General features: G+C 65.9%; 58 protein-coding genes (2 of these 58 only partly in view). 17 read left to right on the top strand and 41 right to left on the bottom strand.

What is annotated here, in order from left to right; translation table 11 throughout:
• The 22 genes from AC13EK_RS20175 to AC13EK_RS20070 form a co-directional block, all read right to left on the bottom strand.
• On the bottom strand, positions 1-1,150 hold the 5' portion of the coding sequence (locus AC13EK_RS20175; RefSeq protein ID WP_069337599.1) for a deoxyguanosinetriphosphate triphosphohydrolase. Its footprint begins 2 nt before the window's first position; only the first 1,150 of its 1,152 coding nucleotides appear in the window; its start codon is at positions 1,148-1,150; only part of the stop codon is in view: it crosses the left edge, with 1 base visible at position 1.
• Between the two features lie 9 nt (positions 1,151-1,159).
• Positions 1,160-3,145, bottom strand: a complete 1,986-nt coding sequence (locus tag AC13EK_RS20170) for a tetratricopeptide repeat protein (RefSeq protein ID WP_483022369.1) — start codon at positions 3,143-3,145, stop codon at positions 1,160-1,162.
• 127 nt (positions 3,146-3,272) lie between these two features.
• On the bottom strand, positions 3,273-4,730 hold the full coding sequence (gene ftsZ / locus AC13EK_RS20165; protein WP_069336252.1) for a cell division protein FtsZ: 1,458 nt from the start codon (positions 4,728-4,730) through the stop codon (positions 3,273-3,275).
• Between the two features lie 108 nt (positions 4,731-4,838).
• On the bottom strand, positions 4,839-6,122 hold the full coding sequence (gene ftsA, locus AC13EK_RS20160; RefSeq protein WP_004207952.1) for a cell division protein FtsA: 1,284 nt from the start codon (positions 6,120-6,122) through the stop codon (positions 4,839-4,841).
• Positions 6,123-6,125: 3 nt separating this feature from the next.
• Positions 6,126-7,088, bottom strand: coding sequence for a cell division protein FtsQ/DivIB (locus AC13EK_RS20155; RefSeq protein ID WP_004207953.1), 963 nt, complete (start codon positions 7,086-7,088; stop codon positions 6,126-6,128).
• Positions 7,081-8,037 (bottom strand): D-alanine--D-alanine ligase, encoded by a 957-nt coding sequence (locus AC13EK_RS20150; protein ID WP_069336253.1) that lies wholly within the window; start codon positions 8,035-8,037, stop codon positions 7,081-7,083. The genes AC13EK_RS20155 and AC13EK_RS20150 overlap by 8 nt, the downstream gene beginning before the upstream one ends.
• A 121-nt stretch (positions 8,038-8,158) precedes the next feature.
• Complete coding sequence (gene murB / locus AC13EK_RS20145; RefSeq protein ID WP_170828651.1) at positions 8,159-9,085, bottom strand: UDP-N-acetylmuramate dehydrogenase; 927 nt, start codon at positions 9,083-9,085, stop codon at positions 8,159-8,161.
• Positions 9,086-9,090: 5 nt separating this feature from the next.
• On the bottom strand, positions 9,091-9,288 hold the full coding sequence (locus tag AC13EK_RS20140) for a hypothetical protein (protein WP_004207957.1): 198 nt from the start codon (positions 9,286-9,288) through the stop codon (positions 9,091-9,093).
• Positions 9,288-10,715: a UDP-N-acetylmuramate--L-alanine ligase gene (gene murC, locus AC13EK_RS20135; protein ID WP_069336255.1), complete on the bottom strand. Its 1,428-nt coding sequence runs from the start codon at positions 10,713-10,715 to the stop codon at positions 9,288-9,290. The genes AC13EK_RS20140 and murC overlap by 1 nt, the downstream gene beginning before the upstream one ends.
• Positions 10,712-11,878 carry an undecaprenyldiphospho-muramoylpentapeptide beta-N-acetylglucosaminyltransferase gene (gene murG / locus AC13EK_RS20130; protein WP_004207959.1) on the bottom strand — a complete coding sequence of 389 codons (1,167 nt, stop codon included), beginning with the start codon at positions 11,876-11,878 and terminating at the stop codon, positions 10,712-10,714. The genes murC and murG overlap by 4 nt, the downstream gene beginning before the upstream one ends.
• Positions 11,875-13,077, bottom strand: a complete 1,203-nt coding sequence (locus AC13EK_RS20125) for an FtsW/RodA/SpoVE family cell cycle protein (protein ID WP_010336276.1) — start codon at positions 13,075-13,077, stop codon at positions 11,875-11,877. Before AC13EK_RS20125 ends, murG begins: the two co-directional genes overlap by 4 nt.
• Before the next feature lie 62 nt (positions 13,078-13,139).
• Positions 13,140-14,453 carry a UDP-N-acetylmuramoyl-L-alanine--D-glutamate ligase gene (murD, locus tag AC13EK_RS20120; protein ID WP_069336256.1) on the bottom strand — a complete coding sequence of 438 codons (1,314 nt, stop codon included), beginning with the start codon at positions 14,451-14,453 and terminating at the stop codon, positions 13,140-13,142.
• 4 nt (positions 14,454-14,457) lie between these two features.
• Positions 14,458-15,531 (bottom strand): phospho-N-acetylmuramoyl-pentapeptide-transferase, encoded by a 1,074-nt coding sequence (gene mraY, locus AC13EK_RS20115; RefSeq protein WP_069336257.1) that lies wholly within the window; start codon positions 15,529-15,531, stop codon positions 14,458-14,460.
• The gene (locus tag AC13EK_RS20110) at positions 15,531-16,922 is read right to left on the bottom strand and encodes a UDP-N-acetylmuramoyl-tripeptide--D-alanyl-D-alanine ligase (RefSeq protein WP_483022368.1); all 1,392 of its coding nucleotides are present in this window, start codon (positions 16,920-16,922) and stop codon (positions 15,531-15,533) included. The genes mraY and AC13EK_RS20110 overlap by 1 nt, the downstream gene beginning before the upstream one ends.
• Entirely contained in the window at positions 16,919-18,361 is a 1,443-nt protein-coding gene (locus AC13EK_RS20105; RefSeq protein WP_069336259.1) for a UDP-N-acetylmuramoyl-L-alanyl-D-glutamate--2,6-diaminopimelate ligase, read from the bottom strand. The genes AC13EK_RS20110 and AC13EK_RS20105 overlap by 4 nt, the downstream gene beginning before the upstream one ends.
• A complete protein-coding gene (locus AC13EK_RS20100) occupies positions 18,361-20,064 on the bottom strand; it encodes a peptidoglycan D,D-transpeptidase FtsI family protein (protein ID WP_004207965.1) in 1,704 nt (567 codons plus the stop codon). Before AC13EK_RS20100 ends, AC13EK_RS20105 begins: the two co-directional genes overlap by 1 nt.
• Positions 20,064-20,717 (bottom strand): hypothetical protein, encoded by a 654-nt coding sequence (locus tag AC13EK_RS20095; protein WP_004207966.1) that lies wholly within the window; start codon positions 20,715-20,717, stop codon positions 20,064-20,066. The genes AC13EK_RS20100 and AC13EK_RS20095 overlap by 1 nt, the downstream gene beginning before the upstream one ends.
• A complete protein-coding gene (rsmH, locus tag AC13EK_RS20090) occupies positions 20,714-21,661 on the bottom strand; it encodes a 16S rRNA (cytosine(1402)-N(4))-methyltransferase RsmH (RefSeq protein ID WP_069336260.1) in 948 nt (315 codons plus the stop codon). Before rsmH ends, AC13EK_RS20095 begins: the two co-directional genes overlap by 4 nt.
• Positions 21,658-22,155: a division/cell wall cluster transcriptional repressor MraZ gene (locus tag AC13EK_RS20085; protein WP_069336261.1), complete on the bottom strand. Its 498-nt coding sequence runs from the start codon at positions 22,153-22,155 to the stop codon at positions 21,658-21,660. The genes rsmH and AC13EK_RS20085 overlap by 4 nt, the downstream gene beginning before the upstream one ends.
• A 183-nt stretch (positions 22,156-22,338) precedes the next feature.
• Positions 22,339-23,565, bottom strand: a complete 1,227-nt coding sequence (locus AC13EK_RS20080; protein ID WP_069336262.1) for a Gldg family protein — start codon at positions 23,563-23,565, stop codon at positions 22,339-22,341.
• A 6-nt stretch (positions 23,566-23,571) separates the two neighbouring features.
• Positions 23,572-23,889 (bottom strand): hypothetical protein, encoded by a 318-nt coding sequence (locus AC13EK_RS20075; RefSeq protein ID WP_004207970.1) that lies wholly within the window; start codon positions 23,887-23,889, stop codon positions 23,572-23,574.
• Between the two features lie 42 nt (positions 23,890-23,931).
• Positions 23,932-24,924: a cysteine synthase A gene (locus AC13EK_RS20070; protein WP_069336263.1), complete on the bottom strand. Its 993-nt coding sequence runs from the start codon at positions 24,922-24,924 to the stop codon at positions 23,932-23,934.
• Between the two features lie 198 nt (positions 24,925-25,122).
• Between AC13EK_RS20070 and AC13EK_RS20065 the strand changes: the two genes are divergently transcribed.
• A complete protein-coding gene (locus AC13EK_RS20065; protein WP_069336265.1) occupies positions 25,123-26,100 on the top strand; it encodes a cell wall hydrolase in 978 nt (325 codons plus the stop codon).
• Between the two features lie 372 nt (positions 26,101-26,472).
• Positions 26,473-26,601: an entericidin A/B family lipoprotein gene (locus AC13EK_RS20060; protein WP_004207973.1), complete on the top strand. Its 129-nt coding sequence runs from the start codon at positions 26,473-26,475 to the stop codon at positions 26,599-26,601.
• A gap of 35 nt (positions 26,602-26,636) precedes the next feature.
• Here the strand turns inward: AC13EK_RS20060 and tatC are convergent, their stop codons facing one another.
• The 9 genes from tatC to AC13EK_RS20015 all read right to left on the bottom strand — a co-directional run bounded on the left by tatC (position 26,637) and on the right by AC13EK_RS20015 (position 33,844).
• Positions 26,637-27,428, bottom strand: a complete 792-nt coding sequence (tatC, locus tag AC13EK_RS20055) for a twin-arginine translocase subunit TatC (RefSeq protein WP_037510477.1) — start codon at positions 27,426-27,428, stop codon at positions 26,637-26,639.
• Positions 27,425-27,889, bottom strand: coding sequence for a twin-arginine translocase TatA/TatE family subunit (locus AC13EK_RS20050; RefSeq protein WP_069336264.1), 465 nt, complete (start codon positions 27,887-27,889; stop codon positions 27,425-27,427). Before AC13EK_RS20050 ends, tatC begins: the two co-directional genes overlap by 4 nt.
• Positions 27,890-27,915: 26 nt before the next feature.
• Positions 27,916-28,155: a twin-arginine translocase TatA/TatE family subunit gene (locus AC13EK_RS20045; RefSeq protein WP_004207976.1), complete on the bottom strand. Its 240-nt coding sequence runs from the start codon at positions 28,153-28,155 to the stop codon at positions 27,916-27,918.
• 28 nt (positions 28,156-28,183) lie between these two features.
• Complete coding sequence (scpB, locus tag AC13EK_RS20040; protein ID WP_010336265.1) at positions 28,184-28,765, bottom strand: SMC-Scp complex subunit ScpB; 582 nt, start codon at positions 28,763-28,765, stop codon at positions 28,184-28,186.
• Between the two features lie 8 nt (positions 28,766-28,773).
• On the bottom strand, positions 28,774-29,556 hold the full coding sequence (locus tag AC13EK_RS20035; protein WP_004207978.1) for a segregation and condensation protein A: 783 nt from the start codon (positions 29,554-29,556) through the stop codon (positions 28,774-28,776).
• 17 nt (positions 29,557-29,573) lie between these two features.
• Positions 29,574-30,584, bottom strand: coding sequence for a beta-N-acetylhexosaminidase (nagZ, locus tag AC13EK_RS20030; protein WP_069336266.1), 1,011 nt, complete (start codon positions 30,582-30,584; stop codon positions 29,574-29,576).
• Positions 30,585-30,639: 55 nt separating this feature from the next.
• The gene (locus tag AC13EK_RS20025; RefSeq protein WP_004207980.1) at positions 30,640-31,359 is read right to left on the bottom strand and encodes an SPOR domain-containing protein; all 720 of its coding nucleotides are present in this window, start codon (positions 31,357-31,359) and stop codon (positions 30,640-30,642) included.
• 19 nt (positions 31,360-31,378) lie between these two features.
• On the bottom strand, positions 31,379-33,106 hold the full coding sequence (gene argS / locus AC13EK_RS20020; RefSeq protein WP_069336284.1) for an arginine--tRNA ligase: 1,728 nt from the start codon (positions 33,104-33,106) through the stop codon (positions 31,379-31,381).
• 129 nt (positions 33,107-33,235) lie between these two features.
• Entirely contained in the window at positions 33,236-33,844 is a 609-nt protein-coding gene (locus AC13EK_RS20015) for a hypothetical protein (RefSeq protein ID WP_069336267.1), read from the bottom strand.
• A 167-nt stretch (positions 33,845-34,011) separates the two neighbouring features.
• Between AC13EK_RS20015 and ispH the strand changes: the two genes are divergently transcribed.
• From ispH to rnhA, 3 genes are read left to right on the top strand one after another with little or no spacing between them, the layout of a single operon-like run.
• Positions 34,012-34,971: a 4-hydroxy-3-methylbut-2-enyl diphosphate reductase gene (gene ispH, locus AC13EK_RS20010; protein WP_069336268.1), complete on the top strand. Its 960-nt coding sequence runs from the start codon at positions 34,012-34,014 to the stop codon at positions 34,969-34,971.
• A gap of 5 nt (positions 34,972-34,976) precedes the next feature.
• On the top strand, positions 34,977-35,954 hold the full coding sequence (gene thrB / locus AC13EK_RS20005) for a homoserine kinase (RefSeq protein ID WP_069336269.1): 978 nt from the start codon (positions 34,977-34,979) through the stop codon (positions 35,952-35,954).
• A complete protein-coding gene (gene rnhA / locus AC13EK_RS20000) occupies positions 35,951-36,397 on the top strand; it encodes a ribonuclease HI (protein WP_004207986.1) in 447 nt (148 codons plus the stop codon). Before thrB ends, rnhA begins: the two co-directional genes overlap by 4 nt.
• Before the next feature lie 38 nt (positions 36,398-36,435).
• Here rnhA and AC13EK_RS19995 read toward each other — a convergent pair whose 3' ends face one another.
• From AC13EK_RS19995 to AC13EK_RS19985, 3 genes are read right to left on the bottom strand one after another with little or no spacing between them, the layout of a single operon-like run.
• Entirely contained in the window at positions 36,436-36,612 is a 177-nt protein-coding gene (locus AC13EK_RS19995; RefSeq protein ID WP_004207987.1) for a YegP family protein, read from the bottom strand.
• A gap of 21 nt (positions 36,613-36,633) precedes the next feature.
• Complete coding sequence (locus tag AC13EK_RS19990; protein WP_069336270.1) at positions 36,634-37,737, bottom strand: NAD(P)/FAD-dependent oxidoreductase; 1,104 nt, start codon at positions 37,735-37,737, stop codon at positions 36,634-36,636.
• The gene (locus AC13EK_RS19985) at positions 37,734-38,687 is read right to left on the bottom strand and encodes an alpha/beta hydrolase (RefSeq protein ID WP_069336271.1); all 954 of its coding nucleotides are present in this window, start codon (positions 38,685-38,687) and stop codon (positions 37,734-37,736) included. Before AC13EK_RS19985 ends, AC13EK_RS19990 begins: the two co-directional genes overlap by 4 nt.
• Before the next feature lie 49 nt (positions 38,688-38,736).
• Here AC13EK_RS19985 and AC13EK_RS19980 point away from each other — a divergent pair, with 49 nt between their 5' ends.
• The 8 genes from AC13EK_RS19980 to AC13EK_RS19945 all read left to right on the top strand — a co-directional run bounded on the left by AC13EK_RS19980 (position 38,737) and on the right by AC13EK_RS19945 (position 46,402).
• Complete coding sequence (locus AC13EK_RS19980; protein ID WP_010336255.1) at positions 38,737-39,210, top strand: A24 family peptidase; 474 nt, start codon at positions 38,737-38,739, stop codon at positions 39,208-39,210.
• 51 nt (positions 39,211-39,261) lie between these two features.
• On the top strand, positions 39,262-40,278 hold the full coding sequence (gene cpaB / locus AC13EK_RS19975; protein WP_069336272.1) for a Flp pilus assembly protein CpaB: 1,017 nt from the start codon (positions 39,262-39,264) through the stop codon (positions 40,276-40,278).
• A 1-nt stretch (position 40,279) separates the two neighbouring features.
• The gene (locus AC13EK_RS19970; RefSeq protein WP_069336273.1) at positions 40,280-41,803 is read left to right on the top strand and encodes a type II and III secretion system protein family protein; all 1,524 of its coding nucleotides are present in this window, start codon (positions 40,280-40,282) and stop codon (positions 41,801-41,803) included.
• A 16-nt stretch (positions 41,804-41,819) separates the two neighbouring features.
• A complete protein-coding gene (locus AC13EK_RS19965; protein WP_069336274.1) occupies positions 41,820-42,473 on the top strand; it encodes a CpaD family pilus assembly protein in 654 nt (217 codons plus the stop codon).
• Between the two features lies 1 nt (position 42,474).
• The gene (locus tag AC13EK_RS19960) at positions 42,475-43,770 is read left to right on the top strand and encodes a P-loop NTPase (protein ID WP_037517245.1); all 1,296 of its coding nucleotides are present in this window, start codon (positions 42,475-42,477) and stop codon (positions 43,768-43,770) included.
• A gap of 62 nt (positions 43,771-43,832) precedes the next feature.
• The gene (locus AC13EK_RS19955; RefSeq protein WP_037517247.1) at positions 43,833-44,831 is read left to right on the top strand and encodes a type II secretion system F family protein; all 999 of its coding nucleotides are present in this window, start codon (positions 43,833-43,835) and stop codon (positions 44,829-44,831) included.
• An 18-nt stretch (positions 44,832-44,849) separates the two neighbouring features.
• Positions 44,850-45,839 (top strand): type II secretion system F family protein, encoded by a 990-nt coding sequence (locus AC13EK_RS19950; RefSeq protein WP_004207996.1) that lies wholly within the window; start codon positions 44,850-44,852, stop codon positions 45,837-45,839.
• Positions 45,840-45,973: 134 nt separating this feature from the next.
• Entirely contained in the window at positions 45,974-46,402 is a 429-nt protein-coding gene (locus tag AC13EK_RS19945; protein WP_037510295.1) for a DUF2147 domain-containing protein, read from the top strand.
• Between the two features lie 68 nt (positions 46,403-46,470).
• Here the strand turns inward: AC13EK_RS19945 and AC13EK_RS19940 are convergent, their stop codons facing one another.
• Positions 46,471-46,809, bottom strand: a complete 339-nt coding sequence (locus AC13EK_RS19940; RefSeq protein WP_004207998.1) for an ArsR/SmtB family transcription factor — start codon at positions 46,807-46,809, stop codon at positions 46,471-46,473.
• A 288-nt stretch (positions 46,810-47,097) separates the two neighbouring features.
• Here AC13EK_RS19940 and AC13EK_RS19935 point away from each other — a divergent pair, with 288 nt between their 5' ends.
• Complete coding sequence (locus AC13EK_RS19935) at positions 47,098-48,231, top strand: site-specific DNA-methyltransferase (RefSeq protein ID WP_010336249.1); 1,134 nt, start codon at positions 47,098-47,100, stop codon at positions 48,229-48,231.
• Positions 48,232-48,311: 80 nt separating this feature from the next.
• The gene (gene folP / locus AC13EK_RS19930) at positions 48,312-49,436 is read left to right on the top strand and encodes a dihydropteroate synthase (protein WP_069336275.1); all 1,125 of its coding nucleotides are present in this window, start codon (positions 48,312-48,314) and stop codon (positions 49,434-49,436) included.
• A gap of 25 nt (positions 49,437-49,461) precedes the next feature.
• Here the strand turns inward: folP and AC13EK_RS19925 are convergent, their stop codons facing one another.
• The 6 genes from AC13EK_RS19925 to AC13EK_RS19900 form a co-directional block, all read right to left on the bottom strand.
• Positions 49,462-50,154: an aspartate/glutamate racemase family protein gene (locus AC13EK_RS19925; protein ID WP_069336276.1), complete on the bottom strand. Its 693-nt coding sequence runs from the start codon at positions 50,152-50,154 to the stop codon at positions 49,462-49,464.
• 155 nt (positions 50,155-50,309) lie between these two features.
• On the bottom strand, positions 50,310-51,731 hold the full coding sequence (locus tag AC13EK_RS19920) for an NAD(P)(+) transhydrogenase (Re/Si-specific) subunit beta (RefSeq protein WP_037517256.1): 1,422 nt from the start codon (positions 51,729-51,731) through the stop codon (positions 50,310-50,312).
• A complete protein-coding gene (locus AC13EK_RS19915) occupies positions 51,731-52,015 on the bottom strand; it encodes an NAD(P) transhydrogenase subunit alpha part 2 (RefSeq protein ID WP_004208003.1) in 285 nt (94 codons plus the stop codon). The genes AC13EK_RS19920 and AC13EK_RS19915 overlap by 1 nt, the downstream gene beginning before the upstream one ends.
• A 1-nt stretch (position 52,016) precedes the next feature.
• The gene (locus AC13EK_RS19910; RefSeq protein ID WP_234792072.1) at positions 52,017-52,328 is read right to left on the bottom strand and encodes an endonuclease domain-containing protein; all 312 of its coding nucleotides are present in this window, start codon (positions 52,326-52,328) and stop codon (positions 52,017-52,019) included.
• 183 nt (positions 52,329-52,511) lie between these two features.
• The gene (locus AC13EK_RS19905; protein ID WP_069336278.1) at positions 52,512-53,636 is read right to left on the bottom strand and encodes an NAD(P) transhydrogenase subunit alpha; all 1,125 of its coding nucleotides are present in this window, start codon (positions 53,634-53,636) and stop codon (positions 52,512-52,514) included.
• 36 nt (positions 53,637-53,672) lie between these two features.
• Positions 53,673-53,798 (bottom strand): aa3-type cytochrome c oxidase subunit IV, encoded by a 126-nt coding sequence (locus AC13EK_RS19900; protein WP_010336245.1) that lies wholly within the window; start codon positions 53,796-53,798, stop codon positions 53,673-53,675.
• Between the two features lie 154 nt (positions 53,799-53,952).
• Between AC13EK_RS19900 and AC13EK_RS19895 the strand changes: the two genes are divergently transcribed.
• Complete coding sequence (locus AC13EK_RS19895) at positions 53,953-55,389, top strand: sigma-54-dependent transcriptional regulator (RefSeq protein ID WP_069336279.1); 1,437 nt, start codon at positions 53,953-53,955, stop codon at positions 55,387-55,389.
• 94 nt (positions 55,390-55,483) lie between these two features.
• A protein-coding gene (locus AC13EK_RS19890; protein ID WP_038293072.1) for a hypothetical protein crosses the window boundary here: on the top strand, positions 55,484-55,692 show its 5' end (the start). 442 nt of this gene lie beyond the right edge of the window; 209 of the gene's 651 nt are visible here — the first part of the coding sequence; the start codon lies at positions 55,484-55,486; its stop codon lies off the right edge, out of view.

Below are 55,692 nucleotides of genomic sequence, written 5' to 3'. Positions count from 1 at the left end.
AGACCAGTGCGCCACAAATTTCGGCATGCCGCTTTTCGGCATAGCGATCGGTCATACCGGCGATGAAGTCGGCGATATGGCGGCTGCGGGTTGGTTCTTCCAGCGCGCATTCGTCGCGCCATTCGGGCGGCATCAGCGCGGGGTCGGCCAGATAGGCGCGGAACAGGTCGATCACGATCACCCGTGCCCGGTCGGCGGCGGCGAGCTGGTCGGGATGATGATAGAGGGTCGCATACATGAAGCGCTTCAGCTCGCGTTCCTGCGCGGCCAGTTCGGGCGAGAAAGCGACCAGCGTGCGGCCCAGCGCGCGGACATCGGCAACCGTTTCCACCCCGGCGGCCGCGATATTGGCGCGGGTGGTGGTGAGCAGGTCATTGGCCATCACGCCAATCTGTTCGCGTACCAGTTCGCGCAGCAGCCGATCCTGCGGCACGTCGGGATAGCGGGCCGTCACCCGATCCCAGCAATGGCGCACCAGCGGCACCGTCAAAAGCTGTTCCAGGCTCAGCAGCCCGGCGCGCAGGCCATCGTCAATGTCGTGATTGTCATAGGCGATATCGTCCGACAGCGCCGCCAGCTGCGCCTCCAGCGAGGCATGGCTGGCAAGGTCGAGCGGGAACAGCGCGTCCAGTTCGCGCATCGCCCAGCCGGGCTTGGTCACCGGCCCATTATGCTTGGCCAGCCCCTCCAGCATTTCCCAGCTGAGGTTGAGCCCACGAAAGCGCGGATAAGGGGAATCCAGCAGCATCAACGTGCGCAGCGTATGCGCATTATGATCGAAGCCGCCATGATCCTCCAGCGCCGCTTCCAGCGCATCCTCGCCGGCATGGCCGAAGGGCGGATGGCCGATATCATGGGCCAGGCACAGCGCCTCGGTCAGATCCTCGTTGAGGGCGAGCGTGCGGGCGATGGCGCGGCCGATCTGCGCCACCTCCAGACTGTGGGTCATGCGCACGCGATAATGATCGCCGTCGGGCGACACGAACACCTGCGTCTTGTGCCGCAGTCGGCGGAAGGAGATCGAATGGATGATGCGGTCGCGGTCGCGCTGAAACATATCGCGCGGGCCGCGCATCTCGCCGCCCGGTTCGGCATGGAGCCGTCCCCGGCTCTGGTCGGGCTGAGAGGCGTAGGATGCGAGCATCGTCATGCGAACCCCTTATTTGCTGCCCAGCTTTTCAACCACCTCGCCCGCGTCGCTCTGCCAGGCGAAGGCATCGGCGCCGGCCTTTTTGAGGTCCGCCTCGACCGCCTTGGCGCGGGTGAAGCTGGCAAAGGGACCGATCAGCAGGCGCGAGGTCTGGCCCCAGCTGGCGCTCCAGCCATCCTGCGGCGCGACCGCGTCATACTTGCCCTGCAAGCGCTTGAAGGTGAAGGCCAGCGCGCTCTTCTGCCCGGTGCCGATCTGCACCCAGTTGCGTGCGGGATTGGCGGCCAGCCGCTTCTTTTCCTCCGCTTCCTTCTTCGCCTTGGCATCTGCTTCCGCCTTGGCCTTGGCGGCGGCCGCCTTCTTCGCCTTGTCGGCCTCCGCCTGGCGCGCGGCGGCGCGGCGGGCGGCCTGCAGCTTCTCGACCTCGGCCAGGTCGACCGCGACCACGTTCGAGCGGCGCTCGCTGTCGGGCACGTCGATGGCGTGAATGATGTCGGCCAGACTGCGCGTCGCCTCCGGCGCCGGCTGCGGCGCAGCGCTGTCGGCCGGCGGCGTAAATTGGGTGGCGACCGGCGCCGATGGCGTCGGCGCGGGCGGCGTGCCCTGCGGCGCGGGCGGGGTCACGCTCGACGCCTGGGCAAGCGCGCTCGAATTGAGCTGCGAGGCGGCGCTCGGCTGGCCGGTGGTCGGCGCCGGTGCGGTCGAGCGCGGCGCGCCGCCGTCCAGCGCGTCGAGACCCGGCGCGGGCGGCCCCTGCACATCGGCCGATGCGCTGCGGACCGGGGCGGGCGACGGCGCCGGGGTTGGGGTCGGCGTCTGGGTGGTCGCCTGACCGGGCGCCGGCTGCACCATCTCCGAACGGGCGCTCTGGCTCGGCGTCGGCTGAACGACCGGCTGGCGTCCGCGCGTGTCGGCGGGCAGCGGCTGGACCGTTGCGGGCGCGGGCGTTGGCGTGGGGGCAGCAGGCTGCGTGGCTTGTGCGGCCATCGGCGTCCGGCTCTGGGTCGGCGCGGGCTGGCTGGCGGCGGGCTGGCTGGCAGTAGGCTGGCGGGCGCGGGACTGGCTAGAGGGGGGCGTGCCGAGCGGCGCGCGGGCCAGCGACGTGCCGCGCTGCCGGCCACTGCCGTTGCGGGTCGTTCGGCGATCCCCCTGGGCCGGCGCGGTCGACGCGACGGCGGCGGGTGCGGCTTCGCGCGACGCCAGTTGGACGCCCGGCGCCGGCGGGGTCGGCACGATCGGCGTGATGCTGGTCGCGACCACCTGCGGGAAATGGCCGAAATGGACCGCAGCCGCCTTCTGCGCCGCCGTCAGATAGGGCATTTTCTGCATATAGGGGGTGATGGCGCTCGCCAGCTGGGCGGGCATGGTCTGGTCGACCACCTTCTTGGCCTCGGCCTGACGGTTGTTCATCGCCAGGATGAAGGCATTATAGCGCCAGGCCGCCCGGTCGCTCTTGTAGAGCAGCGGCTGCAACACCTTGTCGGCGGCATCCACCTGCCCCGAAATCCCGAGCGAGGCGGCGTAGCGGCGCACCAGTTCGGCATCGTCCGGGCTGCGTTGCAGGGCGGCATGATAATCGCGCTGCGCCCCGGCCTGGTCGCCGGTCATGTCGCGCGCAAGGCCACGGTCGCCCTGGATGGTCACTTCGGGATAGCCGGCACGGGTCGCCTGGTCGAACAGGCGCAGCGCTTCGGCCGGGTTCTGCATCTTCAGCATGACCCGGCCCAGGCCCGCCTTGGTGCGTCCATTATTGGGCTGGATCGCGTCGGCGCGGGCAAAGAAACCGGCGGCCGCGCGGGCGTCGTCCAGCTCCAGCGCGGCTTCCCCTGCCCCCACCAACGCGCTGAAATCACGCGGATTTGTGGCCAGCTTCGCCAGATTATTGTTGAGGTCCGCGGCGCCCGAGGGCCGGACCAGATCGGCCTGGTCGGTTTGCGCCTGCGCAGCCGTGGCAAGAAGCAGGCTGCCGAGAATCCATAGATGAGATCGTGTCACATGGCTGCCTTAGCGGATCGCGGAAGCAATGGGAAATGACCTGCACAAAAAAGCGCGCCGGGTCGCCCGAAGCGACCGACGGCGCGCCTTTGGCAGGCCGGTGCGGGCCTGTGCCCGCACGCTGGCCTTACTGGTTGTTCTGGCGGTTGAGGAAGCGCGGGATATCCAGGCCCTGCGTGCCTTCTTCGGCGCCCGGTGCCTTTTCGCTGCCACGGGTAAGGCCGGCCATACGCTCGAACAGCGTGCCACCGGTCGCGACGCGCGGCGCCGGCTGGGCGGGCTTGGGCGCAGCTTCCGGTGCGGCCGCTTCGGCGCCGAGCAGCAGTTCATCCTGCGAGGGATCCTCGTCGGAGAAGACGGCGGCGGGACGCGCAGGCGCGAAGGCCGGCGGCGCCTTTTCGGCGGCAGGCGCGGCGATCGGCGCGGGCGCCGGGGCTTCGGGCACGTCCAGTTCCAGCGCTTCGGGTTCGGGCGCGGCGACCGGGGCCGGCGCAGCAGCGACCGGCGCGGCCGGGGCGGGTGCGGCCACCGGTGCCGGACGCGGTGCCTGCGGCACGGCGACGGCTGGACGGCTGGCGAAGCTGAACGGCTGGGTCAGCGGCGCGGCCTGGCTGCCGACTTCATTGTCGATGCCGGTCGCGACGACCGACACGCGGATCTTGCCGTTCAGATTGTCGTTGAAGGCGCTGCCCCAGATGATGTTCGCATCGGGATCGACCAGTTCACGGATATGGTTGGCCGCTTCGTCAACTTCCATCAGGCGCATGTCGTCGCCACCGACGATCGAGACGATCACGCCCTTGGCGCCGCGCATCGACACACCGTCGAGCAGCGGGTTGGCGATCGCCTTTTCCGCGGCCTGGAGCGCACGGCCGTCGCCTTCCGCTTCGCCGGTGCCCATCATCGCCTTGCCCATTTCGCCCATCACCGAACGGACGTCGGCAAAGTCGAGGTTGATGAGGCCCGGCATGATCATCAGGTCAGTGATCGAACGCACGCCCTGCTGCAGCACCTCGTCCGCCATCTGGAACGCTTCCTTGAAGGTCGTGTTCGGGTTGGCGATCAGGAACAGATTCTGGTTCGGGATGACGATCAGCGTGTCGACATGCTTCTGCAACTCGTCGATGCCGCTTTCCGCCGACTTCATGCGGCGATTGCCCTCGAAGGTGAAGGGCTTGGTCACGACGCCGACGGTCAGGATGCCCTTTTCACGCGCCGCCTTGGCGATGACCGGGGCCGCACCGGTGCCGGTGCCGCCGCCCATGCCGGCAGTGATGAAGCACATATGGGCGCCTTCCAGCGCCTGTTCGACGGTGATGATCGTTTCCTCGGCCGCCGCGCGACCGATTTCCGGGCGCGAACCGGCGCCCAGACCCTCGGTGATCTGCGGGCCAAGCTGGATGCGCCGTTCGGCCGGCGAGGCGTTCAGCGCCTGCGCGTCGGTGTTGGCGACGATGAAGTCCACGCCCTCGACGCTGGCCGCGATCATGTTCGCGATGGCATTACCGCCTGCACCGCCAACGCCTATCACCGCAATGCGTGGCTTCAATTCGTCCACATGCGGCGGGCTGATCTCGATGCTCATATACTTTGCTCCCTCAGCTTCCTCGTCAGGAAGTGACAACCGTCATCAATTGTTAACACCAGAAAATAGAGTATTTCACCTGCTATTTTCGTTTTCGTTCAAATTCGCTCAGTAATTCGTCCGCATCGCCCGCATCATGCGCTGCCACCATTGCGGGGCGCCCAGACGATGCACGGTTTGCGGCGCAGGCGCCATCGCCCTAAGATCAACCGGGTTTGAAGCGCCGTAAAGCGCCAATCCGGCCAAAGTGGCGAAGGCCGGGCCACTATGCGCTTCGGGCATGGCTGACAAGCCACGCGGGCGACCGACCCGCACTGCACGCCCCAATGCACCTTGCGCATAGTCGGCAATGCCCTTCATCTCCGCGCCGCCGCCGGTCAGCACGACCTGGCGCCCGGTGCTGTTGAAACCCATGCCGGCCAGCGCCGCATTCACTTCCGCCATGATCTGGTTCAGTCGTTCGCAAATGACGCCGACCAGCGCCGCGCGGGTGATCTTGCCGCCTTCCGCATTGGGGCCGGCGCTCTGCCCCGGAATGGCGACATCGCCATGGGGCGTCGCGATCTCGATCATCTCGCGGAAGTCGCGGCGGTTCTGCATCGCCGAACCATAGAAGCATTTGATCCGCTCCGCCTGGCTGCGGCGGATGCCGAAGGCCGAAGCAATATCGTCGGTGATGTCGGACGCGCCCATCGGGATCGAATGCAGCCCCACCAGCATGCCGCCGGCATAGAGCGAGACATTGGTGACCCCTGCCCCCATCTCGACCAGCGCCACGCCCAGGTCGCGTTCCTCTTCCGACAGGCAGGCGAGGCCGGTCGCGATTGGCGAAGCGACGATCGAATTGACGTTGAGATAAGCGCCACGCACGCACAGGTCGAGATTGGCGAGCGGCGCACCATCCGCCAGCACGACATGGATATCAACGCCCAGCAGATCGGCATGCATGCCCAGCGGCTTCTTCACCGGCACCTTGCCATTGATGGTGAAGCAGGTCGGCTGCGCGTGCAGGATGATGCGGCCATCGGGGTCGATGCCCTGCTGGCCAGTGGTCAGCAGATCGTCGATGTCCGGCTGCTCGACGCGATAGCCGCCCATGTCGCGCTCGACCGTGACGACGTCGCTGACCAGGCTGCCGCCCGAGAAGCTGACCCAGACATCCTCGATATTGGTGCCGGCGACACGCTCGGCCTGTTCCACCGTCTCGCGCACGGCCAGTTCGGTGCGCTCCATGTCGGCGATGAAACCGCGGCGCACGCCCCGGCTCTCGCGCTGGCCTGTGCCCAGGATCGCCAGCTCACCCGTATCGGTGCGCCCCGCGATCAGCGCGGACACCTTCCACGATCCGATATCGATCGCGGTGATGAGCTTTTCGACCTTGGGCTGTGCCATGACTTAGCCTTCCTCGCCCGCGGCAGGCGCACTTGCGGTCTTTTCCGCCTTGGCGTCCGCCGCTGCCGGCTTATCGCTGGTCTGGCCCTGCGGCAGACGCAGCACGAAACGATCGGGATCGCGCATGTCGAACTTGACGATGCCCCGGCCGAGCAACCGATTGACGCCATCCATGCGCGCGAAATTCACCAGCGCGGCCGCCGATGTCTGTTCGCCTTCAGGCAGCGACAGCGTCTCCCCAGACTGAAAGCGCAAATCCCAGCGACGGTTCCCGACCCAGGTTGCGCCAGCCAGCATCGGCTTCAAGGCAGGCGCGCTTTCCATCAGCTTGTTGAGGCCGGCGGTCTGGAGATTGGCGTTGGGGCCGACCACCAGCGGCAGGTCGGGCATCGCCCCGGCCGACACCGATTGCAGCACCACGCCCGCCACGTCGATCAGATGCAATTGCCCGTCATGCTGCCACACCGCGACCGGATCACGCTCAACGATATCGACGACCAGCGTGTCGGGCAGGCGGCGGGAAATGCGCGCATCCTTGACCCAGCCGAGCTTCAGCATTTCCTGCCGCACCTTGGGCAGGTCGAGCGAGAGCATCGAGCGATCGACCTGGCCGAGCGCGATATTATAGACCGGCATCTCGTCCATGCGCTCGACGCCGCGCACCTCGACCTTCTCCACCTCGAAACCGGCGCGCGCGGCCAGGCTTGCCGCCTGCTGGCGCGCCATGTCGGGTAGCCCCGCATAGATGGCGATGGCGATCGCTATGCCACCGAAGATCGCGAAGATGGCCCAGGTCGCCAGCTTCTGGAGCGTATCCTCGCTGATCGGCAGCAATTCGAGCAGCCGATCGAAGGAGGACTGGCGCTTGAGCTGGCGGCCACGGCCCGATCCGGCCTTGGCGCGCACCTTGCCCCGCGCCGTGCTCAGCCGCGCCGTGCCGCCGCGCCGGATCCGTGCCTCAGCCATTGCCAGCCCCCATGTTCGGCCCCCTCGTCAATGCTTCCTCGCAGATCCGCTCGACCAGCTCGGCATATTCGATGCCAAGCTTTTTCGCCTGTTCCGGCACCAGGCTCAAGGGGGTCATGCCCGGCTGGGTATTGACCTCCAGCAGGTAAAGCCCCTCGACGCCCTCGCTGTCGTCCCAGCGGAAGTCGGAGCGCGACGCGCCCTTGCAGCCAAGCAGCTGATGCGCCTGGAGCGCGATCGCCTTGCACGCCTGCGTGATCTCGTCCGGTATCTCCGCCGGGCAGACATGTTCGGTCATGCCGTCGGTATATTTGGCGTCGAAATCATAGAAGCCGCTCTTGGGGCGCAGCTCGGTAACGAGCAGCGCCTCATCGCCGAGCACGGCGGTGGTCAGTTCGCGCCCGCGAATATAGGGTTCGGCCAGAAGCTCGGGAAATTCCTGCCATGGGCCGACGCTGTCACGGGCGATGGGATTGCCATAATTGCCCTCGGCCGTGACGATCGCCACGCCGACCGAGCTGCCCTCATTGACGGGCTTGAGAACATAGGGGCGCGGCAGCGGGTCGCCGGCATACAGGCTCTCGCTCGCCACGATATGTCCGCCGGGCATGGGGATACCGTGCGGCACCAGCGCCTGCTTGGTCAGTTGCTTGTCGATCGCGATGACCGAGGTGGCAAGGCCGCTATGGGTGTAGGTGAGGCCCATCAGGTCCATCATGCCCTGCACCGTGCCATCCTCGCCCGGCACGCCATGCAGCGCGTTGAACACCACATCCGCCTTAGTCTCAGTCAGGCGCGCGGCGACGTCGCGATCCATGTCGATCCGCGTGACCCGATGCCCGCGCGATTCCAGCGCCTTGGCCACGCCCTCGCCGCTCGACAGCGACACCGGCCGCTCCGCCGACCAGCCGCCCATCAATACGGCGACATGCCAGGGACCACGGCTCATGCGTAACACTCCAGATACATCGTCATGCCAGCGAAGGCTGGCATCTCACTGCCTTTGAACGCAGCGAAGGAAGAAAAGAGGGATCCCAGCCTTCGCTGGGATGACGGATTGGGAGCACAAATCACTTCGCCAACCCCACGGCATCTCTGTTTGCGCCCTCGGCAAACATGCCGACACGCTGGATTTCCCATTCCAGCTCGACGCCGCTCTTGTCCTTGACGCGGCGGCGGACTTCCTCGCCCAGCGCTTCGATGTCGGCGCTGGTGGCGTGGCCGGTGTTGAGCAGGAAGTTGGTGTGCTTCTCGCTCACCTGCGCGCCGCCAAGCTGGAGGCCGCGACAGCCCGCTTCATCGACCAGCGCCCAGGCCTTGTGCCCGTCCGGATTCTTGAAGGTCGATCCGCCGGTCTTGCTGCGCAGCGGCTGGCTTTCCTCGCGCGCGGTGGCGATGCGGTCCATTTCCGCCTGGATCGCGGCCGGATCGCCGGGTTCGCCCCGGAAGGTCGCCGACACGACAACCGCGCCGTCGACCATGTTGGAATGACGATAGCTGTAATGGAGGTCACTCGCGAGCAAGGTCACCTGTTCGCCCGAGCGCAGCACCACCTCGCATTCCACCAATATGTCCGCGGTCTCGCGGCCATAGGCGCCGCCGTTCATCCGCACAAAGCCGCCGACCGTGCCGGGGATGGAGCGGAGAAATTCCAGACCGGCAATGCCGGCATCCCGCGCGGTCGAGGAGACGAGGATGCCCGATGCGCCGCCGCCGCAGACCAGCGTCGTGGCATCCAGCGCCTCCACCCTGGCGAAGGGCTTGCCCAGACGCACGACCACGCCCGGCACGCCGCCATCGCGAACGATCAGGTTGGAGCCGAGGCCGAGCGCCATCACCGGCATCGCCGGATCGAGCATGGCAAGGAAATCGGACAGGTCGTCGGCGTCCTTGGGCTCGAACAGCCATTGCGCCGCCCCGCCCGCCTTGAACCAGACGAGCGGTGCCAGCGACGCATCGGCCTTGAGCGCGCCGCGAACGGCCGGGAGAGTAGCCATCACCGTCAACCTCGCACGCCCCAGAGATTCATCCAGCTCTTCATCGCCTTCATGCCCGCCTCGCCGGCCTGATGCGCAGCCATGCCGGTCTGCACCTGCTTCTGCGCCGCCTCGACCATGTCGCGCGCGACCTCCACGCCCTGCATCTGCATGTCGATCATGCGCTTCTGCATTTCGAGGCCGACATTGAAGAGCTCGAACATCAGGCGGTTTCCTTGACCTTGGCGGTGACCGCAGCGGAGAGGCCCGCCGCCCATTTGGTGATGTCGCCGGCCCCCAGGCAGATGATCATGTCGTCGGCCTGGACATCGGCGGCGATGACGCGGGCAAGATCGTCCGCGTCGGCGATGGTGGCGGCGTTGCGATGGCCGCGACGCTTGAGCCCGGCGACCAGCGCTGCGCTGTCGACATCCTCGATCGGCTGCTCGCCGGCGGTATAGACCGGGGCGGCATAGACGATGTCGGCGTCGTTGAAGGCCTGCTGGAAATCATCCATCAGGTCGCGCAGGCGGGTGAAGCGATGCGGCTGGACCACGGCGATCACCCGGCCCTTGGCGCCTTCGCGGGCGGCGGCGAGCACCGCCTTGATCTCGACCGGATGGTGGCCATAATCGTCGATGACGGTGGCGACGCCTGCACCAGCAGGGATCTCGCCGACCTTGGTGAAGCGGCGCTTCACCCCGCCGAACTTGGCAAAGCCGGTCTGGATGGTCGCGTCGTCAATGCCCATCTGCAGCGCCACGCCGATCGCGGCCATGGCGTTCAGCACATTGTGGCGGCCGGGCATCGGCAGTTCGATCCCCTCGATCCGGCGGGTCGCGCCGTCACGTTCGCGGATCTGGACGTCGAAGCGATTGCCGCCGGGCACCGGCTGGACATTCTCGCCGCGAATATCGGCCTGGGCGGAGAAGCCATAGGTGACGATACGGCGGTCCTGCACGCGCGGCAGGATGGCCTGCACCTCGGGATGGTCGAGGCAGAGCATCGCCGCGCCGTAGAAGGGCACATTCTCGACAAACTCGACAAAGGCGTCCTTCACCGCGTCGAAGCTGCCATAATGGTCGAGATGTTCGGGATCGATATTGGTCACGACCGCGATCGTGCCGTCGAGGCGCAGGAAGCTGCCGTCGCTTTCGTCGGCCTCCACGACCATCCAGTCGCTGTTGCCCAGGCGCGCGTTGGAGCCATAGCTGTTGATGATGCCGCCGTTGATGACGGTCGGATCGACCCCGCCCGCATCCAGCAGCGCCGCGACCATCGAGGTGGTCGTGGTCTTGCCATGGGTGCCGGCGATGGCGACCGTGGATTTGAGGCGCATCAGTTCCGCCAGCATTTCGGCGCGGCGGATCACCGGCACGCGATTTTCCAGCGCCAGTTCGACTTCCGGATTGCCGCGCTTGATCGCGGTCGAGGTGACGACCACGGCGGCATCCCCCAGATTTTCGGCCTTGTGACCGATCATCACCTTGATGCCCTTGGCGCGCAGCCCTTCCACGACATAGCCTTCGGCGACGTCGGATCCTTGAACCTTGTAACCCAGATTATGCATGACTTCGGCGATACCGGACATGCCGATGCCGCCAATGCCGATGAAATGGATCGTGCCGATGTCGGTGCCGACACCCTTCATGCGGGAACTCCCTGGAGATTGAGCGTGGTCGGCGTGGGGCCGACGCGAAGCGGGTCATTCATGATCGGCGCGGGGCCGATGCTTTCGAGCAGGTCGGCCATGTCGCGCGCCGCATCCGGGCGGCCACAGGCGCGGGCGCGCTTGGCAGCATTTTGCAGGGCGCCGGGTTCCAGCGCCATCTTCTGCATCTGCTTGGCCAGTTCCACCGCGGTGAAGCGCGACTGGGGGATGGTGCGGGCGCCACCGGCCTCGGTCATCTCGCGCGCATTGGCGGTCTGGTGATCGTCCATGGCGCTGGGCAGCGGCACCAGAATGGCGGGGCGGCCGGCACAGGTCAGCTCGGCCAGGGTCGATGCCCCTGCCCGCGCGATCATCAGGTGCGACCAGCCCAGCTTTTCGGGCACATCGTTGAAATAGGTGGCGAGATCGGCCGGAATCTCCATCTCGGCATAGGTAGCGCGGACCCGCTCGATATCCTCGGCGCGGCACTGCTGCGTCACCTGAAGGCGGCGGCGCAGCGCGATCGGCAGCATCGACAGCCCTTCGGGCACAACGCTCGACAGGATGCTCGCGCCCTGGCTGCCGCCGATCACCAGCACGCGGAACACGCTTTCGTCGGTCAGCGCGGGAAATTCCTCGTCGCGCAGCGCCTTCACTTCCTCGCGCACGGGATTGCCAACCAGATGCACCTTGCCAGCATATTTGTCCTTGAGCCGCTCGACCACCGGATAGGCGGTGGCGATGGCATCGACCCGGCCGGCAAGCAGGCGGTTGACCCGGCCCAGCACCGCATTCTGTTCATGGATCGCGGTCGGGATGCCGTCGGCCAGCGCGCCCAGCAAAGCAGGCATGGCGGGATAACCGCCAAAGCCGACCACGGCGGTCGGCTTGAACGTGTCGTTGAGCCGCCGGGCCATCGCGCGCCCGGCCAGGATCGCCTTCAGGGCGCCAGGCCAGCTCGCCGGATTCTTGGTCATGCGGCCCGCCGGCATGACATGGACCTGTGCCTTGTCGAAGATGCCGGGGATCTTGGCGCCCCGCTCATCGGTGACGAGGGCGACATGATGGCCGCGCGCCATCAGCTCCTCGGCCACCGCATGCGCGGGAATCATATGACCACCCGTCCCGCCGGCGGCGAGGACGAAGTGACGGGAAATGCTCATCGACCACTCCATTTGACGACCGTGTGCCGACCCATGAAGGGGTTGCGCCGCGTGAATGCGAGCAGCAGGCCGACGCCGATACAAAGCGCGAGCATAGAGGAGCCACCGTAGCTGATAAAGGGCAGCGTCATGCCCTTTGACGGAAAAATCTGCGCATTGACGCCCATATTGATGATCGCCTGCAGCCCGAACTGGGTGGTGAGGCCGGCTGCGGCGAGGATGGTGAAATTATCCTCCTCGTCCAGCAGGCGCAGCAGCACGCGCACGACGATCGCCAGATAGACGCAGGCGATGGCGATGCAGGCGAGCAGGCCGAACTCCTCGCCGATCACCGAGAAGATATAGTCGGTATGGGCTTCGGGCAGGCGGAACTTGTTCTGGCCGCCGCCCGGCCCGACGCCGGTGAAGCCGCCATGGGTGATGGTGCGGAAGGCCAGGTCCGTCTGGTCCGGGCCGGTATCCATCTGGACACCGATGCCCAGGAAGTCGTTGATGCGCTGCCGGCCATTTTCATAGAACATGTAGACCGCGACCAGCCCCGCCAGCGCCAGGCCGCCCAGCATGGCGATCCAGCGCATTTCGAGGCCCGAGAGCATCAGCAGCACGCCCCAGCAGGCAAGGAAGATGACCGTCTGGCCAAAATCCGGCTGCTTCATCAGGATCGCCGCGATCAGCAGCGTCATCGCGCCCGTGAGCGGCATCACCGGCAGGCTCTGGTCCTTGGCGCGCAGCGACAGCAGCCAGGCCAGCGTCACGACATAGACGGGCTTCAGAAATTCCGAGGGCTGAAAGCGGAAGCCCGGCAGGTCAATCCAGCGCTTGGCACCGTTCACGGTGGAGCCGAGCAACGGCACGAACAGCAGCATCAGGAAAAAGAAGACGGCCAGGAAGATCGCCAGTCGCCGCGCCTGCGGCCGCGGCAGCATGGAGATGACCAGCATGATCGGCAGGCCGATGAACACCCACATCAGCTGGCGGTAGAAATAGATCAACGGATTGACCGCCACCTGCGCGGTCGAGCGGTCGATCGCGGCCACCGGCGATGCGGCGGCCACGGCGACCAGCCCGATCGCCATCAGCGCGACGATCAGCGACAGCAGCACCCGGTCGATTTCCCAGAACCAGATGGCCAGCGCGGTACGCTCGCGCGGCACGGTGCGGGTCTTGAAGCCCTTCACCAGTTCGCCCGCCCTGAACATGCCCTTACGTCCCTCGCTATCCATCCCGTTGCCCCCGATCGCCCTGCCTATTCCAGTGCGTTCTATTCCAGCGCGTTCACGGCCGCGGCAAAGGCATCGCCGCGCGCCTCGAAATCCCGGAACTGGTCGAAACTGGCGCAGGCCGGCGACAGCAGCACGACATCGCCCGGCTGGGCGATGCGCGCGGCGCGACGGACCGCGGCGCTCAGCATCTCGCTGTCATCGACCGCCATGTGTGGCCGCAACAGGTCGGCAAACATGTGGCCCGCCTCACCGATGGTGTAGGCATGGGCGATATTGCCATAATAAGGCGCGCATTCATCCAGATTGTCGGACTTGGCGACGCCGCCCAAAATCCAGTGGATGCGCGGCTTGCCATCCCTGGCCGGCCAGGCGCCCAGCGCCGGCGCGGTCGAGGCGGCATTGGTCGCCTTGCTGTCATTGACGTAGAGCACGCCATTATGCGTGCCCACCGCCTGCATCCGGTGCGGCAGGCTGGCATAGCTGGCGAGCGCGGCCATGATGGTCGCGTCGTCGATGCCCAATGCCCGGCCGACCGCGATCGCGACGGCGGCATTCTGGGCATTGTGCGGCCCCTGCAGCGACGGCCAGCCAAGCTGAGCCTCCGGATCGATATCGGCGGCCTTCACTTCGCGCAGCTGCGCCGGGGCCGATGCGGCGATGCCACGGCTCGGCTCATCCTCGGTCGCGATCACCGCGACATGGTCGGCCGATTGCATGGCGAACAACCGCGCCTTCGACGCGACATAGCCGGCAAAGCCATTATAGCGATCAAGATGGTCGGGCGTGATGTTGAGCAGCACGGCGACATCGCAGTCGAGGCTGTGGGTAAGGTCGATCTGATAGCTCGACAATTCCAGCACATAGACGCCCATGCCGTGCAGGTTCGGCTCCAGCGGCTCCTGGCCCAGGATCGGCAGGCCGATATTGCCGCCCATCCGCGCCGGGAAGCCGGCCTGCTCGATGATGTGATGGATCAGCGCGGTCGTGGTCGACTTGCCGTTGGTGCCGGTGATGCCGACGACCTTGTGCGGCGGTAGCGTCGGCCGGGCGAGGGCGAACAGTTCGATGTCGCCGATGATCGGCACACCGGCGATCTTCGCGCGCATCGCGATCGGATGCTTGTTGAGCGGCACGCCCGGCGACACAACGATGCCGTCGAAGCCGGCCAGGTCGATCTCCATCGGGTCGCCCAGCTCCGCCTTGTCGGCGACCGCCGCCCGCGCTTCCTCGCGACTGTCCCAGGCGACGACGCGCGCGCCGCTGGCGACGAGCGTCTCGACCGTGGCCAGCCCCGAACGGGCCAGCCCCAATACGGCGTAGGTCTTCCCCTTGAAGGCCTGCGAAACGATCATCCGCTTACCTCAGCTTCAGCGTGGCGAGGCCGGCGAGCGCCAGCACGAAGGAGATGATCCAGAAGCGGATCACCACGGTCGGTTCGGCCCAGCCAAGCTGTTCGAAATGATGGTGGATCGGCGCCATCTTGAACACGCGCTTGCCGGTCCGCTTGTAGAAGAAGACCTGGATGATGACCGACAGTGCCTCGACCACGAACAGGCCGCCGACGACGCCCAGAACGATTTCATGATGGGCGGTGACCGCGATCACGCCAATCGTGCCACCCAGCGCCAGACTGCCGGTATCGCCCATGAAGACCGCGGCGGGCGGCGCGTTGAACCAGAGGAAGGCCAGCCCCGCGCCGATGATCGCGCCACACAATATGGTGAGGTTGCCCGCGCCCGGCACATGCGGGATGCCCAGATAGGTGGCGAAGTCCGCGCGGCCGACCAGATAGACGATCGCCATGAACGCCATGCAGGCGATGATGACGGGCATGGTCGCAAGGCCATCGAGCCCGTCGGTCAGGTTCACCGCATTGCCGAAGGCGACGATGACGAAGGCGGCGAACAGGAAATAGAAAGGCCCAAGCTCGATCGCAGGCCCATTGTAGAAGGGCACATAGAGCGCGGTATTGCCATGCTGGTTGACGATCATCCAGGCGGCGAAACCGGCGATCAGGAACTCGAAGGCCAGGCGCATCTTGGCCGACAGCCCCTTGTGGCTGGCCTTGGTCACCTTGTCATAATCGTCGAGGAAGCCGATCGCGCCGAAACCCAGGGTCACGAACAGACAGGCCCACACATAGGTGGAGGACAAGTCCATCCACAGCAGCACCGATACGACCATGGAGGTCAGGATCATCAGGCCGCCCATGGTCGGCGTGCCGCGCTTGGCCAGATGGCTCTGCGGCCCGTCGCTGCGGATCGGCTGCCCCTTGCCCTGGCGCACGCGCAGCCAGCCGATGAACTTGGGGCCAATGACGAGGCCGATGATCAGCGCGGTCGCGATCGCTGCGCCCGCCCGGAAGGACAGGTAGCGGATGAGGTTGAAGGCCCCCACAAAATCCAGGGTCTGGGCAAGCCAGTACAGCATCAGTCTTTATCTCCGTCGCGGGCGGCATCGCCAAGGGCGGCGACCAGGCGGGACAGCCCGATGCCATTGGAGCCCTTGACCAGGATCGCGTCACCCGCACGCATTTCCTTGTTGATCAGATCGGTGGCCGACGCGGCGTCCGGCACATGGTCGAAGGCGACGAGGCCACCCAGCGCGTCGGCCAGCGGCGCCATCTCCTCGCCCACCAATATCGCATAGTCGACGCCATTCTCGCTCAACGGTTGCGAGAGTGCGGCGTGCAGTTCGGTACTGCGGCTGCCCAGTTCGCGCATGCCGCCCAGCACGGCGATGCGGCGGTCGGCCTGCTCGCGCCCCAATTGCTTGAGCGTCGCGGCCATGCTCAAGGGGTTAGCGTTATAGCTTTCGTCGATCAGCAGCGCCTCGCCACCCGCCACCGGCAGGATGCGGCGCGCGCCGCGTCCGGGCAGACCCGGCATTTCCGCCAGCGCAAGGCCCGCAGCGGCCAGATCGCCGCCCAGCGCCTCGACCGCGGCCAGCACGGCGAGCGAATTGGACACCCAATGGTCGCCCGGCGCGCCGACGGTGAAGCACAGTTCCACCCCCGGCAGCGCGGCGGTCACCAGCGTGCCGCCACCCGGCGCCGGCACGGTATCGCGCACGAAAATATCCGCCTCCGGGCTGAAGCCAAAGGTCAGGATATGATCGGCATGGCGCTCCGCCTTGCCATAGAGGGTCGCGACATGCGGGCTGTCATAGGGAATGACAGCGATGCCGCCCGGCTCCAGACCTTCGAAAATCTCGGCCTTGGCTTCGGCGATCTTTTCCTCGGTCCCGAAAAATTCGATATGGGCCGGCGCGATGGCGGTGACGATCGCCACGTTCGGGCGCACCTGCCGCGTCAGCGCAGCCAGTTCGCCGGCATGGTTCATGCCCATTTCGAACACGCCATAGGCCGCATCGCGCGGCATCCGCGCCAGGCTCAGCGGCACGCCGACATGGTTGTTATAGCTTTTGACCGACCGATGGACGCCGCCCGGACAGGCCCGTTCAAGGGCATGGAACAGCGCTTCCTTGGTGCCGGTCTTGCCGACCGAGCCGGTCACGCCGATGATCTTCGCGTTGCTGCGCTTGCGCGATGCACGGCCCAGCGCCTCCAGCGCGGCGGCACTGTCGGCCACCAGCACATGGGGATAATCGACCGGCTCGCTGACGATCGCGCCGGCCGCGCCCTGGGCAAAGGCCTTGTCGATGAATTTGTGGCCGTCGGTCGTTTCGCCCTTCATCGCGACGAACAGGTCGCCCGCGCCCACCTCGCGACTGTCGAAGGCGACGCCAGAAACGGCGAACGGCGCCGACACGGCGCCGCCCGTAGCGTCTGCGATCTCGGCCGAGGTCCAAAGATCGCTCAACCCGCGCACTCCCGTGCCACGGTGACATCGTCAAAGGGTAGCACCCGGTCGCCGATGATCTGCCCCTGCTCATGCCCCTTGCCGGCGAGCAGGACGATATCGTCGCCCCCTGCCTGACCGATGGCGGCGGCGATCGCCGCGCGGCGCCCGCCAATTTCCTCCGCCCCCGGCGCGCCCGCCATCACGGCGGCGCGGATTGCGGAGGGTTCTTCCGAACGGGGATTGTCGTCGGTCACGATGACATGATCGGCCAGATCAGCCGCGACCTTGCCCATCAGCGGGCGCTTGCCCGCATCGCGATCACCGCCCGCGCCGAACAGCGCGATCAGCTTGCCACGGGTATGGGGACGCAGTGCCTCGATCGCGGCGCGCAGGCCGTCGGGCGTATGGGCATAGTCGACATAGACGGGCGCGCCCGCCTTGCTGATGACCGCGCGTTCCAGGCGGCCGCGCACCGGCTGGACCCGGCCCAGCAATTCCAGCACCTTGGCGGTATCGCCGCCGGTCGCGATGACCAGACCGGCCGCCGTCAGCGCATTGGCCGCCTGATAGGCACCGATCAGCGGCAGATTGACCTTGTAGAGCTTGCCATCGGCTTCGATTTCCAGCGTCTGGCCCAACTGGGTCGGGGTGCGGTTGGCAAGACGCAATGCCTGCCCCTGCACCCCGACGCTCAGCACACGAAGCCCCCGCTTCGTAGCTCGCTCGATCGCCTTGTCCGACCATTCATCGTCGGCCCAGATCACGGCCGCGCCGCCATCGCCCACGACTTCGTCGAACAGGCGCATCTTGGCGTCGAAATAGCTGTCCATGTCGCCATGATAATCGAGATGATCGCGCGACAGGTTGGTGAAGGCGCCGGCCGCAACCGGCAGCCCCTCAGTGCGATACTGGTCGAGGCCATGGCTCGACGCCTCGAACGCGGCATGGGTGATACCCTCGCGCTTGAGGCCCGACATGTTGGCAAGGAAGGTGACGATGTCCGGCGTGGTGAGGCCGGTCGACACCTGATCGACCGAGGTGGTGACGCCCAGCGTCCCGATCGAGGCCGACTTGTGGCCCAGCATGCGCCACAGCTGGCGCGCCAGTTCGACCGTGCTGGTCTTGCCATTGGTGCCGGTGACGGCGACGGTCACATCCGGGAATGGCGCGAAATAGCGCGCGGCCAGTTGCGCGAACAGGCGGCGGGGATTGGCGTCGGCGATATGCACCGCGCCCTCGACCTTCGCCTCCGGCCGGGCGACGATGGCCACCGCTCCCGCCTTCACCGCATCGGCAATAAAATCCTCGCCATTGACGCGCAGGCCCTGAAAGGCACCGAAGATGGTGCCCGGCGCGACCTTGCGATTGTCGATGGCAAAACCCGTCACGGACGTGTCGAGGCCGGTGTTGCCATCGACCTCGACGCCCAGCTCCTCGATTAGCGACCCGAGGCGCATCACTCTGTCTCCTTGTCGCCGTGCAACAGCGGCATCAAATCCGAAATATCCACGTCCCGCCGCTCGTCCGGCATCACCCCAAGCATCGGCCCGGTGCGCTCCACCACCCGCTTCACCACCGGCGCCGCCGTCCATGCAGCGGTACGCAGGCCATATTGGCCCGTCGCCTCGTCCATCGTGACGAGAACCACATAGCGAGGATTGTCCATCGGGAAGGCGGAAGCGAAAGTCGTCACCAGCGAAGTCTTGTTGTAGCGCCCTTCCTGGGGCTTTTCAGCGGAACCCGTCTTGCCGCCCACCCGGAATCCCTTGGCGTCGGCGCTACGCCCTGTACCCGCCGACACGATCATCCGCAACAGCTGGCGCATGCGCGCGCTGGTCGCGGCCGAAAAGACGCGGCGCCCCTCGGGCACTTCGTCGGCCTTGAGCTTGCGGATCGTCGCCGGGCGCCAGATGCCGCCATTGACCAGCGCGGCATAGGCCGCCGCCAGATGCAGCGGCGTCACCGCGATGCCATGGCCGTAAGAGGTGGTCATGCTGGTGATCCGGCCCCAGTTGGTCGGCCACAGGCCACCGGCACGCTCATTGAACTCGATCGGCGCGCGCTGGTCGAAATCCAGGCTGCGGAACAGCTTCTGCAACGGCGCGGCGCCCATTTCGTCGGCGATCCGGGCGGTGCCGATGTTGGAGCTGTGGACCAGGATTTCCGGCACGTTGATCCAGCGGCCAAGCGAGTGGTCGTCCTTGATGCGGAAGCCGCCAACGGCCAGCGGCGCGGTCGCGTCATAGCGCTTGCTCATCGATGTCACGACGCCCGCATCCATGGCCGCCGCGATCGACAGCGGCTTGAACGCCGAACCCAGTTCGTAGCGGGCCTGCACCATATGGTTGCAGAGCGGCGATTCGGAGCAGCGCTTGCCGGCATAATTTTGCAGCTTGTTGGGATCGAACACCGGGATCGATGCCATGGCGATCACTTCGCCGGTATTGACGTCCAGGATGATGCCGCCGGCGCCCTTGGCCCGCGTCTGGACCAGCTGGGCATACAGCTCGCTTTCCAGCGCGCCCTGCACCCGGCTGTCGATCGACATGGCAAAGGGCCGGCTGCGCTGTGCCGGGTCGATCATCCGATCGTTGAATGCCGCCTCCACGCCCATGCCGCCCTTGCCCTCGGCATTGGGCGCAAAGCCGAGAATATGCGCGGCCAGCGTGCGCTGGGGATAGAGGCGCTCCTTTTCGCGCGGAAATTCGATGCCGATCTCGCCCAGCGCGTTCACCGCCGCCACTTCCTCGGGCAGCGCACGGCGGCGCAGATAGGCCCAGCCGCGCCCCCTCAGCTTCTTGGCGAACACCGCTTCGGACTCGTCCGGGAAGATTTCGTGCAGCTTGCGCGCCAGTTCGTCGGGATCGCCGATCAGCTTGGACGGGCGCACCGCGATCGAATAGGCGTCCATGGTCCGCGCCAGCGGCACGCCATTGCGGTCGACAATGTCCGCGCGCGCCGGGGTGAAGCCCGACAATCCATCGCCATTGCCGTTGCCGCTCGCGAAAATGCCGACCCAGGTCAGACGCAGGATCAGCACGGCCGTGATCATCATGAACAGGATCAACAGCAACATCAGGCGATTATGCGCGATCGCCGTCAGGTTGACCCGCTGCCGCCCGGCACGGGCGCCGCCCGGCTGGACGATGATCGTGGCCATTAGCGGCCTCCCTTTCGCTCGCGCGCCGCACGGGCGCTGAGGTCACCCATGGTGCTGTCGTCCAGCAGCTTGGCGTCCAGCATCGCCATGCGCTCGGCCCGGCGCGCGACCGGATTGGGCCGCGACACGTCGGCGTCGGCCTTGGCACGCTGTTCGGCCAGCTTCACCGGCGCGGCGGGCTTGGCCAGCTTCTCGACATTGTCGGCGGCATGCGCCTCGCGGATCACGGCGATATCGCTGCGGATCTGGCTGGCGGCGGGGCTGGCCGGCGCGGCCTGCGGCGCGGACGGCAGATCGGCCGGCGTCTCGACCATCGCCACCATCACCGGCGGTGCGACATAGTCCGGGCCATTGGGCTGGACGCCATCCAGATGCGCCAGCGCCTGTTCGCCCGCCAGATACTGGCCGGCGGTCGGCGTCGCATACATGAAGTCGTCCTGGTTCCACCGCTCCAGCTGGCGCATGCTGGCGCGCGCGCTGAACTCGGTTTCCAGATAGCGGATATCGCCGCGCGCCTGCGCGATCTGCATCCGCACCCGCATCACGTCATTGCGCTCGGTCGCGACCTTCAAGGAGACGAGATAGGCGCCGAGCGCGCCGAGCGCGACCAGCAACACCCAGATCAGGCTCTGCAATCTCTTGACCGCGATCATGGCCGGGCACTCCGATGGGCATTGGCAACAGGGGCGCCGGTCCGCACGGCGCTGCGCAGGGTGGCGGAACGGGCACGCGGATTGCGCGCCAGTTCGATTTCGCCGGGCTTGACGGCCTTGGCGGGCTTTTCGAATGCAGGCGCGACCTCGGCCTTCTTCTCGGGCAGGTGGCGCGATCCGCCCGCCTCGCTGCCGCTGCGCTTGCGCAGGAACTGCTTGACGATGCGGTCCTCCAGACTGTGGAAGGTCACGATCGCAAGGCGGCCGCCCGGCTCCAGCAGCGCTTCCGCCGCTTCGAGCGCGCGCTCCAGTTCCTCCAGTTCGCGATTCACATGGATGCGGATCGCCTGGAAGGTGCGGGTCGATGGATCCTTCTTGTCATGCGGCTTGTAGCCCAGCGCCCGGCGCACCACGGCAGCAAGCTGCCCGGTCCGCTCCAGCGGCCGCGCATCGACGATCGCACGGGCAACACGGCGCGAACGCGGCTCCTCACCATAGCGATAGATGACGTCGGCAATATCCTCTTCCGCGGCGGTGTTGAGGAAATCGGCCGCGCTCATGCCGCCCTGACTCATCGTCATGTCGAGCGGGCCGTCCGCCTGGAAGGAAAAGCCGCGTTCGGGCCGGTCGAGTTGCATCGACGACACGCCGATATCCAGCGTGATGCCCGACACGCTACCGACGCCGCGCTCGGCCAGCAGCTCCTCCATCCGCGAAAATTCGCCGGGGATCAGCGTGATACCCTTTTCATCGGCCAGCGCCTGCCCTTCCCGGATCGCATCGGGGTCGCGATCGAAGGCAAAGACCTGCGCGCCAGCTGCCGCCATGGCGCTGGAATAGCCGCCCGCGCCGAACGTGCCGTCGACATGTCGCTCGCCTGGGGTAATGGCGAGCGCATCGAGCACTTCGGTCAGGAGGACGGGGATATGCGGCGCGGCGCTCACTTGCCGCCCTCCGCTGCGCGCTGTTCCAGCCAGCGGCGCACCTTGTTGCGGATCAGCGCCGGGCGATCCGGGCTTTCGACCAGCGCCTCGGGCTTCCAGATCTGGAAATAACGGCCAACGCCATAGAAGAACACGACGTCGGTGATACCGGCCTCTTCCTTGATATCGGGGTGCAGGAAGAAGCGGCCACCCTCGTCGAAATTCACGTCCTCGATCGTGCCCAGGCGATTCTCGCGCTCCAGATCACCATTGAACGAGCGATTGGCGGCGCGCGCCTCGCGCTCCAGCTCATTCACTTCCTCGAACAGGAACAGCTTGTGGGACAGGCCGAAGCCGGTGGCGCAGCCATTGTCCATATGGACCGACAGACACAGACGGTTTTCGCCGCCGCTCGCCAGCTTCACCTGGCGGCGCATCTCCAGGGGCAGCACGAAACGGCCCTTGCCGTCCGCGACGCTGAACGCGTTGCCCGAATAGAGAATGACGTCCGACACGCTGGAAATTCGCCCCTTTTAAGCAGGGCGCAGGCTTCCCGTCGCCGGAACCGCATTTTCGAATCCCGGCGCAAGACTCTCGCAAAGCCTGACTAACCCCAATGTTGGAATATCTACCAAGCATGAGGCGGCCTGCAAAGGGAAATGTTGGGTGAAGTTGGGAAAAGCCGGTCAGAAACGGGATTAACCGTTTTTTCCTCCTTTCACCAGCTTATTTTCACTTTTTGTTCTCATGCCATTCCGCCCGGAACGACGGCGCAGCAGCATCAGACCCAGTATCGCCCAGCCTGTCCCAGCCAGAAGCGCCGATCGCAGCCCCAGCCGGACATCCGCGACATCGCGCATCCAGCGACGGCCATCCGGCATCTCCGCCCCCAGCCATTGCGCCACCAGCGCCGGCGTATCGGCGCTCCAGGCGCGCGGATCGAGCGGCCGCGCCGGATCGGCCAGCCACAGCCGGTCGTCGATCAAGTCCGCGTCACCCAGCAGCAGCACCTCCCCGCGCCCGATCCGCAGCGGCAGCGGAACAGCCACCTCCTGCCGTCCGCCCGATGACAGGGGCTGCATCCCGGCCATCGTCAAAAGCCGCCCATCGGGCAGAAAATGGCGTATTTCCCGGTCGCGTACCGCCCCGCCCCGCACACCCCAGTGCGCCAGCAAGGGGCCAAGCGTACCGACCATCGGCGCCCGGCGCCGGTCGCCCAGCGGCAGACCGGAGGGCCAGCGCAGGTGCGGATCGGTGAGCAGCAGCAACCGGCCGCCATCCCTGACCCAGCGGTCAAGCGCGACCAGCGCCTGCGGCGTCATCGGTCGGGGCTGCGCCAGCAGCAGGACGGGCGCGCCGGATGCGGCCAGTGCCCGCACATCATCGATCGGCCGCACCTCGAACCGGCTGCGCAGCAGCGTCACGATCGGCGCGTCCCGCCTTGTCCCGGCCCCACCCTCTTCCCAGAAGAGCGGCAGCGCGGTGATGACGGCGAGCACCGGACGATCAGGCTGGGAGGAAATGGGACGGGCCGGCCCGAAGCCAAGCAACAGCAGCGCCGCGGCCAATGCGACACATGCCGGCAGCCGGCGCCGCTGCCACAGCAACGCACCACCGCCGGCCGCCGCCAGCGCCAGCAGCAGCAAGCCGATCATGGCCCAGGGGTCGGGCATGCGTGCAGCAGCCAGGGCGCAGAAGAGCAGCACCATCCCGGCGCCACCCAGCCCCATCCACAGCGCATGCAGAAAGTCCCGCCGCGCCAGCCACCACCCCGTTGGCACGAGCAACAGCATCGCCGGCCAGCCCCAGCACCATGGGTCTGCCTGCCCGGTGCACCAGGCAACCGCCAAACCGGCAAGCAGCATCAGCGTCGCTGGCAGCAACAGGGTGAGCAGTCGCGAAAGAAAGCGAACGAACGACATCATCGCCCGTCAGGGCGTCTGCGGCGTGGGTTCCTGGTCCATCGGCTTGCGGATCTTGGGATCGGGCTGCAGATCGGGGACGATCGGCGCCATTTCCGGCGCGGGTTGCACGCCCAGTTCGGCGAGCGGCTCCTTGGGCGTGGTGGCGGCGACAGCGGCATTGACGTCGATCGTCGGCACGGCCGGCGGCGCGGACGCAATATCGTCCACCCGCGCCTTGTCGATGACGATGTTCGCCAGTCCGACCAGCAGGACAACGCCTGCCAGGCCGGTCAGCCCTATCTGAACGCGCTGCAACCCCTCCTGTCGGCGGGAATGATCAGCCATGAACATGCTCTATTTTATGCCGCCGCGACCCGTGTCGGCCCGTCAATTGTGCGCGAGCCAGGGGAATATCGTCAAGCCCTTCGATTCGAGCCACTGCCGGTTGTAGAGGGTCGACAGATAGCGGAAGCCGGTATCGCACAGGATTGTCACGATTTTCTTGCCCGGCCCGAGCTGTTTCGCGAGCGCAACGGCACCCGCGACATTGATGCCCGACGACAGGCCCAGGCACAGCCCCTCCTCGGCCAGCAGGCGGCGGACCCACTCCAGCCCCTCCTCGTCGGAAATGCGGAACTGGGTGTCGATCGGCGCGCCTTCCAGATTGGCGGTGATGCGCCCCTGGCCGATACCTTCGGCGACCGAATTGCCCTCCGCCTTCAACTCGCCATGGGCGTAATAATTATAGAGCGCCGCGCCATGGGGATCGGCGAGGGCGATGACGATATTCTCGTCATGCGCCTTGAGGCCCAGGCCCACGCCCGCGATCGTGCCGCCGGTGCCCGCCGCACAGATGAAGCCGTCGATCCGGCCTTCCATCTGGGTCCAGATTTCCTCGGCCGTGCCGACGATATGCGCCTTGCGATTGGCGATATTGTCGAACTGGTTGGCCCAGATCGCCCCTTCCGTCTCCTCTGCCAGGCGGCGCGAGGTGTGGACGAAGTGACCGGGGTTGGAATAGGGCGCCGCCGGCACCGTCACCAGTTCCGCGCCCAGCGCGCGCAGCGTGTCCATCTTTTCCCGGCTCTGCGTCTCGGGCATGACGATGATCGACTTGTAACCCTTGGCATTGGCGACCAGCGCCAGACCGATGCCGGTATTGCCGGCCGTCCCCTCGACGATCGTGCCGCCGGGCTTCAGCAACCCCTTCTCCTCGGCATCATTGACGATGAACAGGGCGGCGCGATCCTTCACCGATGCGCCGGGATTGGCGAATTCGCACTTGGCGTAGATATCGCATCCGGTGGCTTCGGACGGACCGGCGAGACGCACCATCGGGGTATTACCGATCAGGGCGAGGCTATCTTTCTGGAGCAGCATGCACCCCGCATAGCGGAGCCGATACGTGCTTGCCAAGCAAGGGAATGCTGCATCACGAAAAGAGCCGGTTTGCCCCGGCTTTGCGCGCCGGTCGCCCGCCCCCGATCCAGGGTCGGCCCGATTCCGTGGAGGAATTGGAAAGGAAAATCGGCTATGGCCAGGGCCGCGCGGCAATCAGGCCCGCTCGATACCGGCTGGATGATGCGGCTTTCGCGACAACAGGAACGATGGATCTGGCATGGCGGCCTGGGCGCGGTGGCGCTTGCGGTGCTGATCGTGCCGCATCTCATCACCGCCGCGCCGCTCGACATGCTGGCCGAGGATCATCATGGCCCCGACCCGGCCGAGCAGGCGGGCGCCAATTTCCCCGGCTCCGCCTTCTTCTATGCCGAGGGCGCCTTCGATCCGGCGCCCGGCGCACTCACCATCCAGAGCCCGCATGTCATGGGCCTGGCCGAGGTCAAGGCAGCGCCGGCCGCCACCTTCCGCGGCCTCACCGCGACCGACAGCTATCGCGCGCTCAACTGCCTGACATCGGCTATCTATTATGAAGCCGGGAACGAGCCGGAGGAAGGCCAGCGCGCCGTGGCACAGGTGGTATTGAACCGCGTGCGCAGCCCGCTCTGGCCCAACAGCGTCTGCGGCGTCGTCTATCAGGGATCGGAACGCACCGACTTCCACTGCCAGTTCACCTTCAGCTGCGATGGCGCCATGGCCCGCCTCCCCAACACCGTCGCCTGGGTCCGCGCGCGCGGCATCGCCCAGCAGGCATTGTCGGGCAAAGCCTATGCCCCGGTGGGCCTTGCCACCCATTATCATACGCTGGCCGTCCGCCCGGCCTGGTCCGCCACGCTACAGCCGGTTGCCGTGATCGGCGCCCATATCTTCTATCGCGGCATGGGCTTCAACGGCACGCCCGCCGCCTTCGGCGACGCCTATGCGGGGCGCGAACTGATATCCGGCCCTGCCCGCCGGATCTGGCCGGTCCAGCCGGTGACGCCCGTCGAACTGATGAGCGCGGGACCGGCAACCGCCTATGTGCCCCTGCCGACGGTCGCGCCCTCCACGCCGGCGACGCAGCCCGCGCCCGCAGCGCCCCTTGCCGCGCCGATCGACAATCTGCCGGAATCGACGATCCGTCCCGAATATCGCAACAGCGGCCGGCCGCTCGGTTGAACCGCACCATCTTTTTGCGCTCGCCTGGCGAGATTATTTTAGGTTAATATCCAATCAACCAGCGAAATGCCTGAAAACAAGGGCAATTAAAATTCGCGATCAGGAGCGGAAATCGGGAACCACCCGCTTTGCCGCTCGTTCTGCATTTCGGATAGCAAATCTTTTGCCCCCCGCTCTTGCTATCCAAAAAATATGAGCCCGGAACGCATCATCCCCCCCCCGACGCGTTCCGGGCTCAGACTTTTTCGGGCCACCCTCCCTCGTCGTCGAACCAGCGCCAGCCGGCGGAACCCTTCCCGTCCAGGCGTGTTCTCCAGCGGTCACCGATATGGCTTGCCATGCGATCGGCCGATATTTCGGAAGGAGAAACCGATGACCAAGACAATCGTCACCGCCCTGCTGCTCACCGGCTCGCTGCTGGTATCCGCCTGCAACACGGTGGAAGGCGCTGGCAGGGACGTGCAGAGCGCCGGCAAGGCCGTCGAGAAGTCGGCCAACTGATCACATAAAAAGGCCCGCGTTTCGCGGGCCTTTTCTTATGCGGATGCTTCCTCTGCCGCTGCTTCTGCGGCGGCTCGTTTCGCTTGGCTGCGATCGGTGAACCAGATCGCGACCAGCGTGATTTCGTAGAGCAGCAGCAGCGGGATGGCGAGCATCAGCTGCGACACCACATCCGGCGGGGTCAGCACCGCGGCCAGGATGAAGGCACCGACGATCATGTAGCGGCGCATGCCCTTGAGTTGGTCACGCGACACGAAGCCCGCCCGGTTGAGCAGCATCAGCAACACCGGCAACAGGAAACAGATGCCGAAAGCCAGGATGAACTGCATCACCAGGCCCAGATAGCTGTCCGCGCTCGGCAGCGCCTCGATCTGCAGCCCGCTTGCATTCCCCTGATAGCCCAGGAAGAAATGGAAGGCGGTCGGCATCACCACGAAATAGGCCAGGCTCGCGCCCAGCGCGAACAGGAAGGGCGTGGCGATCAGGAACGGCAGCAGCGCCTTCTTTTCCTTCGCATACAGGCCCGGCGCGACGAACGCCCAGAGCTGGTTGGCGATGATCGGGAAAGACAGGCAGAACGCGCCGAAGGCCGCGATCTTGATCTGCACGAAAAAGGCTTCGTAGAGCTTGGTGTAGACCAGCTTGCCGCCGGCGTCGCCAAAGGCTTCCTTGAGCGGATGGACCAGGATGGCGAAGAGCTGTTCGGAGAAATAGAAACAGATCCCCCCGGTGATGAACAGCGCATAGACGCATTTGAGCAAACGGCTGCGCAGCTCGATCAGATGGTCCAGCAAGGGCGCCTTGCTGTCGTCAATCTCGCCGATCATGCCGCGGCATCCCCCTGCTTGGGCGCCACCGGCTCCTCGGCGACATAGGGCGGCTTGTCCGCCACCGGCGGCGGCGCGGCCTCCGCCACATAGGGCGGCGCATCGACAGCGGGGGCCGCCGGCGCTTCCGCCACATAAGGCGGCTTGTCGTCTACAGCCGAAGCAGCAGGCGCATCGCTGGCCGAAGCATGCTCGATGACCTGGGTTTCGGGAACCTGGGTCTCGGGCGGATGCTCGGCCATGATGCGCTTATTCTGCTCGGCCCATTTCTTTTCCAGTTCCTCCAGCTCGACTTCCCGCACCATGGCATCAATGCCGGTGCGGAAATGCCGGGCCATGCCCTGGGCCTTCCCCACGATCTGCCCCACCTTGTAGAGCGCGCGCGGAAGATCCTTCGGGCCGATCACGATCACCGCAATGATCACGATCACCAGAAATTCGGTCGAATCGATGCCAAACATGCGCGACTACCAGCCTGCGTTAGAGATCAGGCCTTGGTCTTTTCTTCGGTTGCGCTCGGCGCATCCTGTTCGGGCACGCGATGACCCTCGATCCGGGTCGCGGGCTTTGCCGGCGTCGCGTCATCCTCGTCGTCGGCCATGCCCTTCTTGAAGCTCTTGATGCCCTTGGCCACGTCACCCATCAGGCCGGAAATCCGGCCGCCACCGAACAGCAGCATGACGACCAGGAGCACGATCACCCAGTGCATCAGCGAGAAAGAACCCATTTTCACATACTCCTGAAAGGAGGCCTTTCTAGGCCTCTTCCTCATCCTTTTCCAGAACGGATTGACCGCCCAGACCCTCCAGCGCCAAATCCACCGGATCCAGCAACCCCGCAGCCCGCAAATCGTCCAGACCCGGCAAGTCCCGGCGGCTGCTAAGGCCAAAATGTGACAGAAACTCTACGCTGGTCGCATAGATGAGCGGGCGACCCGGCACTTCGCGCCGCCCCACCGGACGCACCCATCCGGCCTCCATCAGCACATCCAGCGTACCCTTGGCCACCTGAACCCCGCGAATCGCCTCGATCTCCGCGCGGCTCACCGGCTCATGATAGGCGATGATCGCCAGCGTCTCCATCGCCGCGCGGGACAGCTTGCGCGTCTCATCCCGTTCCCGCCGCAGGATATGCGCCAGGTCGGCCGCCGTCTGGAAATGCCAGCGCCCGCCCCGCTCGACCAGATTAACGCCGCGCCCGGCATAATCCTGCGCCAGCCCGGCCAGCGTCGCGGGCAGGTCGCCGCCATCGCCGACATGGGCGCGCAGTTCGGCGGGCGTCAGCGGTTCCTCCGACGCGAACAAGGCCGCCTCCACCGCGCGCGCGAAATCATCCATCTCCCGGATCACCGCAACTGCTCCCATTGATCGCCCGACAGCGCCGCCCGCAGATAGATCGGCTCGAATATTCCGTCCTGCCTTATGTCCACCCGCCCCTGCTTGGCCAGTTCCAGCATCGCCACGAAGCTGCTGGCCAGCGCCGATTTCGCCATCGGTCCGTCGCGATCGTCGGGCAGGAAGGATTCCAGCGTCGTCCAGTCGAGCGCCGATCCGACCAGCGCGCTCACCCGCTGGATCGCCTCGTCCAGGGTCATTACCGGCCGCACCGCGACCATATGCACCACCGGCTGGTTACGCGCGCGGATCTGGCCATAGGCCTGGATCAGATCATAAAGGCTGGCGCTCCACTTCGCCCGCCGCACCATGTGCAGCCCTTCGGGCCGGGGGCGGACGAACACGTCGCGCCCGATTCGATCGCCGGCCATCAGCCGCGCGCCGGCCTCGCGCATGGCGTGCAGCCGTTGCAGCCGCAATTGCAGCCGCAGCGCCATTTCCTCCGGACTGGGCTCGGGCTGCGCTTCCTTGGGCAGCAGCATCGCCGATTTGAGATAGGCCAGCCAGGCCGCCATCACCAGATAGTCGGCCGCCAGTTCCAGCTTCAGTTGCCGCGCGCCATCGACATAGGCCAGATATTGCTCGACCAGCGCCAGGATGGAGATTTCGCGCAGGTCGACCTTCTGCGTCCGCGCCAGCGCCAGCAACAGGTCGAGCGGCCCCTCCCAGCTTTCGAAGCTGACGGTCAGGACCTCGGCGGGCGTCGCGGCCGGGGCGGTGAAGAGATCGTCCATCGCCCCCGCGTCCGCGATCAGGCCGGAACCAGCGCCAGCAACGTGTCGCGGGTCGCCAGCAATTCCTCGAACGGCGGCAGGTCGGCGACATGGGCCGACGCCATCGCCCGATCGAGCCGTGCCCGCGCAGCCGGCGTAATCTCCGGCAGCAGATTGGCGATCCCCACCATATCGTCCATCCGTCCCCAGCAATTGAGCGCCAGGTCGCACCCGGCCGCGACCACCCCGGCGGCCAGTTCGGGAATCGAACCCTTGAGCGCCTTCATGTCGAGATCGTCGGACATCAGCAGCCCGTCAAAGCCGATACGCTGGCGAATAATCTCCTCGATCACGATCGGCGACAGGCTGGCCGGCCGGTCGGCATCCCAGGCGGTGTAGACGACATGGGCGGTCATGCCCATCGGTGCGTCCTTGAGCGCGCGGAACGGCGCCAGATCGGTTTCCAGTTCCTCCGTCCCGGCATGGACGACCGGCAGTTCCAGATGGCTGTCGACCAGCGCGCGGCCATGGCCAGGCATATGCTTGACGATGCCCACGACATTGCCGTCGGCCAGCCCTTCGATCACGGCGCGGCCAAGCGCCGCGACGCGCATCGGCTCGGCGCCCAGCGTCCGGTCGCCCATGATGTCGCTCGCGCCCACCTGCCGCACGTCGAGCAGCGGCAGCGCATCCACCGTGATACCGACCTCCGCCAGCATCAGCGCCAGAGCCCGCGCATTGGCCCGCGCCGCCGCGATCGCACTGGACGGCGCAATGTCATAAAGGCGGTCGAACACGGCGCCGGCAGGAAAGCTGGGCCAGACCGGCGCCTGCATCCGCGCGACCCGGCCGCCCTCCTGATCGATCATGATCAGCAGGTCGTCGCGCCCGTGCAGCGCGCGCAGATCGTCGGTCAGCGCCCGCACCTGCGCGCGATCGGCGATGTTGCGCTTGAACAAGATATAGCCGGCCGGCTGCGCCTCGGCAAAGAAGGCGCGCTCGTCGGCGGTCAGGGTTTCGCCGGATAGGCCGAAGATGACGGGTTTCATGACGCCGATGCTAATGACTAAGGCGCGAGCTGTCGACGCCCGCGCCCTGTTTGGGTCAATTGACGATGATGCAGCTTTCGCCCGCGACCTTCAACTTGCCGCAAACGGTGCCCGCCTGCCCGCCGGCGCTGGCGCGCAGGCGATAGACGGTGCTGCCGCCCACTTCGGCCGGCTCGACCGACATGGCGAGCGGCGCCAGATAGGCAAAGCGCTTCGACAGGCGGCCCCAGGCATCCTTGGCGCCCGACGCGCTGCCATAGGCACCCAACTGGATGACGCCGCTGCCGGCGGCCTTGGGCGCGGCTGCCTTGGGCGCGGCCCTGGTCTCGTCCTCGACCTTGGCGGTGACGCTCTGCGCGGGCTTGGCCGGAACAGCGGGCTTGGTGCCTGCGGGGGCAGCGCCGGTCGGGGTGATCGGCGCCTCGGGCACGCGGCTCGGGTCGATCTGGCCATCGCGGGCCACGCCCTCGCTCGCGGCGAAGCTGGCATCGCCCTCGCCCTGGAACTTCTTGGCGTCCGCTTCCTTGGCCGCGATCTTGTAGTCGCCCTGCGGCGCGGCGATCAGTTGCCCCTCGCCCGCGCCACCGCCATTGCGGTTCTGCAGCCACCACATGCCGGCGACCACTGCGCCGATCAGCACCAGCCCCAGGATGATGAGGCCCAGCAGGCGCAGGGGCGAAATCCGCTCCTCATCCGCCTCGTCGAGCGCAGGTTCCAGCCAGGGCAGCCGGTCCTCGTCATCGAGGTCAAGTCGCCCACGTGCATAGTCACCCATTATCGAAACTCCGCTCGGCTCACTGCATTTCGGTCAGCGCGACCACGCCCATCAGGGCAAGGCCGTTGCGGATGATCTGCCCGATTCCGCGGCTCAAGAAAAGCCGGGCCGAGGTGAGGGCCGGATCATCCGCCAGCACGACGCGCGCGCGCGGATCATCATTGCCCATATTCCACCAGCCATGGAATGCCGAAGCCAAGTCATTGAGATAGAAGGCAATACGATGCGGCTCGCGGGCCTGTGCCGATCCTTCGACGACGCGCGGGAACTGCGCTGCCAGCTTCACCAGGCTCAGCTCCGCCGTCCCAAGCAGGGACAGGTCGGGCGCGGGAAGGTCGATCCCGGCTTCTTCGGCGCGGCGGCCGAGCGAGGAAATCCGGGCATGGGCATATTGCACATAGAAGACCGGATTGTCCTTCGAGGCTTCCACCACCTTGGCGAAATCGAAGTCCATCTGGGCATCGGCCTTGCGCGTCAGCATGGTGAAGCGGACGACATCCTTGCCCACTTCGCGCACGACATCGGCCAGCGTCACGAAATTGCCGGCGCGCTTGGACATCTTCACCGGCTCGCCATCGCGCAGCAGGCGAACCATCTGGATCAGCTTGACGTCGAACCGCGCCTTACCCTCGGTCAGGGCGGCGACGGCAGCCTGGATCCGCTTCACCGTGCCGGCATGGTCCGCGCCCCAGATGTCGATCAGCTGATCGGCGCTCTGCGCCTTCTGGAAATGATAGGCCATGTCGGCGCCGAAATAGGTCCAGCTGCCATTCGACTTCTTGATCGGCCGATCCTGGTCGTCGCCGAACTTGGTCGAACGGAACAGCGGCAATTCCACCGGCTCCCAATCGTCGGGCAGTTCGCCCTTGGGCGCTTCCAGCACGCCGTCATAGACCAGGTCATGGGCGCGCAGCCAGGCTTCGGCCTCGTCGGGCTTGCCTGCTGCCTGCAATTCCGCCTCCGACGAGAAAATGTCGTGATGGATGCCCAGCAGCGCGAGATCGCTGCGGATCATGTCCATCATCCTCGCGACGGCAAAGGTGCGGAACAGGACCAGCCAGTCGGCTTCGGGTGCGCCGACGAACCTGTCGCCATATTCGGCGGCCAGCGCCTGACCCACCGGCACCAGATAATCGCCCGGATAAAGCCCTTCGGGGATCGCGCCGACATCCTCGCCCAGCGCTTCGCGGTAGCGGACATGCGCGGAACGGGCGAGCACGTCGACCTGGCCGCCGGCATCATTGATATAATATTCGCGGATCACCTTGTGCCCGGCATATTCCAGCAGGGTGGCGAGCGCGTCGCCCACCACGGCGCCGCGGCAATGGCCCATATGCATGGGACCGGTGGGATTGGCCGAGACATATTCGACGTTCACGGTCGTGCCCGCGCCGAAATCGGACCGGCCATAGTCGGCGGCCTCGGCATGGATCGCCGCCAGTTCCGCCCGCCAGGTCGGGTCGGTCAGGGTCAGGTTGATGAAGCCGGGACCTGCGATGCTGGCTGCCTCGACCTCATCCAGCGCCTGCAGCTTGGTCACGATCGCGTCGGCCAGCGCGCGCGGATTGGTGCCGGCGGGCTTGGCCAGCACCATCGCGGCGTTGGTGGCCAGGTCGCCATGGCTGGGATCGCGCGGCGGCTCCACCGTCACCGGCTTGCGGTTGAGGCCGGCGGGCAGCGTGCCTTCAGCCTCCAGCGCGTCGAGCACGGCATCAAGATGGGCAGTGAAACGGGTGTAAAGGGACACGGGCATTTCCTTCAACTCCGTTCGCCCTGAGCGAAGTCGAAGGGCCAGGCTGAACGGAGTGAAGCACTTCGCTTCGCTCAGTGGCGGGCTTCGACTTCGCTCAGCCCGAACGGAAACAAATCAACGGGCTTAACGGGTCGCGTTATATTTGAGCTGATCCTGGGTCAGGTTGAAACCCACGAGCAACTCGAAGCTGGTTCGCTGCAGCGCCGCCTTGACGTCCGGCTGGGCGAAGGGGTCGATCGCGGCATCCACGTCGCCTGCCTTGCGCTTCTGCGTGATCTTCTGCTGAATTTCCGGCGGCAGCGTGGCCGATGCCTTGTCGACATAGGAGCCGGCCGTGGCAGTCGCGGTCGCGCGATATTCGCCCGGCGCGAAGTTCAGCGTCACCTGGCCGATCCGCTTGGCGACGACGGCGCTGCCGCCCCGCACGATCGCCGAGAAATAGGGCAAGGTCACCTGGCGCGCGGCGCTGGCGTCGTTGCGACGCGCATTCACCACGAAGGTCGCCTGGGTATAAAGCTGGGCGCCATCGGAACAGGTCGAGCGCAGATCGGTGATGTTCGCCACCACGTCGATCGCGGAGGCATCGCGGCTCTGGGCCGGATTGAACAGGGTCACGTCACCGGTATAGGCCGGGATTGCAGCCACTGGGCAAGCCGAACGCACCGTGACGATACCGCCCGTCGGGTCGATTTCCCCCCGGCGAGAACAGCCGGCAAGGGCAAGGGCGAGCATTCCGGTCAACGCAATTCGGGACAATGTCACAGGCAGCAATTCCTCAGCATGCCCCTTGGACAGAGGCGTCCGGCTTCCTTATCCATCCCCCGCCGCCCACGCAACACAAAGCGCGGTGATTTGCGTTGGCCCTTCCTTCGGGCGCGACATTGCCCTAAGCCGCGCCCATGACGCAGAGCCCCGCCCCTCGCCCGCCGATGACCCTGTTGATCGCTGCCCCGCGCGGCTTCTGCGCCGGTGTCGACCGTGCCATCATCATCGTCGAGCGCGCGATCGAGAAATATGGCGCGCCGGTCTATGTCCGCCATGAAATCGTCCACAACAAGTTCGTGGTCGACAGCCTGAAAGCCAAGGGCGCGATCTTCGTCGAGGAACTGGACCAGGTGCCCGACGGCGTGCCGGTGGTCTTTTCCGCCCATGGCGTGCCCAAGGCGGTGCCGGCCAAGGCGGAGGAGCGCGGCCTCGACTATCTCGACGCCACCTGCCCGCTGGTCAGCAAGGTGCATCGCCAGGCCGAACGCATGGTGACCGCCGGTCGCCACATCCTGTTCATCGGCCACAAGGGCCATCCGGAGGTGATCGGCACCTTCGGCCAGGTGCCCGACGGCACGATGACGCTGATCGAAACGGTCGAGGATGCCGAGGCGCTGGCGCCCACCGATGCCGACAATCTCGCCTTCCTGACCCAGACCACCCTGTCGGTCGACGACACCGCCGCGATCGTCGCCACGCTGGAGCGCCGCTTCCCCTCGATCATCGCGCCCAAGGGCGAGGATATCTGCTACGCGACGTCCAACCGCCAGACGGCGGTCAAGGCGATCGCCACCCGCTGCGACGCCGTCTATGTGATCGGCGCGCCCAACAGCTCCAACTCGCTGCGCCTGGTCGAGGTCGCCGAGCGTGAGGGCACCCCTGCCCGCCTGATCCAGCGCGCCGAGGAGATCGACTTTGCCTGGCTGGACGGCGTGACGACGCTCGGCCTCACCGCCGGCGCCTCCGCTCCCGAAATATTGGTGCGCGAAGTCGTCGACCGGATTGCCGAGCGCTTTGCCGTGACCGAGGAACAGGTCGAAACCGCGCAGGAGAATATCTCCTTCAAGCTGCCGCGCGGACTGGAGGTCGCATAACCCCCATGGCCGTTTATACGCATGTTCCCGCCGAAGAGATTGACGCCTTCCTCACCCGCTATGATGCCGGCCGGCTGGTGTCCGCCAAGGGCATCGCCGAAGGGGTGGAAAACAGCAATTATCTGCTCGAAACCACCGGCCATGACGGAAACGGCCACCGCTATATCCTGACCCTCTATGAAAAGCGGGTAGATGAAGCGGACCTGCCCTTCTTCATGGACCTGCTCGACCATCTCGGTGCGCGCGGCTGCCTGGTGCCGCGCTTCATCGCCGACACCGATGGCAAGCGACTGCAACAGCTGGGCGGGCGCCCGGCCTGCCTGATCGAGTTTCTGACCGGCATTTCCGTGACCGAGCCGACCCCGGCCCAGGCACGCGCCTGCGGCGTGGCGCTAGGCGAACTGCACAAGGCGGCGCAGGGCTTTGTCGGCGAACGGCGCAATGCACTCGACAAGGATGGCTGGCACGCGCTGGCCGCCAAGTGCGGCGATGATTTCGACCAGATCGCGCCGGGCCTTGGCGCCCGCGTGGCGGAGGAACTGGCCTTTCTCGACGCCCATTGGCCGGCCGACCTGCCGCGTTCGGTGATCCATGCCGACCTGTTCCCGGACAATGTCCTGATGCTGGGCGATGAAGTCACCGGCCTCATCGACTTCTATTTCAGCTGCACCGACATCCGCGCCTATGACCTGGCCGTCACCCACAGCGCCTGGTGCTTCAGCAATGACGGCGCCACCTGGTATGGCGACCGCGCGGCCGCGATCGGCGCAGGCTATGCCGCCGCCCATGGCCTGACCGACGCGGAACGAGCCGCCTTCCCGATCCTGTGCCGCGGTGCCGCGCTGCGTTTCCTGCTGACCCGCGCCTATGACTGGATCAACACGCCCACCGATGCGCTGGTGACGCGCAAGGATCCGCTCGCCTATCTGCGTCGCATGGATTTCTACGCCAAGGCCGACCCGGCGGAGCTGCTCGGCGCATGAGCGACCTGCCCCAAGTCCAGATCTTCACCGACGGCGCGTGCAAGGGCAATCCAGGTCCGGGCGGCTGGGGCGCGGTGCTGCGCTTTGGCGACCAGGAGAAGGAAATCTCCGGCGGCGAGGCGATGACCACCAATAACCGCATGGAGATGATGGCCGCGGTCGAGGCGCTCAATACGCTCAAGAAGCCGTGCCAGGTGACGCTCTACACCGACAGCAAATATGTCATGGACGGCATCACCAAATGGATCTTCGGCTGGCAGAAGCGCGGCTGGAAGACGGCCGACAACAAGCCGGTCAAGAATGTCGAGATCTGGCAGGAACTGGTGAAGGCCGCCGCCCGGCACAAGCTGACATGGCAATGGGTCAAGGGCCATGCCGGCCACCCGGAAAATGAGCGGGCCGATGCCCTCGCCTGCGCCGCGGCGGAAAGCTTCCGCAAATAGGGACGGACGGGGAGGTCACCCTCCCCGCGCCGCGCAGCTTATTCGGCTTCTTCGATCGGCGCGCCGGGGCCGTTCTTCAGGATCGACTCGATCGCATTCTTCGCGCTCGCCTTGGAGCTGTAGCCCTCGGTCCAGAAGATGATCTCGGCATTATATTTGAACTTGGCCACGAACTCGCCGGCCTTGTTCTTCTCGATCACGAACTTGTGCGCCATCATGCTCTCCTGCTGGTTGCGCTATCGAAACCGTTGGGGAGCATAAGCAGCGATATCGAGGCTGGCAATCGCCTGCGGCAGGACCGCGCCGGTCAACAGGCTGGCCCCCAGCAGCGCCGCCGCCGGCGCGGTCTGGATGCCGAAACCGCCCTGCCCGGCGAACCAGAAGAAGCCCTCGACCGCCGGCTCGAAGCCATAGACCGGCACGCGGTCCGGCGCGAAGCTGCGCAGCCCCGCCCATTTGCGCTCGACCGCCGCGATCCGCCAGTCGACCGCCGCCTGGAACCGGTCGATGGCCTGCGCGATCGCCAGCTCCTCGGGCGCGGCGTCGCAGGGGGGCGAAGCGACCTCGTCATGCGGCGTCAGCCAGATCCGCCCCCGCCCCTCGGGCTTGAAATAGAAGCCGCCCTGCATGTCCATCACCAGCGGCATCTCGTCGGCTGGCATATCCTCCAACCGCAACTGCACCACCGTCCGGCGATAGGGCGTGATGCCGACCGGCGCGACACCGCAGGCCACGGCGACATCATCCGCCCAAGCCCCGGCAGCATTGACCAGCAGGCCGCATTCGATCGGCCCGTCACGGGTCTCGATCCGCCAGCCATCGCCCTGTCGTTCGGCGTGCTCTAGCCTTGCCCCCAGCCGCATTTCGCCGCCCAGCCTGCGGAACCGGCGCAGATAGGCCTGATGCAGCGCCCCGACATCGATGTCGCGGCAACTCGGTTCCAGCACACCCAGCACCCAGTCGGGCCGCAACCCCGGCACCAGGCTCGCCGGCACCACCGGCTGCAATTCGACCGCCCCGGCAAAATCGGCCAGCAGCGCGTCGCGCAGCCCCTCATCCCCGGCCCGGCCGATATGCAGCGTGCGGCGCGGCGACAGGAAGGAGCCATCGAAGAAATCGGGATCGGGCGACTCCAGCAGCCTGCCCGAGGCCGTGGTCAGCGGCTGGACCACCGGCCCGCCATAGGTTTCTTCCCAGAAGGCGACCGATCGCCCCGTCGCATGATAGCCGGCGCGATCCTCCATCTCCAGGATCAGCACCCGCGCCGTTTCCGCCAGCGTCGCGCCCAGGCTGGCGCCTGCAATCCCGCCACCGACAATCACGATATCGGGTCTGTTCAACGGGCAACCTCATCCAGGAAACGGTCGATCCGCCCCAGCGCATCGAGCCGCACCGGGTCGAGCTCGCGCAAAATTTCATGCGCGGCCTCGCGCCCATAGACATGCAGGCGGGCATCGGGCAAGCGCGCCGCGATCCGCCGGATGGCCGGCGTCGATACCAGTTGGTCGCGACAGGCGGCCAGGACCAGGGTCGGCGTCGCGATTCGCTCCGGCCCGTTTCCGGCCTCCAAAGCGCGAGTCGACTCGAGCGCCAGCCGCACCCAGTTCCAGCTCGGCGGCCCCAGCGCGATGTCCCGACTATGGTCCCGCCACCAGATTTCATCGGCATAGCGATCGGGGTCATGGGTCAGCCGCTTCTGCCGCATCTGGCGCTGCCGCTCGCTCTCTTCCTTCTGTGTCCAGGCCTGCTTTTCCCCCTGGCCGATCCCGCACATGAAATTGGCGATCGCCACCGCCAGCCAGCGCGGTAGCGGGGCCGTATGCAGGCCCAGCATCGGCGCCACGGCCACGGCCGCATCGGGTGCAGGCAGGCCTTCGGCCAGCGCCCGCAACAGCATATGCCCGCCCATGCTGTGGCCCAGCATGACCGTCGGGCCGCTGCCCTCCGCGCGCCAATCATTTGAAAGCGCGCGCAAATCGCCAACCCACCGGGCGAAGTCGTCGATATGGCCGCACAGTGGATCATCGGTCAGCCGGCCCGACCCGCCCTGTCCGCGCCAGTCGAAACTGGTCACCGCCCAGCCGCGCTGCGCCCAGTGGTGGATCACCTCCAGATATTTCTCGATCATGTCGCCGCGACCGTTGAGGATCAGCATCCGGCCACGGGTGCCAGCGCCCAGCCGATAGCGGCGGATCGGCCAGCCGTCGGGGGCCTGCCAATAATCGAGCTGGCCACCCATCGGCCAGGCGCGACGGTCAAGGGCGGGCGACGGGAAGATCGGCGAATCCATGGGCCATGGTTACGGTTTGGTAAGCCATATGGTCTAGTGCCTGACCCGCATGTTGGGGGAATATTTCAGACTGGCGCTGATCGCCGCACTGGGCATCCTGCTGATCGCAGCCGCGATCACGGACCTGCGCGCGCGCATCATCTCCAACCGGCTGAACCTGGGCGTCGCCGCCCTGGCGCCACTATGGTGGATCGCCTGCGGCTTGCCGCTCTGGCCGGGCATGGCGGTGCAGTTGCTGGTCGGCCTGCTGGTCTTCGTCCTGTTCGCCGCGCTGTTCGCGTTCGGCATGATGGGCGGGGGCGATGTGAAGCTGCTTGGCGCACTGGCGCTGTGGTTTCCGTGGCAGGCGGTGCTGACCCTGTTGACGCTGATGGCGATTCTGGGCGGGGCCGTGACGATCGTCACGGTGATCCACCACCGCCTCCGCCGGAAGCAGGGCCAACCCGAAATACCCTACGGCGTAGCCATATCGATCGCCGCCCTTTGGTTACTTGGCGAACGATATCTTAACCAATTTGCGTGATGATTGGGCCCCTGGGGGCAGGCCGCCCATTTGAGAAAGGCGAGTTTCGTCATGGATGCTAAGAAGATCGTGCTGCTGGTGGGGGCGCTAATCATAGCGGTCACTACAGCCTTGCTTGCGCGCAGCATGCTGAGTTCTTCATCTACGCCGCAGGTGAACGCGGCTGCAATGCCGAACGAGGCGGACCAGCCGCATGTTCTGGTAGCGACCAAGGCCCTGCCGGTGGGGACCATTTTGGACGCGGAAAGCTTCCGCTTCCAGCCCTGGCCCAAGGATCTGATCGAGGCGGCCTATTATCTCAAGGGCCAGGCCGACCCGCTCAAGCTTGCAGGCAGCGTGGTGCGCAACGCGATCACCGCCGGCCAGCCGCTGACCCAGGGCGCCGTCATCCGTCCGGGTGACCGCGGCTTCCTGGCCGCGGCCCTCGGCCCCGGCATGCGCGCCGTCACCGTGCCGGTCTCGGCCCAGAATGCGGTTGCCGGCTTCGTCTTCCCTGGCGACCGCATCGATCTGGTGCTGACCCAGACGGTCTCGGGCGGCGGCGATGGCGCCCCGCTCAAGGTTTCGGAAACGATCCTGCGCAACCTGCGCGTGCTCGCCACCGACCAGCGGACCGACGCCATGGGCCCCGATGGCAAGCCCGTCGTCCAGACCTATTCCAACGTCACGGTCGAAGTAACGCCCAAGATCGCGGAAAAGCTCGCCGTGTCGCAGACCATCGGCTCGCTGTCGCTGTCGCTGCGCTCGATCGCCGACACCGCATCGGACCTTGACGCTGCCATTGCCGGTTCGGACGTCGACCTGCCCGATGGCACCAATCCGGGTTCGGAAAAGTCGATCATTGCCAAGATCGCGGCCCGTCCGGTCGATCGCGGCTCCACCTATTCGACCGGCGCCGACGTGTCGCGCTACCAGCGCAGCAGCGTCCCGGCCAAGCCTGATGCAGCGGCCATGCCCGCCATGGCGGCTCCGGGTGGCGCACCGGTCGGCACGGCCGAGTTCAAGGGGCCGACCGTCCGCATCGCCCGCGGCACCAGTGTGACCGAAGTTCCGGTCGGGGGGAAGTAAGATGAACGCTTATCAGATGCTTGCGCGGCACAAGGCGGCTCGTCCGCTCGCCGCCCCGGCGATCGCGCTCGGCCTGGCTATCGCCGCCGTCGCGGCGCCCGCCACGGCCCTCAACGCCGCCCCCGCAGCGGATCAGGACAATGCGATCCTGATGTCGGTCGGCGGCAGCAAGGTCGTCAACCTGCCGGCCAAGATGTCGGATGTCGTCATCGCCAATCCCGATGTCGTCGATGTCCATGTCCGCTCGAACAACCAGCTTTACCTGATCGCCAAGAAGCCGGGCGAAACCACCGTCTTCGTGACGGCCGGCAACGGCAAGGTGCTGTTTTCCGGCACGGTTCGCGTCGGCAACAACCTGACCACCATCGACGACATGCTGCGCCTGGCGATGCCGGGTGCCAATATCGCCGTCAACAAGATGAACGGCATGGTGCTGCTGACCGGCACGATCAAGGCGCCCGAGGACGCGGCCGAAGCCGAACGTCTGACCCAGGCTTTCGTCGGCAAGGAAACGACCGTCGTCAGCCGCCTGCTGATGGCGACCCCGCTTCAGGTCATGCTGCAGGTCAAGATCGCCGAAGTCAGCAAGGATGTCGGCCACAAGATCGGCACCAACTTCGCTACCACGGATTCAGCCACCGAAAGCACACGCGGGATGATGGGAGGCGGTTCGCGCGCCTTCGCCACTTATGACCGCAATGAGGACGTCTGGAATTTCACTTACCCGTCTGACGGGAGCTACAGCTTGGGCGGCGTTGCCCGGCTGTTCGGCATGGATGTCGCCGGTGCGCTCGACCTTGCCGAATCCAGCGGCCTGGCCACCATGCTGGCACAGCCAAATCTGACGTCCTTGTCGGGCGAAACCGCCAGCTTCCTGGCCGGTGGCGAATATCCCTACACGGTCAACAATGGTCCGTCGTCGGGCAACAGCATCCAGTTCAAGCAATATGGCGTGCAACTGGCCTTCACGCCGACCGTGCTGGCCGATGGCCGCATCTCGCTGCGCGTCCGCCCGACCGTGTCGAGCCTGGACTTCAGCGTCAGCAGTTCGGTGCCTGCACTCAAGAGCCGCACTGCCGAAACCACGGTGGAACTGGGTTCCGGCCAGGCCTTCATGATCGCCGGCCTGCTCAACAATGAAACCGGCAACACGGTCAACAAGGTGCCGGGCCTGGGCAATGTCCCGATCCTGGGCAGCCTGTTCAAGTCGCGCAGCTTCCAACGCAACGAGACCGAACTGGTGATCGTCGTCACCCCCTATCTGGTGAAGCCGGTCAACGCGTCCGACATTCGTCTGCCCACCGATGGTTTCCGCAATGCCAATGTCGGCCAGGGCCTGTTCCTCGAACAAACCCATGACGGCGTCAGCGGCGCTCTGCCCAACATGCCGACCCGTGCGCCAGGCTCGCCCGTCGCGCCCACGCCCGGCCCGCAGGCATCGATCGCCGCGCCCGCCCTCGCGGCCCGCGAAGACAGCCGCTCCTCCGGCAAGTCGGGCGGCGCGACCCCCGGCTTCAGCTTCTGACGGAAGGACGAAAGACATGACTTCCACGTCCCGCAAGACCCTCGTCCGCCTCGGCGCCCTTGCCCTGCTGGCGCTGCCGCTCGCGGCCTGCTCGACCGACAGCCCCAATCGCGGCGTGGATTCGGTCCACCAGCCGGTGGTCAGCTATACCAGCTACACCTTCGACGTGCAGGCCGGCGGCGCGCGCCTTGCCCCCGCCGAAGCCGCGCGCCTCGACGACTGGTTCGCCTCGATCAAGCTGGGCTATGGCGATCAGGTCGCTATGGTCACCGATGCGGGCTATTACAGCCCCGACCTTGGCGAGGACATCGCCAATGTCGTCGCCCGCCACGGCATGCTGCTGGGCCAGGACAGTTCGGCAGCCGCCGGGACCGCCCCCGAAGGCGCCGTCCGTCTGGTCGTGCGCCGCACCACGGCATCGGTGCCGGGTTGCCCCGACTGGTCGAACAAGGCCGAAACACCGATGAGCCTGGGCACGTCGTCCAATTTCGGCTGCGGCGTGAACAGCAATCTGGCGGCGATGGTCGCCGACCCCGAAGACCTGGTCCGCGGTCAGAGCAGCGACAGCGAATTGCGCACCGCAACCTCGAACCGCGCCATTTCCACCTATCGCGACAAGGCACCGACCGGCGCTGGCGAACTCAAGCAACTCTCGAACGGAGGCCAGTAAGATGAACGCACCCTGGAAACATGGTTCCGTGGGCCAGCGCGACCCCTTCCACGCCTTCGTCTGCGACGATCACAGCTTCGACCTGCTGCGTGCAGTCGCGTCCGAAATGGGCTGGGCGCCGGAAAAGGTGAACAAGGGCGGCATGCGCAACGCGGTGCAGAGCCTGTCGATCACCGCCAGCCCGCAAATCCTGTTCGTCGACATGTCGGAAAGCGGCGATCCGCTGAACGACATCAACAGCCTCGCGGAAGTCTGCGAACCCGGCACGGTCGTGATCGCGGCGGGTCAGGTCAATGACGTACGCCTCTATCGTGATCTGGTCGCCAGCGGCATCCAGGATTATCTGCTCAAGCCCTTCGGCGCCGATCAGTTGCGCGACGCGCTGGCCCAGGCCCAGGCCGTCTTTCTCGCCCCGCGCGATGCAGGCCCCGAACGCCCGCACATGACGGTCGCCGTCGTCGGCACCCGTGGTGGCGTCGGCGCATCCAGCATGGCGACGTCGCTTGCCTGGATGCTCAGCGAGAAGAAGAAGCGCCCGACCGCTCTGCTCGATCTCGACATCCATTTCGGCACCAATGCGCTGGCGATGGATCTGGAACCGGGGCGCGGCCTGACCGACGCGATCGAGAATCCCAGCCGCATCGACGGGCTGTTCATCGAGCGCGCCATGGTTCGCGCCAGCGACATGCTGGCGATCCTGTCGGCCGAAGCGCCAATCAACCAGCCGATGATGACCGATGGCGGCGCCTTCTACCAGTTGCTGGAGGAGTTCCGTCAGGCGTTCGAATGCAGCATCATCGATCTGCCGCGCAACATGCTGATCCAGCACACCCACCTGATGACCGACGTCAATGTCGCAGTGGTGGTGACCGAACTCAGCCTGGCGGCGGCCCGCGACACGATCCGCATCCTGTCCTGGCTCAAGTCGAATGCACCGCAGGCCCGCATCCTGGTGGTCGCCAATCGCGTCCATCCCGGCGCGCCGGAAATCAGCCGCAAGGATTTCGAACAGTCGATCGAACGCAAGGTCGATGTCATTGTGCCGTTCGACCTGCGCATCGCGGCCCAGGCTGCCAAGCTCGGCAAGACGCTGGCGGAAACCGCCAAGGGCAGCAAGGTGGGCGCCGCCTGCGCCGCGATGATGGACGAAGTTCTGGGGCTGGCCGGCGATGAAGCCGACAATCCGGGCGCCAAGTCGGCAGCCAAGAAGGGGGATTCCCTGCTCGGCAAGATCGGCGACTTCAAGAGCATGATCCCGTCGCGCCGCAAGGACAAGGCGACGGCACTGGAAGGCTGACGCGCAGGCCGCTTCAGGGCGGCCGCGCACAGGCACATTTACGCACGGGGAACGGGCGAGCAATGGACGGCAATTTCCTTCTGATCTTGGTGCTGGTCGCGACCATGCTTGGCCTGGTCGTGGTCGCCTTTGCCGGCCCCTCGCCGGACAAGGCCCAGAAACGCCGTGTGGCCCTGATCCGCGGCCGTCACAGTGATTCGACCGAGGCGATGATGGAAGCGCGCATGCGCAAAGCCATCTCCAACCGGGCGACCGGCAACGAAGCGAAGATGCTGGTCTCGCTGATTCCCAATCCGGAAAATCTGGCCAAGCGCATTCGCATGACCGGCAAGAAATGGACGCTCAGCCAATATATGACGTCATGCGCCGTGATCTTCCTCGTCGCCACGCTTTTCCTGCTGATGCGCGGCTTCCCGTTCCTGCTGGCTTTGATGGTCGGACTGGCGGCAGGTCTTGCCTTGCCGCATCTGTGGATCGGCCGGCTGATCAAGAAGCGGATCAACCAGTTCACCGCGAAATTTCCCGATGCGCTGGAACTGCTGACCCGCGGCCTGCGCTCGGGCCTGCCGGTCGGCGAGACGCTGGGCATCGTGTCGAGTGAAATCCCCGGTCCGGTCGGCGAGGAGTTCAAACTGATCACCGAACGGATCAAAATCGGCAAGAGCATGGATCAGGCGCTGCAGGAAACCGCCGATCGCCTGGGCACGCCGGAATTCCAGTTTTTCGTCATCACCCTGGCGATCCAGCGCGAAACCGGCGGTAACCTCGCAGAAACGCTGCAAAATCTCGCCACCGTGCTGCGCCAGCGCGCCCAGATGAAGCTTAAGATCCGCGCCATGTCGTCGGAATCCAAGGCGTCGGCCTATATCATCGGCGCCCTGCCTTTCCTGGTGTTCGGCATGATCTGCTATATCAACTTTGGCTATATGAGCCCCTTCTTCACCCCCGATCCGGCGGGCATTTTCGGGCTCTCGACCATGCAGGTCGTCGGCATTGGCGGCTTCTGCTGGATGGGCATCGGCGCCTTCATCATGGCCCAGATGATCAACTTCGAGATTTGACGGGGAACGGATAGAGATATGGACGCCCCTACCCCCACCGGCACTCTGTTCGGCATGACCGCGACCGATTTCGGGACGCTGCTTGCCGCGCTGGCCACGCTCGCCACCCTCTACGCGCTCTATGCCGTGATGACGGTGCGCGATCCGATGGCCAAGCGGGTCAAGGCGCTCAACGAACGCCGCGAACAGCTCAAGGCCGGCATCACCGCCTCGACCGCCAAGCGCCGCGCCAAGCTGGTCAACAAGAACCAGACGACCGACCAGATGCGATCCTTCCTGACCAGCCTCAAGGTGCTGCAGGACGATCAGCTCAAGGACGCACAGATCCGCCTGGCCCAGGCCGGCATCCGGTCCAAGGACTGGGCCGTCGCCGTCATCTTCGGCCGCATGATCATGCCGATCCTGATCGGCGGCACCGCCGCGATCCTGCTCTATGCCGTCGGCATCTATCCAGAATGGGGCGGTGCCAAGCGGTTCATGGCCTTCGCGGGCGCATTGCTGCTCGCGTACAAGGCGCCCGACCTCTTCATCGACAACAAGATCGCCAAGCGCTCTGCCGCGATCCGCAAGGGCCTGCCCGACGCGCTTGACCTGCTGGTCATCTGCGCCGAGGCCGGCCTGACCGTCGACGCTGCCTTCAGCCGCGTCGCCCGCGAACTGGGCCGCGCCTATCCCGAACTGGGCGACGAGTTCCAGTTGACGGCGATCGAACTCAGCTTCCTCACCGAACGGCGCATGGCGTTTGAAAACCTCGCCACGCGCGTGAAGCTCGACGCGGTCAAGGGCGTGGTCACGACCATGATCCAGACCGAAAAATATGGCACGCCGCTTGCCTCCGCGCTCCGTGTGCTGTCGGCCGAGTTCCGCCATGAACGCATGATGCGCGCGGAAGAAAAGGCCGCCCGCCTGCCTGCGATCATGACCGTGCCGCTGATTCTCTTCATCCTGCCGACCCTGTTCGTCGTCATTCTGGGTCCGGCTGCCTGCTCGATCAGCACGGCTTTCTAAAAAAATTCAGGGCAAGGAGGGGCCGCTGCCGTAGCGTCCCCTCTTTCCGTTTCCGTAAACTGCAAGCGAAGCGCTGGCGCGCCGCATTTTCCTCCCTTATTCTTACCCTCAACCCAAAAGGAGAGGATCGCATCATGACCATCAAGACCGGCGCTCGCGTCGCCATCGCCGCTCTGGCCGCCTTCACCACCGCCCTGCCCGCTTATGCGGCCCAGCCCATCACCGGCCGCTGGTCGACCGTCGATGGCAAGGCGATCGTCCAGATCGCGCCGTGCGGAAAGAGCATCTGCGGCAAGATCGAGAAGATCGTGAAGCCGACGCCAGGCCGCCCCCAGACCGACATCAAGAACCCCGATCCGGCGCTGCGTTCCAAGCCGCTGGTCGGCCTTGCCCTGCTGTCGGGCTTCAGCGATGCGGGCGACATCTGGAAGGGCACGATCTACGACCCGGAAAGCGGCAAGAGCTATACGTCCAAGGTCAGTCGCAATGGCGACGGCACGCTCAAGGTGCAGGGCTGCATCGCCTTCTTCTGCAAGACCCAGACCTGGACGCCGCTGCGCTGATCACGCGCACAGCCTGGAAAACCAAAGGGGCGCCATTGGCGCCCCTTTTTCTGTCGATACAGTCCCGTTCAGTCCCCGGCATGCTCCATCGGCGTGAAGCGCTGCGACCAGAGCGCGCCATAGATCGCCATCCACTGCACCACCGGCCCCAGTCCCTTGGTCCGCGCCGCAAACCAGGTTTCGCGTCCCGTCCGCCGGGCCGTCACCAGTCCGGCGCGCTTGAGCTTGCCCATATGGCGCGACACCATCGGTTGCGACACGCCGGCCACTGCGGTCAGCGCGACGACATTCTGCTCCCCTTCGCGCACCAGATATTCCAGCAGGGCACGTCGCGTGCCGTCGGACAGCGCCTTGAAGAGTGAATCGCTGTTCGCTCCAAGATCGCCTCTGAATTTCACTTCCGTCATGCAATTTTCATAACCATCTGGTTATTAGCTGGTCAAGCGAAGGATGATTTTCGACTCGGCCGCGCCATTAACTAAAAAAAGTGCGAACCGCCTCCTCGCTGAGTCTTTTGAGTCACACCACCCGATGATGAGTCTCACGCGACTCGCATGACTCAATATGTTGTGGCTACCCGCTTCGTTCTCCACCATCCTCGCAATCCTGACAGGGATGAGCGCTAAATCCCTGACCTTGACGGCAGACTCCTGAGGACTCAGTGCTGACGGACGAAACATATGGGGGTTGCACACATGGGTGTCATGGAACGCGTCGCACCGCGGCGGAAGAAGGCGGTTGCGCTCGCGCCGGCACCGGCGATCGAGGCAAACCGCCTGCTGCGCGGTGACTGTATCGCGGAAATGGCCAAGCTGCCCGACGGCTGCATCGACATGATCTTTGCCGATCCGCCTTATAATCTTCAGCTGGGCGGCGACCTGTTCCGCCCCGAGGGCGGCCGCGTCGATGCGGTCGACAATGACTGGGACAAGTTCGACACGCTCAGCAGCTATGACCGCTTCACCAAGGCGTGGCTGGCGCAGGCGCGCCGCATCCTCAAGCCCAATGGCACGATCTGGGTGATCGGCAGCTATCACAACATCTTCCGCGTCGGCGCTGCCTTGCAGGATGAGGGCTTCTGGATCCTCAACGACATCATCTGGCGCAAGGCGAACCCGATGCCCAATTTCAAGGGCACCCGCTTCACCAACGCGCATGAAACGCTGATCTGGGCCAGCCAGGGCGAGGACGCGAAATACACGTTCAACTACAAGGCGATGAAGACGCTCAATGACGAGTTGCAGATGCGCTCCGACTGGGTGCTGCCGATCTGCGGCGGCCAGGAGCGGCTGAAGCGCAACGGCACCAAGGCGCATCCGACGCAGAAGCCGGAATCGCTGCTCTATCGGGTGATGCTGTCCTGCACCAAGCCGGGCGACATCGTGCTCGATCCCTTCTTCGGCACCGGCACCACTGGCGCCGTCGCCAAGCGCCTGGGTCGCCAGTGGATCGGCATCGAGCGCGAGCCCGACTATATCGAGGTGGCCGAGGAACGCATTGCCGAGGCGCTGCCGCTCGATGAATCCGCGCTCGCCATCATGCAGACCGCACGCCAGCAGCCCAAGGTCGCCTTCGGCACGCTGGTCGAAACCGGCTATCTCCAGCCCGGCTCGGTGGTGATGGACAGCAAGCGCCGCTGGAGCGCCACCGTGCGCGCCGACGGCTCGCTCGCCGTGGGCAGCGACACCGGTTCGATCCACAAGCTGGGCGCCACGCTTCAGGGCGCGCCGAGCTGCAACGGCTGGACCTTCTGGCATATCGAGAAGGCGGGCAAGCTCCACCCGATCGACACGCTGCGCCAGACCTATCTGCTCGCCAACGAGCCTTGATTTCCGTCCCCCGTTCGGGTTGAGGCAGCCATAGTTCTTCCAAGACATGGCCCCAACCCGTCCGGGGCGAACGGAGCTTTATGACCCTCTCCTCCATCCCCGCTGACGCCCGGCTCTACCTCAAGCCGACCTGGTTCGTGCCGAGCCCGATCGGTCTGGCGGACGGATCGGCGGCGCGGATGGGCAATGGCCTGATCTGGTTCCAGGCCTATGAGCTGACGGCGCGCCATGCCGGCCGCCGCATCGCCCGCGAAACCATCCCGGTCGCCGCGTTCGAGGCGATCACCGCCACCCTGCCCGATCCACTGGCCGAGCGCGCCCGCCAACTGGCCGCGAACATCTCCGCCCAGCGCGCGCCGCTCAGCCTTGGCGATCGCGTCATCCGCTTCGACGCGCCGCAGACGATGGCGATCCTCAACATCACGCCCGACAGCTTCTCCGACGGCGGCAAGCATATGACCGACCCGCAGGCCGCGGCCGATGCCGGCTTTGCCATGGCAGCGGCCGGCGCCGCGCTGATCGATGTCGGCGGCGAATCCACCCGGCCCAAGGCGCCCAAGCTATGGGAGGGCGATGAGATCGCCCGCATCGTGCCGGTGATCGAGAAGCTTGCTGCAGCCGGCGTCGCCATGTCGGTCGACACGCGCAAGGCCGCGGTGATGGAGGCGGCACTGGCCGCCGGCGCCCATGTCATCAACGATGTCAGCGCGCTGGAACATGATCCGCGCAGCCTGGAGGTCGCGGCCCGCGCCGGCTGTCCGGTGATCCTGATGCATGCGCCTTCGACCGGCGATGATCCGCACGACAATCCCAACGGCTATGCCGATGTCGTCACCGACGTGTTCGACTATCTCGATGCCCGCATCGCCGCCTGCCTCGACGCTGGCATCGCGCGCGAGAAGATCATGGTCGATCCGGGCCTGGGCTTCGGCAAGAGCCTGGCGGACAATCTGGCGCTGGTGAACGGCCTCGCCACCTTCCAGGGGCTGGGCGTGCCGCTGCTCTTCGCCGGCAGCCGCAAGCGCCTGATCGGGGCCCTGTCGAACGAGGCACCGGCGCCAGACCGGCTCGGCGGCTCGGTCGCCCTCGCCTTCCGCGCCGCGCAACTGGGCGCGCAGATGGTGCGCGTTCATGACGTCAAGGAAAGCGTCCAGGCGCTCCATCTGTGGCGCGGCCTGGCCGATGCGGGGCTGAGCGCGGTCTGACACCGCGCCCGGCCTACCGCCATACCTATTCGCTCAGGATGAAGTCGACGCCCGCCATGGCGTGGATTTCGGTGCAGTCGTAGATCGGCAGCACATTGGCCTTCACGTCGACGATCATCTCCAGTTCGGTGCAGGCCAGCACGACCGCCTGCACATCTTCCTTGGCAATGTCGGTCAGTTCCGACTTCATGAAACGCTCGGAATCGCGGTTGATCTTGCCAACGGTCAGTTCGTCATAGACGATCCGGTCGATCCGCTCGGCCAGCGCGACATCGGCCGGCAGCAGCGACACGCCGTGCGACACCAGCCGCTGGCGATAATATTTCTCGGTCATCACATTGCGCGTACCGATCAGGGCGGCGCGATCGATCCGGTCGGCCTTCATCCGCGTGCCGACGACATCGGCGATGTGGATGATGGGAATGGTGATGCTCGCCTGGATCCGGTCATAGATGCGGTGCATGCTATTGGCGCAGATCAGCAGCGCTTCCGCCCCGCCCTGTTCCAACCGCTGGGCCGCGCCGATCAGATGGCCCGATGCGCAATCCCAGTCTTCCTGCGTGATGCAACCGGAAACCTGCGCGAAATCGAGGCTTTCGATCAGCAGCCGCGCACTGTGCTGGCCACCCTTGGCCCGGTGGATCGCCTGGTTGATGATCTCATAATAGCGGGCGGTGGACGTCCAGCTGAGACCACCAATCAGACCGAGTTTACGCATGTCGCTCCCAATATGGGGGCGCCTGTCCGGCCCCGTGCGGGCCGGGCATGTCGGTGCCCCAGCCCTTCTTTTACGAAAGATGCCGGCTTCGACAAGTCAGGACGATCCACCCGCCCCGTCGGCGGGGCGATCCGGCGCGGATGGATCGGGTCACTTTAGTGGGCCAGCGCCTTGACGATCTCCTCGACCATCTTCTTGGCGTCGGCCAGCAGCATCATCGTGTTGTCCATGTAGAAGACCTCATTGTCGACGCCGGCATAGCCGGCCCCGCCCATGGAGCGCTTCACGAACAGCACCGACTTGGCGTTGGCGACGTCCAGGATCGGCATGCCATAGATGGGCGACGTCTTGTCGGTCTTGGCCGCCGGATTGGTCACGTCATTAGCGCCGATGACGAAGGCGACGTCGGCCTGGCCGAACTCGCTGTTGATGTCCTCCAGCTCGAACACCTCGTCATAGGGGACATTCGCCTCGGCCAGCAGCACGTTCATGTGGCCGGGCATGCGCCCTGCGACCGGATGGATCGCATATTTGACGTTCACGCCTTCCTTCTTCAGCAGGTCGGCCATTTCGCGCAGCGCATGCTGCGCCTGGCTGACCGCCATGCCGTAACCCGGCACAATGATGACATTGTCCGCCTGGCTCATCAGGAAGGCCGCATCCTCGGCGCTGCCGCGCTTGTAGGGACGGTCGACCGCCGCCGCGCCGCCGCCCGACGGGCCGGCTTCCGCGCCGAAGCCGCCGGCGATCACGCTGATGAAGCTGCGGTTCATCGCCTTGCACATGATATAGGACAGGATCGCGCCGGAACTGCCCACCAGCGCGCCGGTGATGATCATCGCCGTATTGCCCAGGGTGAAGCCCATGGCGGCGGCGGCCCAGCCCGAATAGCTGTTCAGCATCGACACCACGACCGGCATGTCCGCGCCGCCGATCGGAATGATCAGCAGGAAGCCGATGACGAAGCTCAGCGCCGTCACGGTCCAGAAGATCCAGGGCGACTGGTCGGTCACGAAATAGGCGATCAGGCCCAGGATTGCCGCCAGCGTCGCCAGATTGATGACATGGCGGCCCGGCAGCATGATCGGCTTGCCCGACATGTTGCCGTTCAATTTCAGGAAGGCGATGACCGACCCCGAGAAGGTGATCGCGCCGATCGCGACGCCCAGCCCCATCTCGATGCGGCTGGCATTGTGGATCTCGTTCGTCAGCGGATCGAGAATGCCGAACGCGCCGGGATTGAGATAGGCGGCCGCGCCGACCAGCACGGCGGCCAGGCCGACCAGCGAGTGGAAGGCCGCAACCAGCTGCGGCATCGCCGTCATCTCGATGCGACGGGCGATGATGAAGCCGATGCCGCCACCGATGGCGATGGCGCCCAGTATCTCAGGCAGGCTCAGCACGTCATGGGTATAAAGGGTCGTGACCACGGCGATCGCCATGCCGACCATGCCCATGCGGTTGCCGCGACGGCTGGTCGACGGGCTCGACAGGCCGCGCAGCGCCAGGATGAAGAGGACGCCGGAAACCAGATAGGCCAGCGCAACGAAGGGCGAGACGGGCGCAAGCTCGTGCATCACTTGCGCTCCTTCTTCTTGTACATGGCCAGCATGCGTTCGGTCACGGCAAAGCCGCCGAAGATGTTGACCGACGCAAAGACCACCGCGACCAGCCCCAGCAGCTTGGCCGCCAGGCTACCGGCCTCCGCCGACGCGACCAGCGCGCCAACGATGATGACCGACGAAATGGCATTGGTAACCGCCATCAGCGGCGTGTGCAGCGCCGGCGTCACCGACCAGACCACATAATAGCCGACGAAGCACGCCAGCACGAAAATCGACAGGATGGCAATGAAGTCCATTCTAGTCCTCCCCACTTGTTTCGACTGCCCTGGCCAGGATCGCGGCTACGGCATTGTCCCTATCATTCATGATTGCGGCGGCCGGCAGACGCAGAACGGACAGTCCTCGTTCCGCAAACCAGCAGTCGCGTTGCTCATCCCTCATCGGCGCATCCCCTCTTGCATGCGCTTCGCCGTCCAGCTCGATCACCAGCCGCGCCTCATGGCAGTAAAAGTCTGCCACATAGGGACCGGACGGGTGCTGACGGCGAAATTTCAGACCTTGCGGCCTTTGCCTCAATATCTGCCAGAGCAGGACTTCCGGCTTCGACATCGCCTTGCGCAACTGCCGTGCCCTGTTCGCCTGCCCTTGCAGCACATCATCCTCCCCTGGAAGGGGAGGTGGCTGACGAAGCCAGACGGAGGGGTGTCCCGTTCATGACAGGGCGATACCCCTCCACCAGCCTGCGGCTGGTCCCCCTCCCCTCGCAGGGGAGGATGGGGACCATGGCCCGCATCAGCTTGCCAGCAGTCGTTCGTTGACGACCTTGCCCCCCTGGGTCAGGCGGATGGCGTTACCGATTTCCTCGTCCAGCACCGGCGCATTCTTGTCCTTGTCCCAGAAGGCGGACAGGAAATTATAGAGATTGCGCGAGAACAGGGCGGAGGTGTCGGCGGCCAGGCGGCTGGGCACGTTGCGATGGCCCACGATCTTGACGCCGTGGCGCACGACCACTTCGCCCGCGACCGCGCCCTCGACATTGCCGCCCTGCTCGACGGCCAGGTCGACGATCACGCTGCCCGGCTTCATCGACGCGATCTGCGCATCACTGATCAGGCGCGGCGCAGGCCGGCCGGGGATCAGCGCGGTGGTGATGACGATGTCCTGCTTGGCAATGTGCGACGAGACCAGCTCGGCCTGGGCCGCCTTATATTCGTCGGACATTTCCGTGGCATAGCCACCGGTGCCTTCGCCCTCGATGCCGGCCACCTTCTCCACGAAGATCGCCTTGGCGCCGAGCGATTCGATCTGCTCCTTGGTCGCGGCGCGCACGTCGGTCGCACTCACCTGCGCACCCAGCCGCCGCGCGGTGGCGATCGCCTGAAGACCGGCCACGCCCACGCCCATGACGAAGCATTTGGCCGCCGACACGGTGCCCGCCGCCGTCATCATCATCGGGAAGGCACGGTCATATTCAGCCGCCGCGTCCAGCACCGCCTTGTATCCCGACAGGTTCGACTGGGACGACAAGATGTCCATCGACTGCGCGCGAGTGATGCGCGGCATGAACTCCATCGCCAGCGCCTCATAGCCGGCCGCAGCATAGGCATCGACCCGTGCCCGCTCGCCGAACGGGTTGAGGCCCGCGACGATCCAGGCTCCCGCCGCAGCGCCGCCAAGGCTGGCCGGATCGGGGCCTTGCACGCCCAGCAGGATATCGGCGCCCGCCAGCGTCGCGGTACGATCGCCAACGCTGGCACCGGCGGCGGCATAAGCGTCGTCAGCAATCGACGCCGTCGCGCCAGCGCCGGCCTCGACAGCCACGCTTGCGCCCAGCGCGATGAATTTCTTCACGGTCTCGGGCGTACCGGCCACGCGCCGTTCGCCCGCAGCCTGTTCCTTCAATATCGCAATTTTCATTATATCAGCATCCCCCTCCTATAGCGTCGACATGGCTCAGCTGGAGATCAGCAGCACGACAATCGCGGCGACGATGAGGCAGGCAATGGTGCCCCACTTCACGAAGCCGACAAACCCTTCATAGGTCTGGGTTGCGCTCTGGATGTTCCCGTCAGAAGCCATATCCGTTCCCCTAGTTATTACATCGTTGTGCAACCTCTTATCCTGTCCCCCCACCCCCCTCAAGCCGTAGGGGCACAAGAAATTCTTTACAGGTTAAGGGCGCTTTTACCCCCGGCGCCTAGGATGACCTCCTGTTTGCACAAGAGGGGTCCAGATGGTTCGCGAAGGCGTTCCCTTGCTGATGTTGATCGACGACGAGCCCGCGCAGCGCCGGCTGGTGGCCGCGCTGGCCGCGCGCGCGGGATGGCGGACCATCTTCGCCAGCGATGCCGAAACCGCCCTGGCGACGCTGGGCACGCAGGACGGCATGCAGCTCGACGCGGTCCTGATCGATCAATGGAGCCCGGATTTCGATCCGGCCGACCTGATCGGCGACATCCATGCGCAGCGCCCCGCCCTGCCGATCCTGGTGCTGACGGCGCATAACAGCGTCGCCGTCGCGGTCCAGGCGATGCGCGCCGGCGCCACCGATTACCTCTCCAAGCCGATCGCGCCCGAACGGCTGCTCGCCGCGCTCAACGCGACGCTGGAGGGCAATGTGCGCGGCGAACTGCGCCCGCTCACCGAAAAGATCAGCGCCCCGCTGGCGTTCGAGGATGTCGTCGGCGCCGCGCCCCAGTTCCGCACTGCCCTCGCCATCGCGGCCAAGGCCGCGCGCGCCCGCGTGCCGGTGCTGATCGAGGGCGAAAGCGGCGTCGGCAAGGATGTCGTCGCCCGCGCCATCCACGCCGCGTCGCCACGCCACAAGCAGGCGATGGTGACCGTCAATTGCGGCGCGATCCCTGCCAACCTCGTCGAATCAGAACTGTTCGGTCATGAACGCGGCGCCTTCACCGGCGCCTTCGACCGCCATGTCGGCAAATTCCTGTCGGCCGACATGGGCACCATCTTCCTCGACGAAGTCAGCGAAATGCCGCTCGACGCGCAGGTCAAGCTGCTGCGCGTGCTTCAGGATGGCGAGGTGCAGCCGATCGGCGCGCGCCGCCCCGTCCATGTCGATGTCCGCGTCATCGCCGCCACCAACAAGAAGCTCAGCGACGAGATCGAGGCGGGCCGGTTCCGCGAGGATCTCTATTATCGCCTGAACGTCGTCCAGTTGACCGTGCCCCCATTGCGGGAACGTATGGGCGACATTCCCGCCCTGTGCCGCCATCTCCTCGCCCGCATTGCGACCCAGCCGGGCCTGCGGGGCCTCGGCCTCACCGACGATGCGCTGGCGCTGCTGATGCAGCATGACTGGCCGGGCAATGTCCGCCAGCTCCAGAACGCCCTGTTCCGCGCCGCCGTGCTGTGCGAGGGTGATGCGCTGACCCCGCATGACTTCCCGCAGGTCGCCGCCCATATCCTGTCGCGCGGCGCCAGCGGTCCGCGCCAGCGCGCCGCCGCCACGCCGCCGCGCGAAGCCGCCGGCATCACCCTGTTCGAAGGCGACGGCCATGTCCGTCAGCTCGCCGAGATCGAGGCCGACGTCATCCGCCTGGCCATCGGCCATTATCGCGGCCGCATGACCGAAGTCGCCCGCCGGCTGGGGATCGGCCGTTCGACCCTCTATCGCAAGCTCGCAGAACTCGGCATCGACAACGCGGCCTGATCGCGGGACCGGGCGCCCTGCGGCCGGGGCATATTGTCGCGGGGGTTCCGCTACGGCGTTGAATTATCCCCGCGCCTATGCTTTTGAACGGGGTATGAAAGCGCCCCTCCTCGCCGCCTGCTCCCCCCTCCTGCTGCTGGTCGCCTGTGGCCGCGCCGAACCGGTCGCGGACATGCCGAGCCAGGAGGAACTGGCCGCCGCCGCCAATGCGGCCGCTGCCAATGCACTGGCCAACGCGCAGAAGGATGATGCCGGCGACAGCCGCAACTATGTGAATATCGACCATGGCTATTCCGTCACCAT

This window comes from Sphingobium sp. L-44, from assembly GCF_056859495.1.
The sequence above is the reverse complement of the archived record's forward strand: the minus strand, read 5'-3'. Positions and strand labels throughout refer to the sequence as shown.

Coding starts and splice junctions, on each gene's coding strand:
- ftsZ (WP_069336252.1), bottom strand. CDS start 4,730: ATGAGCATCGAGATCAGCCCGCCGCATGTGGACGAATTGAAGCCACGC.
- ftsA (WP_004207952.1), bottom strand. CDS start 6,122: ATGGCACAGCCCAAGGTCGAAAAGCTCATCACCGCGATCGATATCGGA.
- AC13EK_RS20155 (WP_004207953.1), bottom strand. CDS start 7,088: ATGGCTGAGGCACGGATCCGGCGCGGCGGCACGGCGCGGCTGAGCACG.
- AC13EK_RS20150 (WP_069336253.1), bottom strand. CDS start 8,037: ATGAGCCGTGGTCCCTGGCATGTCGCCGTATTGATGGGCGGCTGGTCG.
- murB (WP_170828651.1), bottom strand. CDS start 9,085: ATGGCTACTCTCCCGGCCGTTCGCGGCGCGCTCAAGGCCGATGCGTCG.
- AC13EK_RS20140 (WP_004207957.1), bottom strand. CDS start 9,288: ATGTTCGAGCTCTTCAATGTCGGCCTCGAAATGCAGAAGCGCATGATC.
- murC (WP_069336255.1), bottom strand. CDS start 10,715: ATGAAGGGTGTCGGCACCGACATCGGCACGATCCATTTCATCGGCATT.
- murG (WP_004207959.1), bottom strand. CDS start 11,878: ATGAGCATTTCCCGTCACTTCGTCCTCGCCGCCGGCGGGACGGGTGGT.
- AC13EK_RS20125 (WP_010336276.1), bottom strand. CDS start 13,077: ATGTTCAGGGCGGGCGAACTGGTGAAGGGCTTCAAGACCCGCACCGTG.
- murD (WP_069336256.1), bottom strand. CDS start 14,453: ATGATCGTTTCGCAGGCCTTCAAGGGGAAGACCTACGCCGTATTGGGG.
- mraY (WP_069336257.1), bottom strand. CDS start 15,531: ATGCTGTACTGGCTTGCCCAGACCCTGGATTTTGTGGGGGCCTTCAAC.
- AC13EK_RS20105 (WP_069336259.1), bottom strand. CDS start 18,361: ATGCGCCTCGGGTCGCTAATCGAGGAGCTGGGCGTCGAGGTCGATGGC.
- AC13EK_RS20100 (WP_004207965.1), bottom strand. CDS start 20,064: ATGGCCACGATCATCGTCCAGCCGGGCGGCGCCCGTGCCGGGCGGCAG.
- AC13EK_RS20095 (WP_004207966.1), bottom strand. CDS start 20,717: ATGATCGCGGTCAAGAGATTGCAGAGCCTGATCTGGGTGTTGCTGGTC.
- AC13EK_RS20080 (WP_069336262.1), bottom strand. CDS start 23,565: ATGATGTCGTTCGTTCGCTTTCTTTCGCGACTGCTCACCCTGTTGCTG.
- AC13EK_RS20075 (WP_004207970.1), bottom strand. CDS start 23,889: ATGGCTGATCATTCCCGCCGACAGGAGGGGTTGCAGCGCGTTCAGATA.
- AC13EK_RS20070 (WP_069336263.1), bottom strand. CDS start 24,924: ATGCTGCTCCAGAAAGATAGCCTCGCCCTGATCGGTAATACCCCGATG.
- AC13EK_RS20065 (WP_069336265.1), top strand. CDS start 25,123: ATGATGCGGCTTTCGCGACAACAGGAACGATGGATCTGGCATGGCGGC.
- AC13EK_RS20060 (WP_004207973.1), top strand. CDS start 26,473: ATGACCAAGACAATCGTCACCGCCCTGCTGCTCACCGGCTCGCTGCTG.
- tatC (WP_037510477.1), bottom strand. CDS start 27,428: ATGATCGGCGAGATTGACGACAGCAAGGCGCCCTTGCTGGACCATCTG.
- AC13EK_RS20050 (WP_069336264.1), bottom strand. CDS start 27,889: ATGTTTGGCATCGATTCGACCGAATTTCTGGTGATCGTGATCATTGCG.
- AC13EK_RS20045 (WP_004207976.1), bottom strand. CDS start 28,155: ATGGGTTCTTTCTCGCTGATGCACTGGGTGATCGTGCTCCTGGTCGTC.
- scpB (WP_010336265.1), bottom strand. CDS start 28,765: ATGGATGATTTCGCGCGCGCGGTGGAGGCGGCCTTGTTCGCGTCGGAG.
- AC13EK_RS20035 (WP_004207978.1), bottom strand. CDS start 29,556: ATGGACGATCTCTTCACCGCCCCGGCCGCGACGCCCGCCGAGGTCCTG.
- nagZ (WP_069336266.1), bottom strand. CDS start 30,584: ATGAAACCCGTCATCTTCGGCCTATCCGGCGAAACCCTGACCGCCGAC.
- AC13EK_RS20025 (WP_004207980.1), bottom strand. CDS start 31,359: ATGGGTGACTATGCACGTGGGCGACTTGACCTCGATGACGAGGACCGG.
- AC13EK_RS20015 (WP_069336267.1), bottom strand. CDS start 33,844: ATGCTCGCCCTTGCCCTTGCCGGCTGTTCTCGCCGGGGGGAAATCGAC.
- ispH (WP_069336268.1), top strand. CDS start 34,012: ATGACGCAGAGCCCCGCCCCTCGCCCGCCGATGACCCTGTTGATCGCT.
- thrB (WP_069336269.1), top strand. CDS start 34,977: ATGGCCGTTTATACGCATGTTCCCGCCGAAGAGATTGACGCCTTCCTC.
- rnhA (WP_004207986.1), top strand. CDS start 35,951: ATGAGCGACCTGCCCCAAGTCCAGATCTTCACCGACGGCGCGTGCAAG.
- AC13EK_RS19995 (WP_004207987.1), bottom strand. CDS start 36,612: ATGGCGCACAAGTTCGTGATCGAGAAGAACAAGGCCGGCGAGTTCGTG.
- AC13EK_RS19985 (WP_069336271.1), bottom strand. CDS start 38,687: ATGGATTCGCCGATCTTCCCGTCGCCCGCCCTTGACCGTCGCGCCTGG.
- AC13EK_RS19980 (WP_010336255.1), top strand. CDS start 38,737: ATGTTGGGGGAATATTTCAGACTGGCGCTGATCGCCGCACTGGGCATC.
- cpaB (WP_069336272.1), top strand. CDS start 39,262: ATGGATGCTAAGAAGATCGTGCTGCTGGTGGGGGCGCTAATCATAGCG.
- AC13EK_RS19970 (WP_069336273.1), top strand. CDS start 40,280: ATGAACGCTTATCAGATGCTTGCGCGGCACAAGGCGGCTCGTCCGCTC.
- AC13EK_RS19965 (WP_069336274.1), top strand. CDS start 41,820: ATGACTTCCACGTCCCGCAAGACCCTCGTCCGCCTCGGCGCCCTTGCC.
- AC13EK_RS19960 (WP_037517245.1), top strand. CDS start 42,475: ATGAACGCACCCTGGAAACATGGTTCCGTGGGCCAGCGCGACCCCTTC.
- AC13EK_RS19955 (WP_037517247.1), top strand. CDS start 43,833: ATGGACGGCAATTTCCTTCTGATCTTGGTGCTGGTCGCGACCATGCTT.
- AC13EK_RS19950 (WP_004207996.1), top strand. CDS start 44,850: ATGGACGCCCCTACCCCCACCGGCACTCTGTTCGGCATGACCGCGACC.
- AC13EK_RS19945 (WP_037510295.1), top strand. CDS start 45,974: ATGACCATCAAGACCGGCGCTCGCGTCGCCATCGCCGCTCTGGCCGCC.
- AC13EK_RS19940 (WP_004207998.1), bottom strand. CDS start 46,809: ATGACGGAAGTGAAATTCAGAGGCGATCTTGGAGCGAACAGCGATTCA.
- AC13EK_RS19935 (WP_010336249.1), top strand. CDS start 47,098: ATGGGTGTCATGGAACGCGTCGCACCGCGGCGGAAGAAGGCGGTTGCG.
- folP (WP_069336275.1), top strand. CDS start 48,312: ATGACCCTCTCCTCCATCCCCGCTGACGCCCGGCTCTACCTCAAGCCG.
- AC13EK_RS19925 (WP_069336276.1), bottom strand. CDS start 50,154: ATGCGTAAACTCGGTCTGATTGGTGGTCTCAGCTGGACGTCCACCGCC.
- AC13EK_RS19920 (WP_037517256.1), bottom strand. CDS start 51,731: ATGCACGAGCTTGCGCCCGTCTCGCCCTTCGTTGCGCTGGCCTATCTG.
- AC13EK_RS19915 (WP_004208003.1), bottom strand. CDS start 52,015: ATGGACTTCATTGCCATCCTGTCGATTTTCGTGCTGGCGTGCTTCGTC.
- AC13EK_RS19910 (WP_234792072.1), bottom strand. CDS start 52,328: ATGTCGAAGCCGGAAGTCCTGCTCTGGCAGATATTGAGGCAAAGGCCG.
- AC13EK_RS19905 (WP_069336278.1), bottom strand. CDS start 53,636: ATGAAAATTGCGATATTGAAGGAACAGGCTGCGGGCGAACGGCGCGTG.
- AC13EK_RS19900 (WP_010336245.1), bottom strand. CDS start 53,798: ATGGCTTCTGACGGGAACATCCAGAGCGCAACCCAGACCTATGAAGGG.
- AC13EK_RS19895 (WP_069336279.1), top strand. CDS start 53,953: ATGGTTCGCGAAGGCGTTCCCTTGCTGATGTTGATCGACGACGAGCCC.